General features: G+C 72.3%; 48 protein-coding genes and 2 pseudogenes (2 of these 50 running past the window's edge). 28 read left to right on the top strand and 22 right to left on the bottom strand.

All coding sequences use genetic code 11. The annotated features are described in order from the left end of the window. On the bottom strand, positions 1 to 1353 hold the 5' portion of the coding sequence (locus BJ965_RS40025; RefSeq protein WP_184915784.1) for a hypothetical protein. Its footprint begins 306 nt before the window's first position; only the first 1353 of its 1659 coding nucleotides appear in the window; the start codon lies at positions 1351 to 1353; its stop codon lies beyond the left edge, outside the window. 246 nt (positions 1354 to 1599) lie between these two features. Here BJ965_RS40025 and BJ965_RS36880 point away from each other — a divergent pair, with 246 nt between their 5' ends. The 3 genes from BJ965_RS36880 (at position 1600) to tgmB (ending at position 3234) form a co-directional block, all read left to right on the top strand. Next, the gene (locus BJ965_RS36880) at positions 1600 to 1923 is read left to right on the top strand and encodes a YkvA family protein (RefSeq protein WP_184915781.1); all 324 of its coding nucleotides are present in this window, start codon (positions 1600 to 1602) and stop codon (positions 1921 to 1923) included. 119 nt (positions 1924 to 2042) lie between these two features. Further along, complete coding sequence (gene tgmA, locus BJ965_RS36875) at positions 2043 to 2234, top strand: putative ATP-grasp-modified RiPP (RefSeq protein WP_033312495.1); 192 nt, start codon at positions 2043 to 2045, stop codon at positions 2232 to 2234. 16 nt (positions 2235 to 2250) lie between these two features. Then, complete coding sequence (gene tgmB / locus BJ965_RS36870; RefSeq protein WP_184915778.1) at positions 2251 to 3234, top strand: ATP-grasp ribosomal peptide maturase; 984 nt, start codon at positions 2251 to 2253, stop codon at positions 3232 to 3234. Positions 3235 to 3271: 37 nt separating this feature from the next. Here the strand turns inward: tgmB and BJ965_RS36865 are convergent, their stop codons facing one another. Then, positions 3272 to 3496, bottom strand: a complete 225-nt coding sequence (locus tag BJ965_RS36865) for a hypothetical protein (protein WP_184915774.1) — start codon at positions 3494 to 3496, stop codon at positions 3272 to 3274. A gap of 140 nt (positions 3497 to 3636) precedes the next feature. Next, positions 3637 to 4089 (bottom strand): hypothetical protein, encoded by a 453-nt coding sequence (locus tag BJ965_RS36860; protein ID WP_184915771.1) that lies wholly within the window; start codon positions 4087 to 4089, stop codon positions 3637 to 3639. A 183-nt stretch (positions 4090 to 4272) separates the two neighbouring features. Here BJ965_RS36860 and BJ965_RS36855 point away from each other — a divergent pair, with 183 nt between their 5' ends. Continuing rightward, positions 4273 to 5244, top strand: a complete 972-nt coding sequence (locus BJ965_RS36855) for a GlxA family transcriptional regulator (RefSeq protein WP_184915766.1) — start codon at positions 4273 to 4275, stop codon at positions 5242 to 5244. 46 nt (positions 5245 to 5290) lie between these two features. Here the strand turns inward: BJ965_RS36855 and BJ965_RS36850 are convergent, their stop codons facing one another. From BJ965_RS36850 to BJ965_RS36840, 3 genes and pseudogenes are all read right to left on the bottom strand, one after another. Then, positions 5291 to 5542, bottom strand: a complete 252-nt coding sequence (locus BJ965_RS36850) for a DUF5133 domain-containing protein (RefSeq protein WP_030847406.1) — start codon at positions 5540 to 5542, stop codon at positions 5291 to 5293. Positions 5543 to 5653: 111 nt separating this feature from the next. Further along, positions 5654 to 6981 (bottom strand): annotated as a pseudogene (locus BJ965_RS36845) (ATP-binding cassette domain-containing protein). Between the two features lie 107 nt (positions 6982 to 7088). After that, positions 7089 to 7946 (bottom strand): aldo/keto reductase, encoded by an 858-nt coding sequence (locus tag BJ965_RS36840; protein ID WP_184915763.1) that lies wholly within the window; start codon positions 7944 to 7946, stop codon positions 7089 to 7091. A 265-nt stretch (positions 7947 to 8211) separates the two neighbouring features. On the opposite strand from BJ965_RS36840, the gene BJ965_RS36835 reads away from it, so the two are divergent. The 6 genes from BJ965_RS36835 (at position 8212) to BJ965_RS36810 (ending at position 18680) form a co-directional block, all read left to right on the top strand. Then, positions 8212 to 9774 carry an acyl-CoA carboxylase subunit beta gene (locus BJ965_RS36835; RefSeq protein WP_313667605.1) on the top strand — a complete coding sequence of 521 codons (1563 nt, stop codon included), beginning with the start codon at positions 8212 to 8214 and terminating at the stop codon, positions 9772 to 9774. Between the two features lie 73 nt (positions 9775 to 9847). After that, a complete protein-coding gene (locus BJ965_RS36830; protein ID WP_184915757.1) occupies positions 9848 to 11605 on the top strand; it encodes a fatty acyl-AMP ligase in 1758 nt (585 codons plus the stop codon). Continuing rightward, the gene (locus BJ965_RS36825; protein ID WP_184915754.1) at positions 11602 to 15570 is read left to right on the top strand and encodes a type I polyketide synthase; all 3969 of its coding nucleotides are present in this window, start codon (positions 11602 to 11604) and stop codon (positions 15568 to 15570) included. The genes BJ965_RS36830 and BJ965_RS36825 overlap by 4 nt, the downstream gene beginning before the upstream one ends. A gap of 21 nt (positions 15571 to 15591) precedes the next feature. Beyond that, positions 15592 to 16545 carry an alpha/beta hydrolase gene (locus BJ965_RS36820; protein ID WP_184915751.1) on the top strand — a complete coding sequence of 318 codons (954 nt, stop codon included), beginning with the start codon at positions 15592 to 15594 and terminating at the stop codon, positions 16543 to 16545. Positions 16546 to 16667: 122 nt separating this feature from the next. Next, entirely contained in the window at positions 16668 to 17888 is a 1221-nt protein-coding gene (locus BJ965_RS36815; protein ID WP_184915746.1) for a PucR family transcriptional regulator, read from the top strand. Positions 17889 to 18038: 150 nt separating this feature from the next. Next, on the top strand, positions 18039 to 18680 hold the full coding sequence (locus tag BJ965_RS36810; RefSeq protein WP_184915743.1) for a cutinase family protein: 642 nt from the start codon (positions 18039 to 18041) through the stop codon (positions 18678 to 18680). A gap of 67 nt (positions 18681 to 18747) precedes the next feature. On the opposite strand, the gene BJ965_RS36805 is transcribed toward BJ965_RS36810, so the two are convergent. After that, the gene (locus BJ965_RS36805; RefSeq protein ID WP_246546199.1) at positions 18748 to 20469 is read right to left on the bottom strand and encodes a hypothetical protein; all 1722 of its coding nucleotides are present in this window, start codon (positions 20467 to 20469) and stop codon (positions 18748 to 18750) included. 180 nt (positions 20470 to 20649) lie between these two features. Between BJ965_RS36805 and BJ965_RS36800 the strand changes: the two genes are divergently transcribed. Beyond that, positions 20650 to 20880: a hypothetical protein gene (locus tag BJ965_RS36800; RefSeq protein ID WP_142156492.1), complete on the top strand. Its 231-nt coding sequence runs from the start codon at positions 20650 to 20652 to the stop codon at positions 20878 to 20880. Between the two features lie 209 nt (positions 20881 to 21089). On the opposite strand, the gene BJ965_RS36795 is transcribed toward BJ965_RS36800, so the two are convergent. Further along, positions 21090 to 21941 carry an aldo/keto reductase gene (locus BJ965_RS36795; RefSeq protein WP_184915740.1) on the bottom strand — a complete coding sequence of 284 codons (852 nt, stop codon included), beginning with the start codon at positions 21939 to 21941 and terminating at the stop codon, positions 21090 to 21092. A gap of 173 nt (positions 21942 to 22114) precedes the next feature. Between BJ965_RS36795 and BJ965_RS36790 the strand changes: the two genes are divergently transcribed. Together BJ965_RS36790 and BJ965_RS36785 are read left to right on the top strand one after the other, a co-directional pair. Beyond that, positions 22115 to 22525 carry a VOC family protein gene (locus BJ965_RS36790; RefSeq protein ID WP_184915736.1) on the top strand — a complete coding sequence of 137 codons (411 nt, stop codon included), beginning with the start codon at positions 22115 to 22117 and terminating at the stop codon, positions 22523 to 22525. Between the two features lie 309 nt (positions 22526 to 22834). Continuing rightward, positions 22835 to 23839 (top strand): sugar ABC transporter substrate-binding protein, encoded by a 1005-nt coding sequence (locus tag BJ965_RS36785; RefSeq protein WP_184915734.1) that lies wholly within the window; start codon positions 22835 to 22837, stop codon positions 23837 to 23839. Positions 23840 to 23866: 27 nt separating this feature from the next. Here the strand turns inward: BJ965_RS36785 and BJ965_RS36780 are convergent, their stop codons facing one another. Continuing rightward, entirely contained in the window at positions 23867 to 24874 is a 1008-nt protein-coding gene (locus BJ965_RS36780; RefSeq protein ID WP_184915731.1) for a LacI family DNA-binding transcriptional regulator, read from the bottom strand. Positions 24875 to 25092: 218 nt separating this feature from the next. Between BJ965_RS36780 and BJ965_RS36775 the strand changes: the two genes are divergently transcribed. The 4 genes from BJ965_RS36775 to BJ965_RS36760 are packed head-to-tail and all read left to right on the top strand — an operon-like array spanning position 25093 to position 29394. Next, positions 25093 to 26043 carry a TIM barrel protein gene (locus tag BJ965_RS36775; RefSeq protein WP_184915728.1) on the top strand — a complete coding sequence of 317 codons (951 nt, stop codon included), beginning with the start codon at positions 25093 to 25095 and terminating at the stop codon, positions 26041 to 26043. A 9-nt stretch (positions 26044 to 26052) separates the two neighbouring features. Beyond that, the gene (locus BJ965_RS36770; protein WP_184915724.1) at positions 26053 to 27486 is read left to right on the top strand and encodes a sugar porter family MFS transporter; all 1434 of its coding nucleotides are present in this window, start codon (positions 26053 to 26055) and stop codon (positions 27484 to 27486) included. Positions 27487 to 27508: 22 nt separating this feature from the next. Continuing rightward, positions 27509 to 28528, top strand: coding sequence for a Gfo/Idh/MocA family protein (locus BJ965_RS36765; protein WP_184915721.1), 1020 nt, complete (start codon positions 27509 to 27511; stop codon positions 28526 to 28528). Continuing rightward, positions 28525 to 29394 carry a sugar phosphate isomerase/epimerase family protein gene (locus tag BJ965_RS36760; RefSeq protein ID WP_184915718.1) on the top strand — a complete coding sequence of 290 codons (870 nt, stop codon included), beginning with the start codon at positions 28525 to 28527 and terminating at the stop codon, positions 29392 to 29394. The genes BJ965_RS36765 and BJ965_RS36760 overlap by 4 nt, the downstream gene beginning before the upstream one ends. Before the next feature lie 21 nt (positions 29395 to 29415). On the opposite strand, the gene helR is transcribed toward BJ965_RS36760, so the two are convergent. Then, the gene (gene helR / locus BJ965_RS36755; protein WP_184915715.1) at positions 29416 to 31584 is read right to left on the bottom strand and encodes an RNA polymerase recycling motor ATPase HelR; all 2169 of its coding nucleotides are present in this window, start codon (positions 31582 to 31584) and stop codon (positions 29416 to 29418) included. Positions 31585 to 31789: 205 nt separating this feature from the next. Between helR and BJ965_RS36750 the strand changes: the two genes are divergently transcribed. Further along, complete coding sequence (locus BJ965_RS36750; protein WP_184915712.1) at positions 31790 to 32665, top strand: Gfo/Idh/MocA family protein; 876 nt, start codon at positions 31790 to 31792, stop codon at positions 32663 to 32665. A gap of 68 nt (positions 32666 to 32733) precedes the next feature. Here BJ965_RS36750 and BJ965_RS36745 read toward each other — a convergent pair whose 3' ends face one another. Next, the gene (locus BJ965_RS36745; protein ID WP_184915708.1) at positions 32734 to 33627 is read right to left on the bottom strand and encodes a GNAT family N-acetyltransferase; all 894 of its coding nucleotides are present in this window, start codon (positions 33625 to 33627) and stop codon (positions 32734 to 32736) included. 261 nt (positions 33628 to 33888) lie between these two features. On the opposite strand from BJ965_RS36745, the gene BJ965_RS36740 reads away from it, so the two are divergent. After that, positions 33889 to 34998, top strand: coding sequence for a PP2C family protein-serine/threonine phosphatase (locus BJ965_RS36740; RefSeq protein ID WP_184915704.1), 1110 nt, complete (start codon positions 33889 to 33891; stop codon positions 34996 to 34998). A 68-nt stretch (positions 34999 to 35066) separates the two neighbouring features. On the opposite strand, the gene BJ965_RS36735 is transcribed toward BJ965_RS36740, so the two are convergent. Next, on the bottom strand, positions 35067 to 35303 hold the full coding sequence (locus BJ965_RS36735) for a chaplin (protein ID WP_078885345.1): 237 nt from the start codon (positions 35301 to 35303) through the stop codon (positions 35067 to 35069). Positions 35304 to 35522: 219 nt separating this feature from the next. Here BJ965_RS36735 and BJ965_RS36730 point away from each other — a divergent pair, with 219 nt between their 5' ends. Continuing rightward, positions 35523 to 35729: a hypothetical protein gene (locus BJ965_RS36730; protein WP_184915702.1), complete on the top strand. Its 207-nt coding sequence runs from the start codon at positions 35523 to 35525 to the stop codon at positions 35727 to 35729. An 84-nt stretch (positions 35730 to 35813) separates the two neighbouring features. On the opposite strand, the gene BJ965_RS36725 is transcribed toward BJ965_RS36730, so the two are convergent. Next, positions 35814 to 36305 carry a DUF5709 domain-containing protein gene (locus BJ965_RS36725; RefSeq protein ID WP_184917927.1) on the bottom strand — a complete coding sequence of 164 codons (492 nt, stop codon included), beginning with the start codon at positions 36303 to 36305 and terminating at the stop codon, positions 35814 to 35816. A 409-nt stretch (positions 36306 to 36714) separates the two neighbouring features. Here BJ965_RS36725 and BJ965_RS36720 point away from each other — a divergent pair, with 409 nt between their 5' ends. Beyond that, positions 36715 to 38184, top strand: coding sequence for an APC family permease (locus tag BJ965_RS36720; protein ID WP_184915700.1), 1470 nt, complete (start codon positions 36715 to 36717; stop codon positions 38182 to 38184). 10 nt (positions 38185 to 38194) lie between these two features. Then, positions 38195 to 39166 carry a hypothetical protein gene (locus BJ965_RS36715; RefSeq protein ID WP_184915698.1) on the top strand — a complete coding sequence of 324 codons (972 nt, stop codon included), beginning with the start codon at positions 38195 to 38197 and terminating at the stop codon, positions 39164 to 39166. A 48-nt stretch (positions 39167 to 39214) separates the two neighbouring features. On the opposite strand, the pseudogene BJ965_RS36710 reads toward BJ965_RS36715, so the two are convergent. The 4 genes and pseudogenes from BJ965_RS36710 to BJ965_RS36695 all read right to left on the bottom strand — a co-directional run. Then, positions 39215 to 39751: pseudogene (locus BJ965_RS36710) on the bottom strand (HoxN/HupN/NixA family nickel/cobalt transporter); the annotation flags it as partial. A 64-nt stretch (positions 39752 to 39815) separates the two neighbouring features. After that, complete coding sequence (locus tag BJ965_RS36705; RefSeq protein ID WP_184915696.1) at positions 39816 to 41294, bottom strand: hypothetical protein; 1479 nt, start codon at positions 41292 to 41294, stop codon at positions 39816 to 39818. 97 nt (positions 41295 to 41391) lie between these two features. Next, positions 41392 to 43746: a glycoside hydrolase family 65 protein gene (locus BJ965_RS36700; protein WP_184915694.1), complete on the bottom strand. Its 2355-nt coding sequence runs from the start codon at positions 43744 to 43746 to the stop codon at positions 41392 to 41394. Then, entirely contained in the window at positions 43743 to 44480 is a 738-nt protein-coding gene (locus tag BJ965_RS36695; RefSeq protein ID WP_184915692.1) for a beta-phosphoglucomutase family hydrolase, read from the bottom strand. Before BJ965_RS36695 ends, BJ965_RS36700 begins: the two co-directional genes overlap by 4 nt. Before the next feature lie 116 nt (positions 44481 to 44596). Here BJ965_RS36695 and BJ965_RS36690 point away from each other — a divergent pair, with 116 nt between their 5' ends. From BJ965_RS36690 to BJ965_RS36680, 3 genes are all read left to right on the top strand, one after another. Next, complete coding sequence (locus BJ965_RS36690) at positions 44597 to 45253, top strand: nucleoside/nucleotide kinase family protein (RefSeq protein ID WP_184915690.1); 657 nt, start codon at positions 44597 to 44599, stop codon at positions 45251 to 45253. Positions 45254 to 45275: 22 nt separating this feature from the next. Beyond that, positions 45276 to 45872, top strand: coding sequence for a hypothetical protein (locus tag BJ965_RS36685; RefSeq protein ID WP_184915687.1), 597 nt, complete (start codon positions 45276 to 45278; stop codon positions 45870 to 45872). A gap of 70 nt (positions 45873 to 45942) precedes the next feature. Then, a complete protein-coding gene (locus BJ965_RS36680; protein ID WP_184915684.1) occupies positions 45943 to 46452 on the top strand; it encodes a GNAT family N-acetyltransferase in 510 nt (169 codons plus the stop codon). A 103-nt stretch (positions 46453 to 46555) separates the two neighbouring features. Here BJ965_RS36680 and BJ965_RS36675 read toward each other — a convergent pair whose 3' ends face one another. The 5 genes from BJ965_RS36675 to BJ965_RS36655 form a co-directional block, all read right to left on the bottom strand. Continuing rightward, entirely contained in the window at positions 46556 to 48274 is a 1719-nt protein-coding gene (locus BJ965_RS36675; RefSeq protein ID WP_184915680.1) for a hypothetical protein, read from the bottom strand. Between the two features lie 2 nt (positions 48275 to 48276). After that, on the bottom strand, positions 48277 to 49182 hold the full coding sequence (locus BJ965_RS36670) for a carbohydrate ABC transporter permease (RefSeq protein ID WP_184915676.1): 906 nt from the start codon (positions 49180 to 49182) through the stop codon (positions 48277 to 48279). Next, positions 49179 to 50090, bottom strand: a complete 912-nt coding sequence (locus tag BJ965_RS36665; RefSeq protein ID WP_184915673.1) for a carbohydrate ABC transporter permease — start codon at positions 50088 to 50090, stop codon at positions 49179 to 49181. Before BJ965_RS36665 ends, BJ965_RS36670 begins: the two co-directional genes overlap by 4 nt. A gap of 123 nt (positions 50091 to 50213) precedes the next feature. Continuing rightward, positions 50214 to 51536, bottom strand: coding sequence for an ABC transporter substrate-binding protein (locus tag BJ965_RS36660; RefSeq protein WP_184915670.1), 1323 nt, complete (start codon positions 51534 to 51536; stop codon positions 50214 to 50216). 274 nt (positions 51537 to 51810) lie between these two features. Continuing rightward, complete coding sequence (locus BJ965_RS36655) at positions 51811 to 52932, bottom strand: ROK family protein (RefSeq protein WP_184915665.1); 1122 nt, start codon at positions 52930 to 52932, stop codon at positions 51811 to 51813. A 240-nt stretch (positions 52933 to 53172) separates the two neighbouring features. On the opposite strand from BJ965_RS36655, the gene BJ965_RS36650 reads away from it, so the two are divergent. The 3 genes from BJ965_RS36650 to BJ965_RS36640 form a co-directional block, all read left to right on the top strand. Then, complete coding sequence (locus BJ965_RS36650; RefSeq protein WP_184915662.1) at positions 53173 to 54072, top strand: N-acetylglucosamine kinase; 900 nt, start codon at positions 53173 to 53175, stop codon at positions 54070 to 54072. A gap of 224 nt (positions 54073 to 54296) precedes the next feature. Continuing rightward, positions 54297 to 56213 carry a phosphatase PAP2 family protein gene (locus BJ965_RS36645; protein ID WP_184915659.1) on the top strand — a complete coding sequence of 639 codons (1917 nt, stop codon included), beginning with the start codon at positions 54297 to 54299 and terminating at the stop codon, positions 56211 to 56213. A 36-nt stretch (positions 56214 to 56249) separates the two neighbouring features. Continuing rightward, positions 56250 to 56780, top strand: the beginning of a protein-coding gene (locus BJ965_RS36640) for an ArnT family glycosyltransferase (protein WP_376777964.1). 1140 nt of this gene lie beyond the right edge of the window; 531 of the gene's 1671 nt are visible here — the first part of the coding sequence; it begins with the start codon at positions 56250 to 56252; its stop codon lies off the right edge, out of view.

Here is a 56780-nt window from a genome sequence, read left to right as displayed (position 1 = left end):
GCCGAGGGCGAACGCGTGCAGCCGCAGGGACGCGTCGCCGCGCTGCAGCGGGAAGTGGACCACCGCGCACACGACGAGGGCCAGGGCGGCGAACCATCCCGACCAGGACACGGACCGGGCGTACCGGTCCGTCGCCGGTTCGCGGTCCGCAGGTGAGTCGTCGAGGGGGCGGTGGGTCTCGCGGACCGAACCCGCGTGCGCCGCACGGCGCTTGCCCGTGCGGCCGGGCACCCCGGCCTTCGCGGTCTCGCCCTCGGGGCGCGACGTCCCGTTCGCGCGACGGCCGTTGCGGTCCAGCCGCTCCAGGCCGAGGCGGTCGATCAGCTCGACCAGCTCTCCGACGGACCGGCCGGTGGCGGCCGCGCGGAGCGCCTCTTCCCGGACGTGGGGCTCCTGCGGCTCCTTGTGCAGCAGGGTCACCAGCCGGGTCACTTCCTCCACCGGCCGGTGGGCGGCCGCGGCCCGGATCGCCTCGTCGGCGCAGTCGGCGTCGCGCGGGGGCTTCGTCAGCAGGGCGATCAGCCGGGACACGTCCTCCACGGACCGGGACACCCCCGCGGTGCGGAGCGCGTCGACCCGCGCCTGCGTGTGGTCGGGCGACTCCTCCAGCGAGACGATGAGGTCGACGACCTCCTCCAGCGGCCGGTCGGCCACGGCGGCGTGCACCAGGTCGCTGACGGCGTCGCCGTACGGGGCGCCGGAGGCCGCGCCGGTGCCGGGCCGGAGCTCCACCGGGTTGTCGTCGAGCGACCGGATGACGAACGGCCGCGCACCCGGCCGGCCGGCGTCGTCAGGGCCGGGCCCGAGGGACGGATCGGCATCATCCGGGGCGGCGGAGTCCGCGCGGGAAGATCCGGCGAGCGGATCGGCGTCGTCCGGACCGGAGGTGTCCGTGGGGGCGGGCCCGGCAAGCGGATCGGCGTGGTCCGGGGCGGCGGAGTTCATGTGAGCCGGACCGGCGGGCTCTTCCACGGGGTCCGGCCGGTCCGGGACGGGAGCGGCGGGCCGCGCCTCCGCGGGATCCAGCCAGTCCTCGGCCGGCGGAGGCGACTGCGCGGCGGCCGGGTCCGGCTCGGGGGCGGCCGGCTGCGCGCCCGCCCCGGCCGCCGGATGGGAGCCGAGGGCCGCGGGCTCGGCGTCCGCACGGTCGGCCGGGCGGTAACCGCCGGCGGCGGGCTCGGAGTGCCGCGCCGGATACCCCTCGTACGGGCCTGCGGCGGGCTGCGCGCTCGTCTGCTCCACCTGGTGCGTGCCGGTGGCGACGGTCGTCTCGGCGGACGGCTGGGCGGACCCGTTCGGCTCGTGGGGTATGGCAGGTTCGTTCGAGCGGGGTGATGAAGAGCAGGTGGTCATACTCGCCTCCGTGGGAAGAGTGCGGCCGCTCCTGCGCCCCCCGTCGTGGGACGAGCGACGTTACGCTGACCATTACTAGGCGCCCCCGTCACCCCGTGCCACTCGGGTGAGCCGGCGGGATGACCACCCGTACGGAAAATGCACCGACTCGCCGACATGTCGGGCGTCGGCCGCAATACAGCCGCCGGAAACGGGAATCCAGCTAAGGACACCCCGTGTCGCGGCATGCCAGGAGGAGGGCAACCCGTGGATACGACCACAAAGGTGATCATCCTGGCCGCGGTTCTCGCGGCCTTCGTCCTCGTCTTCGCCGTCGTGGTCCTGGTGCGGCTGGTCCGCACGCGCCGCGATCTGCGGCGCGCGGGACTGCCCACCGGCCCGCGCTGGGTCTTCTGGGGCGCGGTGCTCTATCTCGTGCTGCCCGTCGACCTGCTGCCCGACCCGGTCTACCTGGACGACATCGGCGTCCTGCTGCTCGCTCTGCGCACTGTCCGCGGCTCCCTCGGCGAACGGGAGCGCAGTACGGCACACCGGCCGGACCGGCAACTGGCCGATGACTACGGAAAGTAAGGAAACCAACCACCCGTTCGATTCGTATAAGTCTCTGGAAGCCGAAACAGGTCGGCGGACCGGGCGGCCGCGCCCCCGGGCCCTCGCCTGATCGGCGCAGTACCGACGAGGGAGAGACGATGCAACCGTTCGCGCTCAACTACGCGCGCCCGGCAGTGGAGTTGGAAGCTGCCATTCCGTACGTGTACGACGCCGGACTGCAGTTGAACGTACTCCGCGACGGACGGGTCGCGGCCTCAGACTTCGCCCTGTTGAGAGAGTTCGGCACCACGACGTCCACCGCCGGCTCCAAGACGCACTTCGACGACTGACCTCGGGCCGCCGACGATGACCGTACTGATCCTCACCTGCGAGGAGGACGTCACCGCGGACATGGTGGTCGTACACCTGAACGCGACGGGGGTTCCTGTGGTCCGGGTCGATCCCGCGGATCTGACCGGTGGAGTCGCGCTCTCGGGGGAGTATGTGCACGGCCGGTTCCGCGGGCATCTGTCCGCCGGGGGGCGGCTGGTGAGCATCGGGGGGCTCCGGTCCGTGTGGGTGCGCCGGCCCGGCGTCCCGGCCGCGCGGGCGGCCCAGCCTTCCGCGTGGCTGACCGAGGAGGCCGCCCAGGCGCTCTACGGCATGCTGCGCAGCTCGGGCGTGCGCTGGATGAACGACCCCGACGCGGCGCGCCGGGCCCGGCACAAGCCGTGGCAGCTGCGTCTCGCCCAGAGATGCGGCCTGCCCGTGCCCGCGACGCTGATCACGACCTTCCCGCGCGCCGCCCGCGAGTTCGCGGAGCGTTACCCGGAGCTGGTGGTCAAGCCGGTGTCGGGCGCGCATCCGCAGGACCCGCCGCGGGCCGTGCCGACCAGCCGGGTCGCGCCGGACGCGGACTTCTCGGCCGTCGCGTTCGGGCCGACGCTGCTGCAGCGGCGGATCACCAAGCGGGCCGACGTCCGGCTCACCGTCGTGGGCGAGCGGATGCTGGCCGCCCGCAAGGCGACCGCGGACGACGCGGACCCGGACGAGGTCGACGTGCGGTTCGCCGCGCCCGGCTCGCCGTGGCTCCCGGTCGACGTGCCGTCCCGCATCGCGCCCGGTGTGTTGTCCTATCTGCGGGAGGCCGGACTGGCCTACGGCGCTTTCGACTTCGTGGAGGACTCCGACGGGACCTGGTGGTTCCTGGAGTGCAACCAGTCGGGGCAGTTCGGGTTCGTCGAGGTGGAGACGGGTCAGCCGATCGCGCGGACCATCGCCGAGTGGCTGGCCCGGCCGGTGCCGGTCCAGCCGTCCCATGTCAACGGTTCCGACACCACGGTCCGTTGAGCACCCGGGCCCGGCGGTCCCGGGCCCGCCCTGTCGTTCACTGCGGGCGCGGGCCGGGGAGCATGCCCGCGCGCTGCCAGCCCGTGCCCGGGGAGTGCGGACGGTCGTAGCCGGAGTGCGGACGGTCGTAGCCGAGGGACTGTGAGGGCCGCATGACCAGCTCCAGTTCCCTGCTCACACGTTCGGCCTCGCGGCGCACCTGTGCGGGTACGTCGCCGCGCTCCGCGATGAGTCGGTCGTAGATGGGGGAATCCTGGAACACCCGTCAACGCGCCTTTCTGCTCGTCGGCCCCGTGATGGGGCGAGACTGCGAGTGTAGGCGGCGTGATGTCCCGGAGTGTGAATTCCTTGGGATGACTTGACGCAGACCGGACATCCGTGACAGGCGGGGGCGGGGCGTGCTCAGGCTCCCGTCGTGGAACCCGGCCGGACGATCATCAGGACGGTGACCGTGGCCCACAGCAGGTTGAAGATGCCGGTGAACATGGCGAGTTGCACGGTGTCCCGGTGGTCGGGGGCCCGCTCGTCCTTCAGCCGGTCGAGGAGTTCCTCCTGGCGGGGCAGGACGAAGGCCACCAGGACGCCGGCGGCCGCGGCGGTCAGGGCGATGGAGGTGATGAGCCATCCGCTGCCGAGGACGCCCATCGCGGCCGCGGTGGCGAACCCCAGGGCCGGGACGGTCAGCCCGACACCGGCGTAGACGCGGCAGATGCGGTGCAGGAGCGCCGGAGTGCCGATGCCGTCCGAGGCCGTCCAACGTCGCGCGGCGGGCGGGAACATACTGGCCGCGACGGTCACGGGACCGACGGCGACGATGGCGGCCAGGACATGGAGGGACAGCAGGATCTTGGTCACCGGGGCTCTTTCCGTGAATGCGGTCGACGGGCCCACGCTAGGACGCCCCCGCGGACGCGCCCATGGGCTGGAACGACATCTTCCAACGGGTTCTCGCCACCTCGCCCAACCTGGCTCATCTCTTCAGGACCGCCGCTGTCCCCACGTCACGGGGTTGGCGGGAAGCCGCCTAGGGTGGCGGTCATGCACTCCGTGGCGATCCTGGTTCTCGATCACGTGGTGCCGTTCGACATGGCGGCGCCCCAGCAGACGTTCGCCTGGACACATCTGCCGGACGGGAGGCCCGCCTACCGGGTGCGGCTGTGCGCCGAGACGCCCGAGGTGCGCGCGGACGGCGGCTTCACCCTGCGGATCGAGCGGGGGCTGGACGCGCTGGCCGAGGCGGACACCGTCATCGTGCCCGGCTGCTCCCCCGACGCCGCACCGCCGTCCGCACGCGTGCTGGCGGCCCTGCGGGAGGCGGCCGAGGCCGGGACCCGGATCGCGTCGGTGTGCGTCGGCGCCTTCGTCCTGGCGGAGGCGGGGCTGCTGGACGGCCTGCGCGCCACCACGCACTGGGTGGCCGCCGGCGAACTGGCCCGCCGTTTCCCGCGGGTCGAGGTCGAGCCGGACGTGCTGTACGTCGACAACGGGCAGATCCTCACCTCGGCCGGGGCCGCCGCCGCGCTGGATCTGTGTCTGCACATGATCCGCCGCGACCTGGGATCGGCCGTCGCCGCCAACATCGCCCGGATGTCGGTCATGCCGCTGGAACGCGAGGGCGGGCAGGCCCAGTTCATCGTGCACGAGCATCCGCCGGTGCCGCGGGGTTCGGCTCTGGAACCCCTGCTGGAGTGGATCGAGGACAACCTCGCGCACGAGGTGACACTGGGTGCGCTGGCCGCACGGGCGGGGATGAGCGAGCGGACCTTCAGCCGGCGTTTCCGCGAGCAGACCGGCACCACGCCGCTGCAGTGGCTGCTGCGGGCGCGGGTGCGGCGCGCCCAGTACCTGCTGGAGAGCTCCGACCACTCCGTCGAACGGATCGCGCGCCAGGCCGGGTTCGGCTCGCCGACCGCGTTCCGGGAGCGGTTCCGCAAGGTGGTGGGCACCACGCCGTACGCCTACCGGACGGCGTTCCACGGGCGGAGAGACGCCTCGGCGGCCCCTTCCTAGGGGCCGCCGAGGCGCACTGCCCGGTCCCTGCCGGGCCTCAGATCCGTCAGCCGACCAGCGTCAGGCCGTTCTCCCCGCCCGCGTCGGCGGCGTCACGCCGCTCTTCGGTGAGCAGCAGGACATCGGCCTTCGCGATGGCGTCACTGATGTCGGACGTCCCCATCATCACGCACAGCGTGTAGCTGACGTCCTCCAGTTCGCGTGCCGCCGTCGGCACGTGCCTCTCCGACTGAGCGATCCTCAGCGACGCGTACCGCGTCAGCAACTCCCTGACGATCTTCCGGTCCGGTACAAGCACGTAGCGCCCCTCTCTCTGTTTTCGCTGCGTATGCCCGAACCACGCGGAAACATTCACACGATTTTCTCACCTGGGTCAGATTTGACGAGAAGTGATCGAATGCGACCGGTCTTAGGCGATCTGACCGCTGTGCAGGGCCGCGTAGACCCCACCCCGGTGCAGGAGCTCCTCGTGTGTGCCGATCTCCTCGACCCGGCCGTCACCCATCACCACGATCCGGTCGGCGCCCTGGACGGTGGACAGCCGGTGCGCCACGACGAACGTGGTGCGCCCGTGCAGCAGCCGGACCAGTGCCGGCCGCAGGGCCGCCCGTACCGTCTCCTCGTCGGCATCGTCCATTCCGTAGGCGACGTTCTCGCGGATCGTGCCGTCGACGAGGACCGACTCCTGCGGCACCACCGACAGGAAGCGGCGGTAGGTGCGCAGGTCGAGGGCGTTCATGTCGGCGCCGTCGAGCAGCAGCCGGCCCGAGGTGGGCCGGATGAAGCCGATGACGAGGTTGAGGACGGTGGACTTGCCCGCGCCGGACGCGCCCACGAGGGCGACGGTCTCGCCCGGCGCGACATCGAGGGTGAAGTCCCGTACGGCGGTGCGCCCGTCGGTCCCGTAGGCGTAGTCGACCTGCTCGAAGGTGACGGCCCCGCGCAGGGCGGTCAGTTCGGCCTTGCCCTCGTTGTCCTCCAGTTCGGGGGCCTGGAGGACCTCGCCCACCGAACGGACGGACTCCAGGCCCTTGGTGATGACCGGGGCGAGGCCCGCCAACGTTGTCGTGGAGTTGGTGAGGGTGGTCAGGAAGGCGCTGAGCATCACGACGTCGCCGGCGGTGACGCCCCACACGCCGTGGTACGACAGGAGTGCCGCACCGGCCAGGACCAGCACGCCGACGACGTTGAGGACGACCCAGGCCAGCGATCCGAACCGGCCGTTGACGAGGTCGAGGCGCAGGCCCGAGGTGAGCAGCCGGTTCAGGGTGCCGTTCATGCGGCCGGTTTCGGCGGTCTGCTGGACCATCTGCTCGACCGTCTCCACGTCCCGCACGACCCTTGGCCTGGAGCACGCCGGCACTGACACGGGAGTGGTAGCCGATGGAGAGCTGCTGCATGCGGGTGCACAGGGCGGAGCGCAGGGTGGTCCCCATGCGGCGGACGCTGCCGTAGAGGAGCCGTACGTACAGCACGTGCAGCGGGTAGTTGATCAGCAGGATGAACAGGATGGCCGGTGCTGGCCCACAGGCGGCTGACCGGCTGGTGCTGGACGACGGTGTCGATGATGGACGCGGTGATCAGTGGCAGCAGCCAGACGGGGCTGTGCTTGACGGTGAAGACGGCGACGGCGGCGAGGAGCCGCCGCCGGTCCGCGCGCAACAGACAGGCGAGGGTGCGGACCGGGTGCTCGCCCCGGCAGCGGTGGTCGAGCGGTCTCTCCCACGGCGATGCCATCGGTGGTGTCCTCCCGGGTTGCCGGTGCGCGGGGCGGGCGCGTGCTTGGTCGTGTGCACCAGAAGACCCGGGGCGGCGTGCGGCCGTCCCCGGGTCTCGTGGTCTGCTCAGGCGGCGTCCAGCTCCGCCAGTTCGTCCGCCGTCAGGACGAGATCGGTGGCGGCGAGCGAGTCGCGGATCGTCTCGGGCCGGCTCGCGCCCGGGATCGGGACGACGACCGGCGACTTGGCGAGCATCCAGGCCAGGCACACGCGCTGCGGGCTCACCCCGTGCGCCTCGGCGATGCGGGCGAAGGCGGCGTGACCCGAGCCGAGTTCACCCGCCTTCGAGATCCCGCCGAGGGGGCTCCAGGGCAGGAAGGCGATCCCGAGTTCGTCGCACAGGCGCAGTTCCGGCTCGCTGGAGCGGAAGGCCGGGGAGAACTGGTTCTGTACGGAGACCAGGCGCCCGCCGAGGATCTCGCCGGCCTGCCGGATCTGCTCGGGGTTCGCGTTCGAGATGCCGGCCATGCGGATCTTGCCCTCGTCCAGCAGGTCGCGGACCGCGCCGACGGACTCGGCGTAGGGGACGCGCGGGTCGGGGCGGTGGAACTGGTAGAGGCCGATGGCCTCGACGCCGAGCCGGCGCAGGGAATCCTCGCAGGCCGCCTTGAGGTGGCGGGGAGTGCCGTCGAGCGTCCAGCTCCCGTCCCCGGGACGGAGGTGGCCGCCCTTGGTCGCGACCAGGACGTCGCCGCCGCGGTCGTGTGAGGCGAGGGCCTTGGCGATCAAGGTCTCGTTGTGTCCGACCTCGTCGGCGTCGCGGTGGTACGCGTCCGCGGTGTCGATCAGGGTCACTCCGGCATCGAGAGCGGCGTGCAGGGTGGCGAGGGAGCGGTCCTCGTCCGGTCGTCCTTCGATGGACATGGGCATCGCGCCCAGGCCGATCGCGCTGACCTCGACGTCACCGATGCGGCGGGTGTGCATGGGTTCGTGACCCCTTCCGGCTGTCGGGCGATGGTGCACTCCAGCCTGGACGCCGCGCGGCCGGGGGTCCAATAGAAGAAGGAGAACGCATTCAGCACTCGGACCGCTGAATCGCGCCCGGCCCACGGAGGCCCCCTTGTCACACCTGGATGAAACCCCGCGCCCGAGGACTCACCTCCCCCACACAGACCGGCGATCCGTAGGGCATTCCTCCGCCTCGCTGCCATATTCGAGAACCACTTCGGAGGTGGTTGTGAGCACAGAGGTGACAGCATCCGGTCCGGGGGAGACGGCCACGCACCCGCCCGGAGACACCGCGGAGCGCGTCGCCGGCCTGGAGCACCGCCGGGAGCGGGCGGTGGCTCCGGGCGGTCCGCGCAGACGCGGGGAGTTCTCGGCCCGGGAGCGGATCGAACGGCTGGTGGACAAGGACTCCTTCACCGAGACCGGTCTGTTCGTGCGGGCCCGGCCCGCCGGGCCCGACGCCCGCCGCCCCTACGGCGACGGCGTGGTCACCGGGTACGGCACGGTCGACGGCCGCCCGGTGTGCGTGTTCGCCCAGGACTCCACCGTGTTCGGCGGCAGCATGGGCGAGGCCTTCGGTGAGAAGACCGTCGCCCTGATGGAGCTGGCCCTGAAGACGGGCTGCCCGGTGATCGGCCTGAACGACTCCGGCGGTGCCCGGATCCAGGAGGGTGTCGCCGCCCTCGCGCTCTACGCCGAACTGGTCCGGCGCAACGTCAAGGCATCGGGGGTGATCCCGCAGATCTCCGTCGTCCTAGGTCCGTGCGCGGGCGGTGCCGCCTACTCGCCGGCGATCACCGACTTCACGGTGATGGTGGACGGCGCCTCGCACATGTTCGTCACCGGCCCCGACGTCATCGAGACGGTCACGGGCGAGCGCACCACCGCCGAGGAACTGGGCGGCGCCCGCACCAGCAACACGGTCAACGGCAACGCCCACTTCCTGGCCGCCGACGAGGAGGACGCCCTCGACACCGTGCGCGACCTGCTGTCGTACCTGCCGGCCAACAACCTGGAACGGCCCCCGGAATACGCCCCCGGGCCCGCCCCGGCCGGGGACGGACTCGACGAGATCGTCCCGGACCGGCTCGGCGAGGCCTACGACATGCGGGACATCCTGCACGCGGTCGTCGACGACGGTGAACTGCTGGCGGTGCAGGAGCTGTTCGCGCCGAACATCATCTGCGCCCTGGCCCGCGTCGAGGGCCGTTCGGTGGGCGTTGTCGCCAACCAGCCGCTGCACGCCGCCGGGGTCCTCGACATCGACGCGTCCGAGAAGGCCGCGCGGTTCGTCCGGTTCTGCGACGCGTTCGGCATCCCGCTACTGACCTTCGCCGACGTGCCCGGCTATCTGTCCGGGGTGCGGCAGGAGCAGGCCGGGATCATCCGGCGCGGCGCGAAACTGCTGTACGCCTACGCCGAGGCCACCGTCCCCAAGGTCACGGTCGTGGTGCGCAAGGCGTACGGCGGCGGCTACGCGGTGATGGGATCCAAGCACCTGGGCGCCGACGTCAACCTCGCCTGGCCCACCGCGCGGATCGCCGTCATGGGCGCCGAGGGGGCCGTGGGTGTCCTGCACCGGCGTGAACTCGCCGCGTCCGACGACCCCCAGGCGCTGCGCGCCGACCTCCTCGCCGCATACGAACGCACCCACGGCACCCCGTACCTCGCCGCCGAGCGCGGCTACGTCGACGCCGTCATCGCGCCGCGCGAGACGCGCGAGCAGATCTGCCGCGCCCTGCGCGCACTGCGCGGCAAACGCGCCCCGATGCCGGAGCGCCGGCACGGCAACATCCCCCTCTAGCCGCCCTCTTCTCCCCCTCCCTCCCTTCTTCTGCGACCCGTAGGCCGATCCGCGCCGTGAGGAGCCCCGCCTGATGGACAGCCGCCGCCCCCCGCTCGCGCCCGCGTGCCCCACGCTGCCCGAGTACGTACGGCACTGGGCCGAGACCACCCCCGACCGCCGGGCCTTCACCTTCGTCGAGCACCCGGCGCCGCACTCGCGCGGAGTCCACCGCACCCTGACCTGGCGCCGGTTGAACGTGCGGGTGCGGGCGCTCGCCGCGCGCCTCGCCGACGAGGCCGGGCCCGGGGACCGGGTCGCGCTGCTGTGTCCGCAGGGCACGGAGTACGTGGCGGCGTTCCTCGCGGCCCTGTCCGCCGGGCTGGTCGCCGTGCCGCTGTACACGCCGGGCCTGCCCGGGCACGCGGACCGGCTCGCGGGTGTCCTGGCCGACGCACGTCCCTCGGTGGTGGTGACCACGAGCCGGACCCGGGCGGAGGTGCGGGACTTTCTCGGGTCCGGCCGCCCGAGGATCGTCGTCGCGGACGAGGTGCCCGACGACGCGGGCCGGGACTGGCAACCGGTCGCCCCGGACCCCGGGGCGACCGCCTACCTCCAGTACACCTCCGGTTCGACCCGCGCCCCGGCCGGCGTGGAGATCAGCCACGGCAACGTCGTCGCCAACGCCCGCCAGGCCCTGGCCGCCTACGGCCTCGACACCCGCCCGATGACCAGCGTGGGCTGGCTGCCGCTCTACCACGACATGGGGCTGGTGCTCAGTGTCGCGGCCCCGGTGGCGCGCGGGGCGCTGTCGGTGCTGATGGACCCGGCGGCGTTCCTGCACGAGCCGGTGCGGTGGCTGCGGCTGCTCACCGCGCATCCGCACGCCGTGAGCGCCGCGCCCAACTTCGCCTACGACTACTGCGTCGCGACCGTCACCGCCGAACAGAAGGAGGCGCTGCGGCTGGACCGGGTGACGGCGTTGATCAACGGCAGTGAGCCGGTCCGACCGGGCACCGCCGACCGCTTCCACGCGGCCTTCGCGGACCGGGGCCTGCCGCCCGGGACGCACTGCCCGTCGTACGGACTGGCCGAGGCCACGGTGTTCGTGTGCGCGGCCCGGCCGGGTGAGCCGCTCAGCCGGTTCGCGCTCGACCGCGACGCCCTGGCGGCCGGAAAGGCCCTGCCCGCGCGACCCGACGATCCCCGGGCGGTGCTGCTGGCGGGTTGCGGCACGCCGGCGGGTCAGCGGGTCCGGGTCGCCGACCCGGTGACGCGGGTGCCGCTGCCGGAGGGCGAGGTCGGTGAGATCTGGGTGCAGGGGCCGAACGTGGGCCGCGGCTACTGGAACCGGGACTCGGAGGAGGTCTTCGGCGCGGAGTTCGCGGACGCCGTGGCCGGTCCGGGCCGCTGGCTGCGCACGGGCGATCTGGGGACGGTGCTGGAGGGGCAGCTGGTCGTCACGGGACGGCTGAAGGACCTGATCATCGTCGACGGGCGCAATCACTACCCGCAGGACGTCGAGGCGTCGGCGCAGGAGGCGCACGAGGCGGTGCGCCGGGACCGGCTCGCCGCCTTCGCCGTGCCGGGCGCTGCCGGTGGCGAGTGCGCGGTGGTCGTGGCGGAGCACGCGCGGACCGCGCACCTCGCCGAGGCGGACGTGGCCGCGCTGGTGCGTGCCGTGCGCGGCGCCGTGTCCGCCCGGCACGGGCTGCGGCTGGCCGATGTCGTCGTGGTGCCGCCGGGCACGGTGCCGCGCACCTCCAGCGGCAAGGTGTCCCGGGCGCTGACCCGCGCCCGCTATCTGGAGGGTGCCTACGGCGGGCAGGTCCGGGCGGGTGCCGCGGTATGAGGTCCGCCGACGAGGCCGCGCTGCGCCGGCTGATCGCGGAGCGGGTGGCCGCCTGGAACGGCACGTCCCCGGACGACGTCCCGATGGACCAGCCGCTCGCGGACCTCGGCATGGCCTCGCGGGACGCCGTCGCCCTGGCCGGCGAGCTGTCCCGCGCCACCGGCCGGGAGCTGCCGGCGACACTGCTGTGGGAGACACCCACCGGTCAGGCCCTGGTGGCGCGGCTGTGCGAGACACCTGCGCCGGGTGCCGGGATGGCCCCCGTGCCGCGCCCCGCGGTTCCGGGCGGGACGGCCGAACCGGTCGCGGTCGTCGGGGTCGGTTGCCGCCTGCCCGGCGGTGTCCACGGCCCGGACGACTACTGGCGGCTGCTCAGCGAGGGTGTCGACGCGATCCGGAGCGTCCCGGAGGACCGCTGGCGCGACTTCACCGCGTTCCCGCCCGCCGACGCCCATCCGTACGGCGGCTATCTGGACGACATCGCCGGGTTCGACGCGGACTTCTTCCGCATCACCCCGCGCGAGGCCGCGGTGATGGACCCCCAGCAGCGGATCCTGCTGGAGGTCGTCCACGAGGCGCTCGACCACGCCGCCGTGCCGGCCGGGTCCCTGGCGGGCACGGCCACCGGTGTGTTCGTCGGCATCTCCGCACCGGAGTACGGGCAGTTGACGGGAGCCGACCCGGCCACCGTCGACCCCTGGGCCCCGGCCGGGGGCGCGCTCGGTGTCGCCGCCGGACGGCTCGCCTACGTCCTGGACACCCGGGGGCCGAGCCTGGCCGTCGACACGGCCTGCTCCTCCTCGCTGGTGGCCGTGCACCACGCCTGCGTCAGCCTGCGCACGGGCGAGAGCGACACGGCGATCGCGGCCGGGGTCAACCTGCTGCTGTCGCCGGTCGTCACGGTCGCCTTCCGCCGAGCGGGCGCCCTCGCCCCGGACGGGCGGTGCAAGCCGTTCTCGGCGCGGGCCGACGGCATCGGGCGCGGCGAGGGGTGTGCGGCGGTGATCCTGAAGCGGCTGTCCGACGCCGAGCGGGACGGCGACCGCGTATTGGCTGTCATCCGCGCCAGCGCCGTCAACTCCGACGGCCGCTCCAACGGCCTGATGGCACCCAACCCGGCCGCCCAACTGGCGCTGCTGCAAAGGGCGTACGCGCAGGCCGGGCTCACCGCGGAGCACGTCGACTACGTGGAGGCGCACGGCACGGGCACACCGCTGGGCGATCCGATCGAGGCGGGTGCGCTCGGCGCGGTGCTCGGCGCGGGACGGGACCCCGACCAGCCGCTGCTGCTGGGGTCCGCCAAGGGCAACCTCGGCCATCTGGAGTCCGCCGCGGGCATCGCCGGCCTGGTGAAGACCGTGCTGGCCCTGCACCACGACGGCATCCCACCGTCCCTGCACTGCGAGGGGGGCAGTTCCCTCACCGATCCCCGGCTGCGGGTGGTGACCGAGCCCGAGCCCTGGCCGCGCTACGGCGGCACGGCCGTCGCGGGCGTCTCCGGGTTCGGTTTCGGCGGCACCAACGCCCATGTGGTGCTGGAGGAAGGACCGCCCGGCCTGGTCCCGGTACGACCGGCCGGGGAACCGGCCGCCCGTCTGCACCTGCTCTCCGACCTCGACGGCGAGCGCCTCCGTGACACCGCGGGCAGGCTCGCCGGCCGGCTGCGGGACGGCGCCGCGCACCCCGCCGACGTGGCCCGGACCCTGGCCGGCCGTACGGGACGAGGGCCCGTGCGTGCCGCCGTGGTCGCCCGTGACCGGGACGAACTGGCCGACGCGCTGGACGCGTTGGCCTCCGGGCGCCCGGACCCACGGGTGACGACCGGGGACCGCGACCGCGTGGGGCGCGGCCCGGTGTGGATCTTCTCCGGGTACGGCAGTCAGTGGCCCGGCATGGGGCGCCGGTTGCTGGCCGAGGAGCCCGCGTTCGCCGCCGCCGTCGAGAAGCTCGACCCGCAGCTCGCCCCCGAGTGCGGGCTGTCCCTGTACGACCATCTGTCCTCGGGCGATGGTCTGGACCGTCTGGAGGTCGCCCAACCGGTGCTGTTCGGCCTTCAGCTGGCACTCGCCGAGTTGTGGCGTTCCCACGGTGTCGAGCCCTCCGGCGTGATCGGCCACTCCATGGGCGAGGTGGCGGCGGCCGTGTGCGCGGGCGCGCTGGACGTGGCGGACGGGGCGCGCGTCATCGCCGTACGGGCCCGGCTGCTGAGCGGTCTGCGGGGCGGTGCGATGGCCGTGGTGGACCTGGACGACTCCGAACTGGACGCGCTGGCACGGGACTTCCCGGAGGTGCATGTCGCCGTGCACTCCTCCCCGCGGCACAAGGTCGTCACGGGTGACGAGGCCGCGGTGGCGGGGCTCGTGCGCCGGCTGGAGGGGCAGGGCCGGGCGGCGAGGGCCATGCGGGTCGTCGGCGCCGGGCACTCGCCGCAGGTGGACGAGCTGTTGCCGGAGCTGGTGAACGCGCTGTCCGGCATCCGGGGGCGGCGGCCGCACGTCCCGGTCTACTCCACGGTCCTCGACGACCCGCGCGGGGACTGCCTCTTCGACGCCGCGCACTGGGCGGCCAACCTGCGCAGGCCCGTGCGGCTGGACCGGGCGCTGGCGTCGGCCGCGGCCGACGGCCACACGGCCTTCGTCGAGATCTCCCCCCACCCCGTGCTGACGGGAGCCGTCGCCGACACCGTGCCGGGCGCCCTCGCCCTGGCCACACTGCGCCGGGACGCCGACGGGTCGGAGGCGTTCGCCGGGCAACTGGGCGCCCTGTACGCGGCGGGACAGCGACTGCCCGTGCCGCCGGGGCGGGTCGTCGACCTGCCGCTGCCCCGGTGGCGGCACGTACGGCACTGGTGGACGGACGGCCGGGCCGCCCGCATGGAGCCGCTGCCGGAGGAACCTCCCGCCTCGGCGACCGGGCCCTCCTCGGTCCTGGCCCGCCTGACCCACCACATCGCCGCCGTCACCGGCCACTCCCCTGCCCGGATCACCCCGGGCACCGCGTGGGCGGACCTCGGCCTGGACTCGCTGATGGCGGTCCGGGTCCGCACGGCCGTGGAGCGCGAGTTCGGCATCGAACTGCCCCTGCGTGAGCTGTTCGCCGCCGTCACCGTCGAGGACGCCGCCACCCGGGTCGAACGCGCCCTCCCCCGGGACGACACCCCGGTGCGACCACTGCGCGCCACCGGCTCGCGGCCCCCGCTGTTCCTCGCCCACGCCGCCGGTGGCCCGGTCAGCGTCTACCGCACGCTGACCGAACTCCTCGGCGACGACCAGCCGGTGTACGGGCTGGAGCGGATCGAGGAAGCCGGGACCGTGCCCGAGAAGGCTCGGCGCTACGCAGAGGCGATCAACACCGTCCGCCCCGACGGCCCCGTGCTGCTGGGCGGTTGGTCCTTCGGCGGCTTCGTCGCCCAGGAGACCGCCCGGCAGCTGACCGCCGCCGGGCGGGAGGTGCGGCTGGTCGTGCTCATCGACTCCGTACGGCCCCTCCCCCGCCCGGGGTCGACGCGGTCCGACCGGATCCGGGCGCACTTCGAGGGCTTCGCCCGCCATGTCGCCGACGCCTACGGCGTGCGACTGGAGTTGCCGTACGACGCGCTCGTGGCGATGGACGACGACGCGACCCGTATCGACGCCGTGCTGCGCGCCCTGCGGGAGGCCGCCGACGTTCCGCCCGCGGCGCTGGAGCACCAGCGGTCCTCCTACCTGGACATGGGCATCGGCGAGTCGCACAGCCCCGCCCCCCACGACGGGCCGGTGGTCCTCTACCGCGCCACCGAACCCGCGCCGCACACCGTGCGCGACCCCGCGTACGAGCGGGACGACCCGGCGCTGGGCTGGGACGAGGTGTGCCCACGTCTCCAGGTGGTGCCGGTGGCCGGTCACCATCTGTCGCTGCTCGATCCGCCGCACGTCGGCGAGATCGCCGCCCATCTGAGCCGGACACTCGCCGATCCGGCCCCCTGACCTGGAACCCGAGGAGCCGTCATGCCCCACCTGCCGCAGCAGCCCGCCGCCGGAGTGTCCCGGCGCACCGTCGCCAGAGCGACGGCCGCCGCCGGTCTCGCCGCCCTGTTCGGCGCCGCGGCCGGCACGGCCCCGGCCCGGGCGGCCACCCGGCTCGGGCCGCGCACGCTGGACGTGTCCGTGCCCTCCGCGGCGCTCGGCCGCAGCGCGCCGGTCCGGCTGATCCTGCCGTCGGACTTCGGCACGCGCCCGGAGAAGAGGTACCCGGTGCTGTACCTGCTGCACGGCGCGCACGACGACTACACCTCGTGGACCCGGGAGACGGACATCGAGGCGTTCACCGCCGGCCGCGACCTGATCGTGGCGATGCCGGACGCGGGCCCCACCGGCATCCCGAGCGTCTGGCGCGGCGGCCCCGACTACGAGACGTTCCAGCTGAAGGAGGTGCCGGCCCTGCTCGCCCGGGACTACCGGGCCTCCGGCGTACGGGCGGTCGCGGGGGTGTCCACCGGCGGATACGGGGCCATGGCCCACGCGGCCCGTCATCCCGGGGCGTTCACCGCGGCGGCCTCCTACAGCGGCATCCTCGACACCACGGCCCCGGGTGTTCCCGCCATCATGGACGCGATCGTGGCCCGCGAGAACCTGCCGGCCGCGTCCCTCTGGGGAAATCCGGTCTTCAACCTCCTGACCTGGCGGGACTTCAACCCGCGCGCCCGCGCCACCGGGCTGCGCGGCACCGCTCTGTACGTGTCGCAGGGCAGCGGGGTGGGCGGCGGCGGTGATCCGCTGCCCGGGATCCTGGAGAGCGCCCTGTGGCCCTCGGCCCAGGGCTTCGCCCGCACCCTGGCCCTCATGGGGTTGCCGGCCACCACGCACTTCTACGGAGGAGGCGGGCACGACTGGGCGCATTGGAAGCCGGAGTTCACGGCCTCGTGGCCTGTCCTCGCCCGTGCGCTGGGGGTGCCCGAGTGACGGAGGTGCCGTCGGGGCACGGAACGGAACGGAGGGGTCGTCCGTCCTACACAGGACTCCCCACTCGTCCCACAGGCGACAGCCCGCGGGTGAGCCGCTTCCGGTCGAAAGGAGTGTCCGTGATGGCTGTGCCCGCCCCGCACGGCGTGCCGGACCGCCCCGCTGCCCCGCAGTTCCCCCCTGAGCTGGCGAAGGTGCTGCGCGCCGATCTGGCGGCCGTCGCCGACGAGGTGGAGGAGGAGGTGCGCCGCCAGGTCCCCGAGTACGCCCGGCCCGCCGACGGCACGTACCGCCAGAACCTGCGGTCCGGGGTGGTGCAGGCCCTGACCCTGTTCGTCGACCACATCGCCGACCCGCGCGACGACGGGGGCGCGATCGCGGCGACGTACTACGAACTCGGGCGGGGCGAGGCCCTGGAGGGCCGCAGCCTGGACGCGCTGCAGTCCGCGCTGCGGGTCGGCGGGATGTGTGCCTGGCGGCAGATGGGCCGTACGGCGGAGGAACTCGGGCTGGACTCCACGGTCGTGGCCGGGCTGGGGGAGCTGGCGTTCCGGACCGTGCACGAGGTCGCGCAGGCGGCCGCGTCCGGGTACGCCGAGGCCCGGCTGCGCAGCTCCGACGAGCTGGAGCGGCGCCGCAAGCGCCTGCTGGACCTGCTCCTGGAGGACGGGCCGGTGGCGCTGGAGGCCGTACAGGACCTGGCGCACGGCGCGCGCTGGCCCGTGCCGCGGACGGTCGCCGTCGTGGCGCTTGCGGCGGCGCCGGACCGGCGGGAGGAGGACCGGCCGCTGGCGGCGGCGGGGGCGCTGGTGGACATGGGGTCCCGCCCGCCGCGCATGCTGGTGCCCGACCCGGACGGCTCCGGTGGCATCGGCGGCCGGGCGTTCACGCTCGCGTTGCGCGGCCGGCCCGCCGCGATCGGCCCGACGGTGGCGGTCACCGAGGCCGCGCAGTCGCTGCGCCTGGCCACCCGGGCGCTCGGGTTGATGGGCCGTGGGGTGCTGCCCCGCCAGGGCGTGGTGCGCTGCGACGAGCATCTGTCGACGCTGCTGCTGTACGGCGACGAGCCGCTGCTGGGGCGGCTCCAGGCGCGGGTCCTGGCGCCCCTCGACACGGTCTCGGCGGGGCAGCGCGACCGGCTCGCCGAGACACTGCTGGCCTGGCTGCTCAGCGGCAGCAACGTGCCGGACGTCGCCGCGCGGCTGCACATCCACCCGCAGACGGTCCGCTACCGCCTGCGCCAGCTGGAGAAGCTCTTCGGCGACGCCCTGCACGACCCGGCGACCCGCCTCGACCTCATTCTCGCGTTGCGCGCGGAATCGCTGCACACACGGCAGGACTGACGTCCGCATTCAGGCTCTTGCTCAATCGGCGATAAAAATCTGCGGGGTTTCCATAATCCCGTCCATAACAGCATGCGAGAGAAAGCCCATACGTTCGGGGCGTCCTTTTTCGAAGGCGTTTCACGCGCCTTTCCACGCGGAGGATCCCCCATGCGTATCCGTATGTGTCTCGCGGCGCTGTCCCTGGCCGGCGGGGCCGGGCTCGCCACCCTCTCGGCTCCCCCGGCCATGGCCGCGGCCTGCTCGGACGTCGAGGTCGTCGCGGCCCGCGGCACCTTCGAGCCGGGCACGCTCGGCTTCATCGTCGGCGACCCGGTGTATTCCGCCCTGCAGAAGAAGGCGGCGGGCAAGAACGTGACCAGCTACAAGGTGAACTATCCCGCCGACCTCTCCCCCACGTCCGCGGCACAGGGCAATCTGGATCTGGTGAACCATGTGAAGAGCCAGGCCGCCGCCTGCCCGAGTCAGAAGTTCGTTCTCGTCGGCTATTCGCAGGGCGCGAACGTCGTCGACAACTCCATCGGCATCAGCAGCGCCGGTGCGGTGGTCGGCAGCCCCATCGTGGCCACCCTGCCCGCCGCGGTCGAGCCGAAGGTGGCCGCGGTGCTGCTGTTCGGCAATCCGATCCGGGCCCTCGGCAAGAGCGTCACCGGCACCTACCAGAGCCGCACCCTCGACCTCTGCGCCAAGGGCGACCCCGTCTGCGAGAACGGCGGGGGCGACGTCGGGGCGCACCTGAGCTACCGGGACGACGCCGAGGAGGCGGCCACGTTCGCCGCGGGCAGGCTCTGAGCCCGTCCGGCACGAAGGGGCCCGGGAGGATGACCTCCCGGGCCCCGGGCGTGCGTACCGGACGGGGCTAGCGTGGTGTCCGTGCGAAGCCCGCGAGGCTGGTGGAGACGGGCTCCGGCCGGCCGTTGTTCTGCACGGGCGCGGCGGTCAGGACGTCGAGGTGCTGGTAGCCGTCCGCGACCACCGGGTGCAGGTCGGCCGGGACCCGCCCGGCCAGCAGGCCCTCACCGGCGAGCACGGTGAGCACCGGGTTGGCCTTGAGCCCCTCGGGGTGGACGACGAGCTTCTTCACCTGCGGTGAGGTGGCCAGCTCGATGTCCGTGACCAGCTTGGTCGGGAAGTACTGCTCGGTGAAGTCCAGCGGCTGCTCGGCCAGGCTGCGGGCCAGTTGCCGCACGTCGGTGACCTCTTCGCCGGCGCCGGTGAACGGGGTGCCGTCGGCCGACCGGTGGCCGGGGTCGTCCGCGTCGCCGACGCGGTCGTAGGTGCGCCAGGTGTAGAGCGGACCGTGCGGCCGGTCCGGGATGGCCTTGTACGCGGTCCCGTACAGCCCCGGTCGGGCGTCGCCCCCGTTGGCGGCGGGGAAGCTCTTGTCGGCGATCGGTCCGCCGTCGAAGAAGCCGACACTGGTCTGCAGGAACGCCAGCGGGACGGAGTTGTCGTCCAGCAGCGCCCCGAGCACCGCGCCGTTGGTGAGCCGGAAGTCCCTCACCGACGGCGAGCCGCTGAGGAAGGCGGCGGTGTCCTTGGCGAAGAGGAAGCGGTTGGTGGCCTCGATGTTGAGGTTGCGGGGCAGATAGCCCAGCAGGTCGGCCTCACCGTCGAGGTCCTTCAGCGCGCCCAGGCCCGCGATGCCGAGCAGCGTCATGGTCTCGGGGTTGAGCAGCACCGGCGCGGACAGGGTGCGCGGCAGCACCCCGCTGTCCAGCCCGGCCTGCACGACGCCGTAACCGAGGCCGATGTCGGGCAGGTTGGTGTCGCCGGGGATGCTGCCGCTGAGGTCGCCCAGCGTGGTGGAGACGGTCGTGTCGAGGGCGAAGTAGCCGGCGCACTGGTTGTACCCGGCGTCGGCCGTGGTGGCGCGGTTGCCGTCGAAGTCGGCCGCGGCGAAGTACCCGGTGATGACACCGCCCAGCGAGTGCCCGCCGCACAGCACCTTCCGCTTGCGCAGTGCCGGGGAGGGCAACTCGGCGGTGAGCAGGTCGTACTGGTCGCGTACGGTCTGCTCGATGCCGAGCTTCGCCATCCAGCCCAGCTGGGCGTTGCCGGTGTAGCCGCCGAAGGTCCGGCCGCCGACCTGCTTGCCGCGGTAGTAGTAGTCGACGGCCGTGTGCTGGTCGCCGGAGGCGATGCCGGTGCGGTCCTCCAGACAGTTGGAGCGCCGGTCCAGCGCCCAGAACTCGATGTGCTGCCCCTGCACGGCGGCCCGCGTGACCGTATTGCGGGCGACGCTGTCGAACGCCCCCGCGCCTTCCAGGATGCCGGGCTGGGCGATGAGGATCCGGTCCGCGTCGGCCGACGCGGACGGCCCGTCGGCGGAGCGGTAGCGCAGGTACGACAGCCAGTCGCAGGCCTCGGGGCGGGGCCCGGCCGACTCCGGCAGCGGCGCCTTCACCCGCACCGTCGACTCCGTCACCCCCGTCACGGGTGACGTCGACCGCACCGGCGTCTCGGTGCGCGTGCCCTCGGCGCCTGCGCCCGGAGCGGCGGCCGTGAGTGTCCCGGCGGTCAGCAGTACCGCGAGCACGGCACCGCGCCACTTCCCTCTGTACGTACGGTTCATGTCCATGCCACGGACGCTAGGGCGGTGGCACGACCGCTCTCAGGGAGTGCTGATGAGAACTCAGCTTCCGGATGGCGGCTTGTCACCGGCGGACAGCGCGCCCGGCCCCAGGCCTGAGCAGGGGTCCGTACCGCTTCTGGACGCCACCGAGCTGCGGACCGGCCGTTTCGGGAGCATGGTGGGGCTATGGACGGTCAACCCCCTGTGGTCGTGCAGCCGCCCGCGACGGACGGCGGACGGCTGGTGACCATCCGCGGCGAGCGCATGGGCGTCGCCTACAGCCTCTTCGACGTACTGGACCTGTTGCACCGCGAGGGCCTGCCCACGGCCGACACGGCCGTCGACGACACCGAGCTGATCGAGTGGCAGGGCGGCGGCCCGTACGACTGGAACAGCGGAGCGCCCGAGGAGGCGTGAGCCCGCTTGCGCCGGCCGGAGGACGCCGTGCGGCGTGGGGGCCCGACGCGCTGTCCCCCCGCACGCTCTCCCGTCGGCGCTGCGGCGCCGAAAAGCCCGGTGCTCGACCGGAGCCCCTCCGCTCCGGGCAGGGGACCGGTCGCCGCTCGTCCCGGCCGACGATCGGCTGCGCGTGCGGTGCAAGGCGCGGAGATCGCCCTCGCGGCTCCTCAGCCCGATCCGGCCCGCACTCCCTCGGCCGCCCCGTCGAGGCGGGCGCGCTGGGCGGGTGTCAGCTTCAGGTCGGCCGCCGCGAGGTTCTCCTCCAGGTGCTCGATCCGGGCCGTGCCCGGGATGGGCAGGACGACCGGGGCGCGGTCGAGGAGCCAGGCGAGCGCGACCTGCGTGGGCGTGGCGCCGAGCTCGGCCGCGACGGCGGCGATCCCGGCCTCGGAACCCGTGTCCCCCCAGGCCACCGTCCGCCACGGCAGGAAGGCGATCCCGGCGGCCGCGCACGCGTCCAGCACCGCCTCGTGCTCCCGGTCGAGGAGGTTGTAGCGGTTCTGCACGCTCACGACGTCGACGAGCTCCCGGGCGCGTTCCAGCTCTTCGACGGTGACCTCCGACAGCCCGATCCGGCCCACCAGGCCCTCGGTCTGGAGCTCGCGCAGCGTGCCGAGCTGGTCGGCGAGCGGCGTGTCGGGGTCGATGCGGTGCAGCTGGAGCAGTTCGATCCGCTCGGTCCGCAGCCGTCGCAGGGCCTGCCGGACCTGGTCGCGCAGGATCTGCGGCCGTCCGTCGAGCTTCCACTCGCCGCCGGGGCCGGTGCGCGCGACACCCACCTTGGTGGTGATCAGCAGGCCCTCCGGGTAGGGGTGCAGGGCCTCGGCGAGGAGTTCCTCGTTGGCTCCGCCGCCGTACAGGTGCGCCGTGTCGATCAGCGTGACGCCCAGCTCCACGGCCCGCCGGGCCACCGCCAGGGCGTTCTCCCGGCCGGGACCGGGCCCGGTGGGCAGATGCATGGCTCCGAAACCGAGCCGCCGTACGTCCAGGTCCCCGCCGATGCGGAACGTCGATGCCATCAGCCGCCGTCTCCCCCTCTGCTCAAGCGGCCACGCTAGCAGTGCGGTTGACGATGGACCGGCCGCTGCGGCACCTGGCCCCGCCCGGGCGCCGGCACGCTCGACGAGCCGTTGTCAGCGCCTGGCGCTACGCTGCGCGGAAACTACCCTTTGCCCCCTTCTGGGAGGTTCTCATGGCCGCGCGCCTCAACCCATACCTCAACTTCAACGGCGACGCCCGGCAGGCGATGGAGTTCTACAAGGAGGTCTTCGGCGGCACGCTCGACCTCAACAGCTACGGAGACTTCGGGCAGGCGGACGCCCCCAACGCCGACAAGATCATGCACGGCATGCTGGAGACCACCGGCGGCTTCACCCTGATGGGTGCCGACAACCCGCCGGGCATGGAGTCCGAGCGGGGCAGCTCCTACTCCGTGAGCCTGAGCGGTGACGACGACGCCGAGCTGCGCGGCTACTGGGAGAAGCTGTCCGAGGGCGGCTCGGTGTCGGTGCCACTGGAGAAGCAGATGTGGGGCGACGTGTTCGGCATGTGCACGGACCGCTTCGGCGTCCCCTGGATGGTCAACATCAGCGCACAGAGCTGAACGACCGAGCCCGGCGGTCCCCGACCGTCCGCCCCGAGGCCGCCCGTACGCACCGGTCACCACCGGTGCGTACGGGCGGTCCTCTTTTGTTGGTACGTCCTGACAAACCTGTTGACATCCCTCCGGGGCCGCCGCATAGTACCTGCCACTAGAGCGCGCTAGTGGCGCGCTCCAGTCACCGAGTACACGGGGTCCGCATCCAGGACCGCCGCACCACCCATGACCGCCGCCGCCCCGGGCGCCCACCCACCGCCCGCCTCCCGGACCGGGCGCGGCCCCCTCGTCCCAGCACAGTGAGGTGCACCCGACATGCGCAGACACCGCAGAACCGCCGCCCTGACCACCGCCGTCGCCGTCGGCGCCCTGCTCGCCGCGGGCTGCTCCAGCGGCTCCGGCGGGAAGAAGTCCGAGGACGGCGGCACCGACACCGCCGCGGGCAAGGCCACCACCCCGCGGATGACCGTCGCCCTGGTCACCCACGCGGCGCCGGGCGACACGTTCTGGGACCTGATCCGCAAGGGCGCCCAGGCCGCCGCGGCGAAGGACAACATCAAGCTCGTCTACTCCAGCGACCCCGTCGCCGGGAACCAGGCCAACCTCGTGCAGAACGCCATCGACCAGAAGGTCGACGGCATCGCGCTCACCGCCGCCAAGCCCGACGCCATGAAGGGCGTGGTGGCGAAGGCCAAGGCGGCCGGCATCCCCGTCGTCGGCTTCAACTCCGGCTTGGACGACTGGAAGGAGCTCGGCATGCTCGAGTACTTCGGCCAGGACGAGAACATCGCGGGGCAGGCGTTCGGCGAGCGGCTCAACCGGCTGGGGGCCAAGCACGCCGTCTGCGTCATCCAGGAGCAGGGCCAGGTCGCCCTGGAGGCCCGCTGCGCCGGGCTGAAGAAGGGCTTCGAGGGCACGACGGAGAACCTGTACGTCAACGGCACGGACATGCCCTCGGTGAAGTCGACACTGACCGCCAAGCTCCAGAAGGACTCCTCCATCGACCAGGTGGTCACGCTCGGCGCCCCGATCGCCCTGACCGCCGTGCAGTCGGTGAAGGACGCCGGCAGCAAGGCGAAGGTCGCCACGTTCGACCTCAACAAGGAGCTCGTCGGCGCCGTCCAGGGCGGCAGCATCGAGTTCGCCGTCGACCAGCAGCCCTACCTCCAGGGCTACCTGGCCGTGGACGCGCTGTGGCTGTACAGGACCAACGGCAACGTGAGCGGCGGCGGTACCGCGCCCGTGCTCACCGGACCGGCGTTCGTCACGAAGGACAACGTCGACAGCGTCGCCGAGTTCGCGAAGAAGGGCACGCGCTGACGGAACCGGGCGGCGGGGGCACCCGAGTCAGGCCGGCACCGGCTCCTTCGGGACCGGCCCGCTCGTCCCCCGCACCACGAGCTTGGGGTCCAGCACCGCCTCCCGCGGCTCCAGTTCCCCCTTCTCCAGCCGCTCGACGGCGAAACGGACGGCGTGCTCGGCCATCAGGACGGCGTCCTGGCGGACGGTGGTCAGGCCGATCGGCATCAGGTGGGAGAGGTGGCTGTCGTCGTAGCCGACGACGGAGAGGTCGCGCGGGACGTCCACGCCCGCCCGGGTCAGGGCCATCAGCAGGCCCATCGCGCACCGGTCGTTGCCGGCGAGGACCGCCGTCGGCAACGGCTGCCCGCCGTCCCGTTCGGCCAGCAGCAGACGGCCGGTCTCGATGCCGGAGTCCTCGGTGTGGTGACCGGGGATCACCCGCGCCTCGGCCTCCAGCCCGTGGCGGCGCATCGCGGCCCGGTAGGCCCGCCGGCGTTCCGCCGAGCCGGGGCCGCGTCCGCCGTCGATGTGCACGATCCGGCGGTGCCCCAGCTCCACCAGGTGGTCCATGGCCTGCCGGACGCCCTTGCCCTCGGCCGTGTGCACGAAGTCGACCCGGGCGTGGGGCACCCGGCGGCTGACCGACACGGCGACCGTGCGCTGCCCGAGTTCGTCCAGGTAGGCGGACTCGGCGTCCGGGCCGAGCAGGATGACCGCCTCACAGCGGTGACTGAGCAGCGCCTCGACCGCCTTGGCCTCGCTGCGACCCCGGGTCGCCCCGGAGAGCAGCACGTCGTAGCCGAGCCGTTCGGCCTCGGGGTAGATGCCGGTGATGAGGTCCGTGTGGAAGGTCTGCTGCACGGTGAACATGACGCCGAGCGTGCGGCTGCGGCCGCGGGCCAGCAGGCGGGCCGCGCTGTCGGGGCGGTAGCCGATCTCGTCGGCCACGCGCAGGACCCGTTCCCGGGTCTCCCGGCCGGCTCCGGCCTGGTTGCGGAAGACGATCGAGACGAGCGCGCGGGAGACGCCCGCCTTCTCGGCGACGTCCGCCATCGTGGGCCGCTGCCTGCCCGATGCATCCACCTGTGAACCCACCCTCCGACGCCGCACACCTTACGGGGTGCCCCGAACCCGGCCTCGCACGAGGATCCTGCGATCTCCCGGCGACCGGCTATTGACATGACATTTGGACAGGGGTCATCGTACTCGAACTAGAGCGCGCTAGTAGAGCGCGACAGCCAGCGGAAACCGCACGCGAAGGACACCTCTCCATGGCAACGGCGCCTCCCCCTCCCCGTACCACAGTCGGCAATCTCTGCCTCGGGTCCGCCCCCGACTCCTGGGGCGTCTGGTTCCCCGAGGACGAGCACCAGGTGCCGTACACCCGCTTTCTCGACGAGCTGGTCCGGGCCGGCTACGCGTGGCTGGAGCTCGGCCCGTACGGCTACCTGCCCACCGACCCGCAGCGGCTGAAGGCCGAGCTGGACGCACGAGGGCTCAAGGTCTCCGGCGGCACCGCCTTCGGCGCACTCCACCGGCCCGAGGCGTGGGACGAGATGCTCGCCCATGTCCGGCAGGTCGCCGCGTTGACGGCTGCCGCGGGGGCGCACCACCTGGTCTTCATCCCGCCGATGTACCGGGACGAGAAGACGGGTGCGTTCACCGAGTCGCCCGAACTCACCGCCGAGCAGTGGGCCGGGTTCGGACGGGCCGCGGACCGTCTGGGCAGACTGCTGCTGGACGAGTACGACGTGCGGCTGGTGATCCATCCGCACGCCGACAGCCACCTCCAGACGCAAGCCGAGATCGAGCGGCTGCTGAACGAGTCCGACAGCCGCTACACCAACCTGTGCCTCGACACCGGGCATGTGGCGTACGGCGGCGGCGACAACCTCGATCTGATCCGCCGCTTCGGCGAGCGGGTCGGCTACGTCCACATCAAGCAGATGGACCCGGAGATCCTCGCCCAGGTCGCCGCCGAGGGCCTGTCGTTCGGTGAGGCCGTGCGGCGCGGGGTGTGCGTCTCGCCGCCTGCCGGGGTGCCGAACCCGGCCGACGTGGTCGCCGAACTGGCCCGGCTGGGCGCCGAGTTGTTCGTGATCGTCGAGCAGGACCTGTACCCCTGCGCTCCCGAGGTGCCGCTGCCCATCGCGATCGGCACTCGTGAGCACCTGGCCGGCTGCGGTCTGTCGGGTACCCGGCGCCCGAACATCGACAGGTAAGGAGCGGCCATGGACGTCAGGGACGACGCGACACCAGCCCCCACCCCCGCCTCCGTCGGGGAGGACGACGCCCCCACGGCGGTCTCCCGGCGGCTGCGGGTCATCACGGTCATCGCCACGTTCGGGGGCCTGCTCTTCGGCTACGACACGGGCGTCATCAACGGCGCGCTGCCCTACATGACCGAGGACCTCGGCCTGACCCCGGTCACCGAGGGCATGGTCACCAGCTCGCTGCTGCTGGGTGCCGCGCTGGGCGCGGTGACCGGCGGCCGGCTCTCGGACGCGCGCGGCAGGCGGCGCGCCATCCTGCTGCTGGCCGTGCTGTTCTTCATCGGCGCTCTGGGCTGCACGCTCGCCCCGACGACCGCCGTGATGATCGTGGCGCGGTTCGTGCTCGGTCTCGCGGTCGGCGGTGCCTCGGTGACCGTGCCGGTGTACCTCGCGGAGGTGTCACCCGCCGAGCGGCGCGGTGCCCTCGTCACCCGCAACGAACTGATGATCGTCAGCGGTCAGCTGCTGGCCTTCACCTCCAACGCGATCATCGCGCAGGTCGGCGGCGAGTCCGGCGGAGTGTGGCGCTGGATGCTGGTCATCGCCACCCTGCCGGCCGTGGTGCTGTGGTTCGGCATGCTGGTGATGCCTGAGAGCCCGCGCTGGCTCGCCTCACAGAGCCGTTTCGGCGAGGCGCTCGACGTGCTCAAGCAGGTGCGCTCGCGCCCCCGGGCCGAGGCCGAGCTGAAGGAGGTCTCCGCGCTCGCCGTGAAGGACGAGCAGGCCAGGCTCGGCGGCTGGCAGGACATCAAGAGCACACCGTGGGTGCGCAAGCTGATGTTCGTCGGCTTCGGCATCGCCGTCGTGCAGCAGATCACCGGCGTGAACACGATCATGTACTACGGCACGCAGATCCTCACCGACGCCGGTTTCGCCGCCGACAGCGCGCTCACGGCGAACATCGCCAACGGCGTGATCTCGGTGCTGGCCACCTTCGTCGGCATCTGGCTGCTGGGCCGGGTGCCGCGCCGCCCGATGCTGATGACCGGTCAGGTCGGCACCACACTCGCCCTGTTGCTGATCGGCGTCTTCTCGTTGGTCCTGCCCTCCGGCGACCCGAGGGCGTTCGCGGTGCTCGCGATGACGGTCACCTTCCTCGCCTTCCAGCAGGGCGCGATCTCTCCGGTGACCTGGCTGATGCTGTCGGAGATCTTCCCGATGCGGATGCGCGGCTTCGGCATGGGGGTGGCGGCCGTGGTGCTGTGGCTGACCAACTTCGTCATCGGGCTGGTCTTCCCGTCCCTGGTCTCCGGGATCGGGATCTCCAACACCTTCTTCCTGTTCGTGGCGGCGGGCGTGCTGTCCCTCACCTTCGTGAAGCGGTACGTCCCCGAGACCAAGGGCCGCACGCTCGAGACCCTCGAGTCCGAGCTGCGGGCGCGCTTCTCCTGACCATCCTCCTAGGAGTTACACCATGACCGTACGAGTAGGCGTCATCGGCGCCGGAATGATCGGCCAGGACCACATCCGGCGGCTCACCGAGGTCGTCACCGGTGCCGCTGTCACCGCCGTGGCCGACGTGGACGCCGAGCGTGCCGCCGAGGTGGCGGCCCGGGTCGGTGCCGCCACGCTGCCCACCGGCGCGGACCTGGTCACCTCCCCCGACGTGGACGCCGTCCTCGTCACCTCCTGGGGGCCCGCCCACGCCGAGCACGTCCTCGCCGCGATCGCCGCCGGCAAGCCGGTGTTCTGCGAGAAGCCGCTGGCCACGACCGCCGAGGACTGTCTGCGGATCGTCGAGGCCGAGCGGGCGCACGGCCGTCGGCTGGTCCAGGTCGGCTTCATGCGCCGCTTCGACGCCGGCTACCGGCAGATGAAGGAGGTCCTGTCGACCGGTTCGCTCGGAGCTCCGCTGATCGTGCACTGCGCGCACCGCAACCCGACCGTGCCGGAGTCGTACCACTCCGCGATGGCCGCCCAGGACACGGCCGTGCACGAGATCGACGTGCTGCGCTGGCTGCTCGACGACGAGATCGTCTCCGCCCAGGTGGTCACCCCGCGCGCCACGAGCCGGCGATTCCCGCATCTGAAGGACCCCCAGATCATGATCTTCGAGACTGCCTCGGGCGTCCGGATCGACCTGGAGGTCTTCGTCAACTGCCAGTACGGCTACGACATCCAGTGCGAGGTCGTCGGCGAGGACGGCCTGGTCCGGCTGCCCGACCCGGCGGCCGTCGGGGTCCGCACCGCGGCCCGGCACGGCACGGGCGTGCTGCAGGACTGGAAGGACCGGTTCGCGGAGGCCTTCGACACCGAGTTCCGCGAGTGGGTCGCCTCCGTCGCGAGCGGCACGGAACCCACCGGCCCGTCCTCCTGGGACGGTTACGCCGCCACCGTCATCACCGACGCCGCCGTCCGGTCCCTTCAGGCCGGCGGCGAGACCGTCACCACCGACATGAAGCCCCGGCCCGCGTTCTACGGAGGCACCGCGTGAAGATCGCCCTCGACCCGTACATGTTCCGCGCCCTGCCCATCGACGAGATGGTGCGCACGGTCGCCGAACTCGGCTACGAGTACATCGAGTTGTCGCCGCGTGCGGACTTCATGCCGTTCTTCCTGCACCCGCGGGCGGACGACGCGCGGGTGGCGGAGCTGAAGAACGCGCTGCGCACGCACGGTGTTCAGCTGTCATCCGTGCTGCCGCTGTACAAGTGGTCCTCCCCGGACGAGTCCGAGCGGCAGGCCGCCGTCCGCAACTGGAAGCGGATGATCGAGATCACCGCCGACCTCGGTTGCCCCCTGATGAACTCGGAGTTCAACGGGCGCCCCGAGCGCGCCGCCGAGAGCGAGGCGGCCTTCTGGCGCTCACTGGAGGAGCTGCTGCCGGTGTTCGAGCGCGAAGGCATCGCCCTGAACCTGGAGGCCCATCCGGACGACTTCTGCGAGGAGAACACCCCGGCCGTCGACCTCGTGCGGGCGATCAACAAGCCGTGGGTGAACTACCTGTACTGCGCGCCGCACACCTTCCACCTCTCGGGCGCCTCGGAGGCCGGCGCGGACATCGCGCGGATGATGCGCTACGCCGGTGACAAGCTCCAGCACGTGCACATCGCGGACTCCTTCAACCACAAGGGGTCCAGCGGCCTGCGCTACATCCTCAACCCGCCGGGCACCCCGGCCCGGATCCACCAGCACCTGGACATCGGCCAGGGCGAGGTCGACTGGGACGTCTTCTTCGGCACCCTGCGCGAGCTGGGCTTCGACGGGGTCGCGACGGCCTGTGTGTTCGCCTGGGAGGAGCGGGCCCGGGAGTCGTCGGCGTTCATGCTGGACCGCATCCGCAAGGAGCTGGCCGCCTAGGAACGCCGGCGGGCCGGTGCGTCAGGAGCTCGTGAGGATCACGAGCTCCTGCGTGGCCCGGGTCATCGCCACGTAGTGGTCGACGGCACCCTCGACGCCGTCGGCACCCACGCCGAAGTTCTCCGGATCGACGAGCACCACCAGGTCGAACTCCAGCCCCTTGGACAGCTCCGGGGTGAGCGACCGGACGCGGGGCGAGGCCGGGCGGAACCCGGGATCGCCGATCACACAGGCGATCCCCTCGGAGTGTCCGGCCAGCCAGGTCTCGAGGACCGACGTCAGCTCGGCTGCGGACCCGTGGCGGACGGGCACGCCGCTGCTGCGGATCGACGTCGGCACGTTGGCGTCCGGCAGCACGGCCCGGATCACCGGCTCGGCCTCGGCCATGATCTCGGCAGGGGTCCGGTAGTTGATGCTCAGGGCGGCCATCTCGACCCGGTCCAGACCGATCCGCTCCAGCCGTTCCCGCCACGACTCCGTGAAGCCGTGCCGGGCCTGGGCGCGGTCCCCGACGATGGTGAAGCTCCGCGAGGGGCAGCGCAGCAGCAGCATCTGCCATTCGGCGTCGGTCAGTTCCTGCGCCTCGTCCACGACGATGTGCACGAACGGCCCGGCGAGCCGGTCCGGGTCGGCGGTGGGCAGGGCGCTCTCGTCGACCAGGGAGTTGCGCATGTCCTGCCCGTGCAGCATGACCAGCACGCCTTCGCCGTCGTCGTAGGTGTGGGCCTCCAGCAGGTCGTCGATGACGTCGGCCATGCGGTCCCGCTGTGCGGCCACGGCGGCCTCCTGCCGCCGTTTGCGCCGTGAGGCCTCCGGGTCGCCGAGCCGCCGGCGTGCCGCGTCCAGCAGCGGCAGGTCGGAGACGGTCCAGGCGTGCGGCTGGGCGCGTTGCAGGGTGCGCACCTCGTCGCGGTCGAGCCAGGGCGCGCACATCCGCAGGTAGGCGGGCACGGACCAGAGGTCCCCGACGAGGTCGGTCGCCTCGAGCAGCGGCCAGGCACGGTTGAAGACCGTGAGCAGCTCCCGGTCGCGCGCCAGCGCCTTGCGCAGCAGGTCCTCCGGGGCGTCGCCCTCGTGCTTGTCGACGCAGATCGTCAGGAGTTCCTCCCAGACCTGGTCGCGTGCCTCGTTGTGCGGGGTGCCCGGTTCCGCCGCCTGGAACGCCGCGGCCCAGTCGCGGGCGCCGAGGCGGATGTCGGACCAGTGGGTCGTGACCGCCATCGCCTCGGTGGGCGGTTCCTCGTAGAACCGGACGGCCTTCTCGATCGCCCGCACCGTGTCCGCGGACGACTTCAGACGGGCCACTTCAGGGTCGGTCTCGGCCTCGGCGGTGGCGCCCTCGTCGACCAGGTCGCGCAGGACGCAGGTCTGCACGCCCTCCTCGCCGAGGCTCGGCAGGACGTCGGAGACGTAGGACAGGTACGGCCGGTGCGGGCCGACGAAGAGCACGCCGCCCCGGCGGTGCTGCCCGAGGCGCGGGTCGGAGTAGAGGAGGTAGGCGGAGCGGTGCAGGGCGACGACGGTCTTGCCGGTGCCCGGGCCGCCGTCGACGACGAGGGCGCCGCGGGACCCGGCGCGGATGATGGCGTCCTGGTCGGCCTGGACGGTGCCGAGCACGTCCCTCATGCGGGGCGAGCGGTTGGTGCCGAGGCTGGCGATGAAGGCGGACTGATCGTCGAGCGCGGCGTGCCCGTCGAACCCGCCGGCAGTGAACACCTCGTCCCAGTAATCGCCGATCCGGCCGCCGGTCCAGCGGTACCTGCGCCTGCTCGCCAGGCCCATCGGGTTGGCATGGGTGGCTCCGAAGAACGGCTCCGCGGCCGGGGAACGCCAGTCGACCAGCAGCCGGCGTCCCTCGCGGTCCGTGAGGCCGAGCCGTCCCACGTAGACGGGCTCGGATCCGTCCGCGGTGACCATGTGCCCGAGGCACAGGTCCAGTCCGAAGCGGCGCAGCGCGCGCAGGCGGGTGGTCAGGCGGTGGATCTCGGCGTCCCGGTCCATGGCCTGCCGGCCCTTGCCGCCGGGTGCCCTGCGCTCGGCCTCCAGACGGTCGGACAGTTCGGCGATCGACTGCTCCAGGCAGTCGGCGACGGCGGCGAAGTGCCGTTCGTCCGCGGCGATCGACGCCGGGGCGGCCTTGTGCGCGAGGCGGTCGGGAAGATCGAACGCGCTCGTGGTCGCAGGGGTCACGTCATGCTCCCGTTTCCGCAGGTCCTGGGCCTAGGCCGGACATTCTGCGGGAGCCGGGGGGCCTTGCCGCAAGGCCCCCCGTGGGCTATAACTTGAGACAGGCGAGGAGAACACTCCTTGCCTTTTCTGTTGCCCGCCCCTTGTTGCCGGCCCGCCGTCCGCGTGTGGCAGGCTCGTCGTCCCGACAGCGTGGAGAGGCGGCGGCATGCGCATAGGACTGCTCGGCACCGGACCTTGGGCGCAGCTGGCCCACGCACCCGCGTTGAGCGGGCATGAGGAGCTGGACTTCGCGGGAGTGTGGGGCCGTCGCCCCGAGGCGGCCAAGGAACTGGCGGAGCGGCACGGCGTCCGTGCCTACGACGACGCCGACGAGCTCTTCGCCGACGTGGACGCCGTCGCGATGGCGTTGCCGCCCGAGGTGCAGGCCTCACTCGCCGCCCGGGCGGCGCGGGCCGGGTGTCATCTGCTGCTCGACAAGCCGCTCGCGCCGACGCCGGCACAGGGGCGGGCCGTGGTCGAGGCCGCCGCGCAGGCCGGGGTCGCCTCGGTCGTGTTCTTCACGACCCGCTTCCAGCCCGAACCGGCGGCGTGGATCGCCGAACAGGCGGCGGTGCCGGGCTGGTTCACGGGTCGGGCCGAATGGCTCGGGGCGGTGTTCACCAGCGAGAGCCCCTTCGCGACGCCGTGGCGGCGGGAGAAGGGCGCCCTGTGGGACGTCGGCCCGCACGCCCTGTCCGTGCTGCTGCCGGTCCTCGGCGACGTCCGGCGCGTGACGGCGGCGGCGTACGGACCCGGCGACACGGCGCATGTCGTCCTCGACCACACCGGTGGTGCGTCGAGCACCCTCACCCTGAGCCTGACGGCACCGCCCGCCGCGGCCGGGGCCGCCGTGGAACTGCGGGGAGAGGCCGGGGTCGCGGCGCTGCCGGACAGCTCCGACGGAGCGGTGCCCGCGCTGAAGCGGGCGGCGGACGCGCTGCTCGCCGCCGCCCGCACCGGCCGCCCGCACGCCTGCGACGCGGCGTTCGGCCTGCGGGTGACGGAGATCCTCACGGCGGCCCAGGAACTGCTGAACGACTGAGCACGACGCGAGAGCCCCGGCCCGCGTAGTCCCGCCGGGCCGGGGCGAGTTCGCGGACGGCGCGGTTCCTACGCGGACGCCGGGTCGAAGTTGAGCCGCTCCTTCACCACCGGGTAACCGGCCTTGGCGAAGTTCGCCGCCATGGGGACGTTGCCCTGGTCCGTGGCGGCGGTGACGAACTCCGCCCCCTGCCCGACGAGGAAATGGGTGCACTCGGACAGGAGGTCGTAGGCGTAGCCGTGCCCGCGGTGCTCCGGCAGGACGCCGATGAAGCCGACGCAGGGGCCCGAGGGGTTGTGGGCCGGGATGTGGATGCCCGCCAGCTCGCCCCGCGGGGTGTACGCGACCTGCCACCACTCGCGCGGCGACGGGCACCAGTGGAAGAAGTCGAGTTCCTCCTGGGCCGCCCGGCCGGTTCCGCCCTGTTCGATGGCCTTGAGCGCGTGGGCGTCCAGCGTGACGGAGTGGATGCGGCGCAGCGCGTCGAAGAACACGGCGTCGTCGGGTTCGGCGCGGAACTCCAGGCGCCCGGGCCGCTCGGGCAGGCCGAGCGCGGGGGTCCAGCGGTACAGGAGGCGTTCGACCAGGAGGTCGTAGCCCGCTTTCCGGGCGGCCGTGAAGCGGGTTTCGGCGGCGGCGCGCAGGGCCGGGTCGTCGCGCCAGCCAGCGGGCAGGTTCAGCTCCAGTTCGACCTGCCAGGGCGCGGAGCGCAGAAGTGCGGCGCCCGCTTCCTCCTCGCCCTCGGCCACGTCGAACCAGTTGATGTTGAGGGGCTCGGTGTCGTCGGGGCCGCCCCACCAGGCGCCACGGGCGACGACACGGCCGTCGCGCAGCGCCACCCGCTTCCAGTCGGGGCGGTGCCGGGTCAGCCGGTGGCCCTCACGGGCGCCCAGCGGGTCGTGCAGGGTGTCGAAGAGACCGGCGTCGCTCGGGTCGAGCGCGCGGATGACCACATCGGTCATGGGATGTCCTCCGGGACGCAAACTGCTCGGAGCGCTCCCGGTCGGTCAGTCGAGGCACGCCGGGACAACGGGGAGGGAGCGCGGGATCGGTGCGAACGGCACGGCTCTGCCCTCCTTCCGCTGGTCTCGGGGCGTGGTGCGCCACACGCTACGGGATCTCCCGACGGGCCGTCCATCGGTTTTCGGGCACGGCTCACGGTCCCTCGCGAGGCGGTCGAGTCCCGGCGTGCGGCGCACGGTCAGGCGTAGCAGCGTGGTGGTGTGAGCAGTCTGCGCGGCCGGCCGGCGCGCCGGGACCCGTACCGGCGCGGCTGGCTGCGCGGCGCACCGCCGCCCGGCTGGGCCCGGGTACTGCCCTCGGCACTGCTGGCGGGCGTCTGCCTGGCGGAGCTGATCAGCCCGGAGCCGCTCGACATCGGCTTTCTGCTGGGCGCGATCCCTCCGCTGGCCGTGCTGGCACACGGCCCGATGGTGACGGCGGTGCTCGGTGCGCTGGTGGTGGTCGTGCTGACCGTCCCGGTCTTCAACCTCGACGATCCGGGCAGTACCGACCTGCTGACCGTGTGCTTCGTCTCGGTGCTGAGCGTGCTGCTGTCGTACGTCCGCTCCCGGCGGGACGCGCAGCTGGTCACCGAGCGGACCGTCGCCGAGGTCGCCCAGCGGGCCGTCGTACCGCTGCTGCCGGAGCGGGTCGGGCCCGTGCGGTGCGCGGGGCTGTACCGGGCCGCGCAGCGCGGGACGCTGGTCGGCGGCGACTTCTTCGACGTACGGGCGGGCCCCTACGGCGTGCGGGCGGTGATGGGCGATGTGCAGGGGCACGGGCTGTCGGCCGTGGCCACGGTCGCGTCACTGCTGGGGGCGTTCCGGGAGGCGGTGCTGGACCAGCCTGACCCGGAGGCGGTGGCCGCCCGGCTCGACCGGAGGCTGGCGGTGGACTCGGCGGGCGACCCGCACGCCGAGCTGTTCGCGACGGCGGTGCTGCTCGACTTCTCCGCCGACGCCCGGGTCGTGCGGATCGTGGCGTGCGGGCAGGCCGGACCGCTGCTGCTGCGTGACGGGAAGGCCGTCGAGCTGGACGTCGAGCCGTGCACGCCGCTCGGTCTCGGCCTCGCCGGGGCCGCCCCGCCCCGGGTCGTCTCGGTGCCGCTGAGGGCGGGTGACCGGCTCTTCCTCGCCTCCGACGGGGTGACCGAGGCCAGGGACGCGGGCGGGGTCTTCTACCCGCTGGCCGATCGGCTGCCGGGCCTCACCGCCGAGGATCCTGTCGCACTGGCCGAGCGGGTCTGGAGCGACCTCGTCCGGCACTGCCCGGACGTGCAGGACGACGTCACGATGCTGGTGCTGGCGCCGCGTCCGCAGGACGAGCCCTGACAACAGTGGCCGGCGGCGGCCCGCGATGTGCGCGGGCCGCCGCCGGCGGGGGTCGTGCGACCGGTACGTCAGTCCTTGATCTCGCACTCGTTGCCGAACGCCGGGTTGAGCAGCCCGATCACGTTGATCGAGTTGCCGCAGACGTTGGCGTTGATGTCGATCGGGATCTGGATGACGTTGCCGGAGAGGAAGCCGGGGCTGTCGGTGGCGACACCGACGGGGCCGTCGTTCGCGCTCGCCGTACCGGCGAAGGCCAGCAGGGCGGCACAGGCCAGTCCGGCCGCGGCAGTCACACGTGTGCGCATGGGTAAAGCTCCTGTCAGTCGCAGGGACACGTGTCTTCACCGTCACCCGGAGTGAGCCGACGCGACATCGGTGAGCGTCCGAACGGGGTGCGGGCGGTCCGGCGGGGCCGCCGTCGCGCTCTCCGGATGCACGCCGCGCTTCCGCGGGGAATGGTGATATCGGACCCGTTTTTCAGCACCGGGGCCGCACCAGCGATCCGGACCCTAGGAGCAGAGAACATGTCGACGTCAGAGCCCGCCGCATCCCGGCCGCCCGAGGACCGCACCACCCCGGACCGCCTGCTCCACGCCCGCACCGGCACCGATGTGTCACCGGAGGACCTCGTCCTCGCCTCGGGCAAGGACCTCACCCCGCACAACCTCGAGTGGGCCAAGCGCAAGCTGGCGGCGGAGGGGCCCAGCGCCCTGGAGAAGCTGCTGCCCTAGCCGAACCCCCTCGGCACACCGAAGGCCACCGGCCCGGCGCCCTCGCGTCCGGGCCGGTGGCCTTCGGTACGCCCGGCGGGCGGGTCACACCCCGCCGTCGTCCTCGGGCAGGGCGGTCTCGTCCTCCACCACGTGCACGGCGGCCTCCTCCGCGCCGGCCGCTCCGCCGTCGATGCCGACGTCGGACGCGACGGTCTCCTTCGTGGTGTCCGCGTGCGCGCCCTCGTCCGGGGCGACCAGGCGGCCGGCGCGGGCGGTGCCCGCCTCGGGGTCCACCGGTTCGCCGTCGCTGTCCGGGGTGTCCCCCACGCCGTCCCCGCCCGGCTCCGCGGACACGTCGGGGACCTCCTGGGCCAGCCGTTCGTCGAGGGTCTCGCCCTCGTGCTGCTCCGCGGCGGTGGTGCCGCGCTTGGTGACGCCGAGGGGCTTCTCCGGCGGGGAGTAGCCCTCGTCGAGGGTGTCGTCGTACGTCCGCTCGTCGACGGCGTCCTGCAGGTCCAGCGGCGCGGCGTCCGCCTGCTCCTCGTTGGTGCCGGTGGGCTGGTACGCGTCGTCCGCCATCGGTTCGGGGCGCATCGGTTCCGTGCCCATCACTCCTGCCTCCCTGTCGCGCTGCGTCGACTCGTTCGTTCGTGCTGTCCGTTCCGCGTTTCCCGTTACGCGGTCTCTAACCTCGGCGGATGATCCCCGGCCGGGTCGGCGCACCGAACGTCTCGCGGGCCAACGGGAGTTAAAACCCTCGGCCGGGCCGCACGTTACCCACCGGTCAATCTTGAAAGATCAAGGAGTGGGACTATCATCACTCGCACACACGGTGTGACCGGCTGCCGACGCGGCGGCAGCACGGTATCCACCATTCCCTTCTCATCGTCACCGGCCCCGAGACCACCCTCCTCCGTCCGGCGGCGAGCTCCACCCCCACCCCCCAACGCCCCCGGGACGGCCTGCCCGCCCCCGGTCGTACACAAGTGAAAGCGGCGCATCCATGAGCTACAGCAGGGGCAGAGGTCTGCAGGCCAACGTCCTCAGCACGTTCGACACCGTGGTGATGGCGGTCGCCGGCAGCGCACCGGCGTACTCGCTGGCCGCGACCACCGCCGTCCTGGTGGGCGCGGTGGGACTGGCCAGTCCGGCCGCCCTGCTGTACTGCGCGATACCCATGCTGGGCATCGCGCTGGCGTTCAGCTACCTCGGCCGGATCGACGTCAACGCGGGTGCCAGCTACTCGTGGGTGGGCCGCACGCTCCACCCGTTCCTGGGCTTCATCAGCGGCTGGGCGCTGGTGATCTCGGCGACGATCTTCATGGTGGCCGGTTCGCTGCCCGCCGGTTCGATGACGCTCGCGCTGTTCGACGACACCCTCGCGGACAACACCGCGTTGTCCACGGTGGTCGGCGCGGCCTGGTTCGTCATCATGCTGTGCGTGGTGCTGGGCGGCGCCCGGCTCACGGTGCGGGCCCAGCTGATCATGTCCGGCGTCGAGCTGGTCATCCTGGCGCTGTTCGCGGTGCTCGCCTTCTTCCACACGGACAACGCCCGTGCCTTCGACTGGTCGTGGCTCGGCTTCTCCCACTTCGACGGCATGGCCGGCTTCGCCTCGGGCGCGCTCATCGCCGCGTTCTACTACTGGGGCTGGGACGTCACCAGCAACCTCAGCGAGGAGACCCGCAACAGCCGCCGTACGACGGGACTCGCGGGCCTGATCGGCGTGGGCATCGTCTTCCTGCTGTTCGAGGTGTTCACCATCGCGGTGAACGTGATCCTGTCCGCGAAGCAGATCGAGGAGAACGACGCGAACGTGCTGGCGGTGCTCGGCGAGGAGGTCTGGCCGGGCTGGGGCGGCAAGCTGCTGATCGTGGCCGTGATGCTGTCCACCATCGCCACGCTGGAGACGACGCTGATCCAGGTCACGCGCTCACTGTTCGCGATGGGCCGGGACCGTACGATGCCGTCGGCGCTGGGCCGGGTGCACCGCCGGTGGAACACGCCCTGGGTGGCGATCGTGGTGGTCGGGTCGGTGGCACTGGTGATGCTCATCGCCTCCAACGCCCTGGGTTCGGTGGGCGAGATCCTCTCCGACGCCATCTCGGCGATCGGCCTGCAGATCGCGGTCTACTACGGGCTCGCGGGGCTCGCGGTGGTCGTCGCGTACCGGAAGACGCTGCTGACGTCCCCGGCCAACTTCCTCTTCGGCGGCCTGTGGCCGCTGTGCGGCGCCCTGTTCATGTTCTGGGTGTTCGTTGAGTCGCTGGGCGAGCTGAGCAACGCCGCGATCTCGATCGGCATCGGCGGGCTGGCGGTCGGGCTGATCCCGATGCTCTGGTACTGGAGGCAGGGCAGCGACTACTACCGGCCCGCGAAGCTGGACGCCTCGCGCGCGGTCGAGACGGACTACGTGCCCGGCGAACAGGACGGGCAGGCCCGCGTCCACGAGGGTCTCTCCACCGACTTCTGAGGAGGACCCGATGGCGCGAGGCAGTCTCAGACGTGGTTTCACTCCCGACTTCGACCCCGACTGCGGGGACCTCGACCTCACCTCCGCCCGCCAGGACGTCGTGATCGGCCGCTGGCAGGGGCTGCGGGACCTGCTGGGCACCACCGGCCGCGACTGGGCGGCCCGAGGACACCGCGTACGGCAGCTCGCGCAGGTGTGCGCGGGCAGTTCGACCGTGGAGTCCTGGCTCTCCGCGGACGTCCACAGCGCCGACGCGCTGGTGCTGCGGGCGGCGACGGAGACGGCCCGCACGTTCAACGTGGCCATCGCCGCGGGGCGGGGCGTGCCCATCGACCAGCACCGCGTGGACTCCGCGGTGCTGGCCTGCCTGACGGCGGCGGAGGCGTACCCGGAGGATCCGACGCCGTGGGTGTCGCTGATCTCGGTGGCGCGTCTGTACCCGTCGGGGGTCCGCCGGCAGGAACTGGGGCGCTGGTGGGACGAGTTGCACGGGCGCGACCCGTACAGCATCGAGGGGCACCTCCAGGTGCTGCACTACTACTCGGCTCGCTGGCACGGCACGCACGGCCTGATGTACGACTTCGCCCGGGACGCCGCCGGGGTGGCCCCGCCCGGCTGTCCGCTGCCGGTGCTGGTGCAGTACGCCCGCGTCGAGGAGTACCGCTTCGCCCTGGACGCGGCTCAGGGCAGGCACTCCGCCGTGGGCCTCTCGCAGCACTGGAACCACGACGGTGCGGCGAATGACCTGCGGCGGACCTGGCAGCGCTGGGTCATGGGCCGGACGGAGACCGGGATCGCGCCCGCCGAACTCCGCGACTTCAACTACCTGGCCCACGCGGCCTGCACGGCGGGTGCCCGGGACATCGCGGGCATCCTGCTGGGCATGCTGGGTTCCCGCGCGACCCGCACGCCGTGGTCGTACACGGGCGATGCGGAGAAGCAGATCACCAAGTGGCACAAGGAGCTGCGGCCGGGGGCCTGAGCGCCGCAGCCCTTGCGACGATCCCGGCTCCCGGCTCCACCACGGACGTCATGGAACGACGCCGCGCTCCGGCCCGGCCAGGGCCCCCGACCACTTCTCCTCGATGCGCCCGGCCCGCCACACCACCAGCGCCACCACCCAGGTGGCGAAGAACAGGGCGACGTCGGCGTAGCCGAGGAGATTGAGGTCCAGACCGGAGATCCAGCAGAACGGGCCGTGCGGGCCGAGCCGTTCGGCGAGGAGGCCCAGGAGTTCGGCCGTGCCGATGAGCAGGGCCGCGGCGACGGACAGGCCGGTGATGGTGAGGTCGTAGTAGACCTTGCGGACGGGCTTGGAGAAGGCCCAGCCGTAGGCGAAGTTCATGAACGAGCCGTCGACGGTGTCCAAAAGGCACATGCCCGCGGCGAACAGGACGGGCAGGCACAGGATCGCGTACCGGGGCAGTCCGGAGGCGGCGCCGGAGCCGGCCAGGACCAGCAGGGCGATCTCGGTGGCGGTGTCGAAGCCCAGGCCGAACAGCAAACCCAGCGGGTACATGTGCCAGGGCCTGGACACCGACTTCATGACACGGCCCAGCAGACGGTTCCTCGGTCATGACCGTCCACTCGACTCCTACCTGATCCGGTCGGGCGGGAAACGCGATCGGGGGTCAGCGGCGCGGTGCCACGCGGACGTCGAGGTCCGAGATCCGGTGGGCGGGCCAGGACCGCGCATAGCGGGGTGGCGTGCCGCCGGCAGGTGCCAGGTGGGCGACCGGGCGATGCTCCGCGGTGCGCAGGATGTCCGCCGCGGTGGTGTTCTCGTTGTTCCCCGATGTCGCCCCCGAGGAGCAGCCGGTGTAGTAGCCGATCGGGATGGCCTCAAGGCCGGTGAGCAGGCAGGGCGGGCGCACGCCGAGCCGGTGCAGGGCGTCGGCGGTGCGGCCCCAGTCGCGGCGGCTCTCGGTGTTGCGGGCCACGGCGCCGTCCAGAACGGCGAGCTGCGCCGCGAGATGCCCGGCCAGGACGAGCGCGACCAGGGGGGCGGCCACCGGGCGCCATGATCCGCCCGGGCCTCTCACCAGGTGCCACAGGGCGTCGGCCACCGGGATCGCGAGCAGCGCGTAAACCGGCTGGAGGAAGCGCGGGGCCGCGTAGCCGATCATGAAGAGGTAAGGCAGCGCGGCCGTGGTGGCACAGGCCAGCGGGACCAGGGTCCGTTCCAGGCGCCGGGCCCGCGCCGCGACGACCAGCCCGAGGGCGGCCAGGACGGGCAGGGTGAACCACCAGAAGGTGACCAGGGGGGTGGGCATCGAACCGGTGCAGGGCCGGCACAGGGCCCGTCCGCCCAGGCTGCGCAGCTGGTCGTCGACGGCGATCTGCCAGCCCAGTCCGCCCTGGATCCGGGAGGCCTCCGCCAGCCGCGCCCCCAGGCCGCCGTGGCTCAGGTACGCCTCGATCACCCAGGGCACGGCGCCGGCCGCGAGGCCTGCCGCGAACACGAGCAGCAGGCGCCGGTGGCGGCGCACCAGAGCGAGGACGAGCAGCGGCACGGCCACGTAGACCGCGTCGGTGGGACGCATCCACGCCATGAGCGCGCCGCCCGCCGCGAGACCCCACAAGGTCCTGGTGGAGGAACGTTCCGCCCGGGCCCGCAGGAAGCAACCGACGCTGATCAGGGCGCCGATCGCGACCCAGTAGTTGGGCATGGCCTGCGGACCGTAGAAGAGGGTCATCCACAGGGAGGCGAAGAGGGCCCCGCCGGTGACCAGGACACGGGTCGGGAACAGGCCGCGCCAGGTGCGCAGGGCCAGGTAAAGGGCGAGTCCGGACAGCAGGGCGAGGTAGACGCGCAGCAGGGGGACGGACGACGACCAGGACGCCACGGGCGCGACCAGCAGCGAGACACCGCGGGAGCGGGGGGCGCTGAAGAACGCCGCGGGGTGGTGCGAGGTGACCTGGCTGACGTACACGATCTCGTCCCAGCCGAGGCCCAGGACGGGCCGGACCAGGGCGAGCTGCGCGAGGGTGAAGACGGCGGACAGGGCGGCGATCGGCCGATTGCCGCGCGTCCAGCGGCTGATCCGCGGCCCGGGCGTCTGCTCGCGTCTTCGCCGTCGTACGAGGATGGCGTTCGCGCCATCGGCCATGCTCCGCCCCTTACCCCGTTGATCGAAAACACGATCAAGCTAACCCGCGGGGCGCGGGCGTGCAGGGCGGAACTCGGCCAAGTGCCTGACCCGCGGGTCAGCGGGCGTTCGGGGCGCGGTGCGGGGGCTGGCCCGGGGCCGGACGATGGGGCAGGTCGGGGATGGACCGGGAGACGGGGGCGTCCTCGCTCACCGTGAGCTCGGTGCCGTGGTGCCGGATGGTCAGGGGCATGCCGGAGATCAGGGTGTACGTGGCCCGGTCGGCTGTCAGTTCCACCCGCAGGCACCGGCCGAGGAAGCCCACCGTGAAGGCGAGCCGGCTGTAACGCTCGGGCAGGCGGGGCGCGAACCGCAGGGCGCCGTCGCTGCACCGCATGCCGCCGAACCCGGCGACCAGCGCCATCCAGGTACCGGCCAGCGAGGCGATGTGCAGGCCGTCGCGGGTGTTGTGCTCCAGGTCGCCGAGGTCCATCAGCGCGGCCTCGGCCGTGTAGTCGCTCGCCAGATCGAGGTGGCCGGCCCGGGCGGCCATGACGGCCTGGACGCAGGCGGACAGGGAGGAGTCGCGCACGGTCAGCGGCTCGTAGTAGCCGAAGTTGCGGGCGATCTGCTCCTCGTCGAAGAACTCCTCGAAGAACGCGCCGCAGGTGTACATCGCCAGCACCAGGTCCGCTTGCTTGATGACCTGTTTGCGGTACAGGTCAAAGTAGGGAAAGTGGAGCATCAGGGGGTACTGGTCCGGGCCGGTGCGGGCGAAGTCCCAGCGCTGGTAGCGGGTGAAGCCGGCGTGCTGCTCGTGCACGCCGAGTTCCTCGTTGTAGGGGACGTTCATGGCCTCGGCGGCGTCCCGCCAGGCGGCCCGCTCCTCCTCGTCGGCGCCGAGCCGTGCGGCCTCGTCGGGGTGGCGTTTGCAGGCGTCGGCGGCGGCCAGCAGGTTCGCCCGGGCCATGAGGTTGGTGTACGCGTTGTCGTCGGCGACGGCGCTGTACTCGTCCGGTCCGGTGACACCGTCGATGTGGAAGGTGCCCCGGTCGTCGTGGTGGCCGAGGGAGCGCCACAGGCGGGCGGTCTCCACCAGCAGCTCCACCCCGACCTCGCGTTCGAAGGTCTCGTCGCCGGTGACGGCCACGTACCGCACGACGGCGTCGGCGATGTCGGCGCCCACGTGGAAGGCCGCCGTGCCGGCCGGCCAGTAGGCGGAGCCCTCCGAGCCCTCGATGGTCCGCCAGGGGAACGCGGCGCCGCGCAGACCGAGTTGGGCGGCGCGCTCCCGGGCGGCGGGCAGGGTGTCGAGGCGCCAGCGCAGGGCCTCGGCGGCGGACTTCGGCGCGGTGTACGTCAGCAGCGGCAGCACGAACGCCTCGGTGTCCCAGAAGGCGTGGCCGTCGTAGCCGGAGCCGGTGAGTCCCTTGGCGGGGATGGCGCGCTGCTCGGCGCGGGCACCGGCCTGGAGGACGTGGAAGAGGGCGAATCGAACGGCCTGCTGGATCTCCTCGTCGCCGTCGATCTCGACGTCGGCACGAGCCCAGAAGTCGTCGAGGTAGGCCCGCTGGTCCTCCAGGAGCCCCTGCCAGCCGCTGTGCCCGGCCGCCGCCAGGGCCGCCTCGACCTGGTCGCTCATCGCGGGCCGGGAGCGGACGCCGGACCAGCCGTGCGCGACCAGCTTCTCCACGCGCAGCCGCTCCCCCGGCTCCAGCACGGAGGTGATGGTCAGCCGGGCCACGTCCACGTTGGACTCGCTGCTTGTGGTGGTCCGTTCGGGACCGGTGACGGTGTGGTCGGCGGCCACGGCGACCCGCAGGCCGCTGCGGCGGGTGCGGTGCACCAGGCGCAGCCGGCTGCCCGTGGCCAGGTCCTCCTCCGGTTCCAGCGGCGACTTCAGGGCCTTGGCGGCGCGCGGGTCGCCGTCCGGCTCGGGCAGGCTCTCGTTGGTGACCAGTTCCGACTGGACGACCACGCGGGTCCGGCTGTCGACGGGCTCCACCTCATAGGCGACGGCGGCTATCGCCCGCTGGGTGAGGGACACCAGGCGCGTGGAGCGCACCCGGACGGTCGAGCCGGCCGGTGAGGTCCATTCGCAGACCCGTTCCAGGACGCCCCGCCTGAGGTCGAGGGTCCGCTCGTGGGTGACCAGCCGCCCGTAGCGCAGGTCGAACGGTTCGTCGTCGACCAGCAGCCGCAGCACCTTGCCGTTGGTGACGTTGATGGACGTCTGGCCGGACTCCGGGTAGCCGTAACCGGCCTCGGCGTACGGCAGCGGATGCAGTTCGTGGACGCCGTTGAGGTAGGAGCCGGGCAGGCCGTGGGGTTCGCCCTCGTCGAGGTTGCCGCGCCATCCGACGTGGCCGTTGGACAGGGCGAAGACGGACTCGCTCTGCGCGAGGACGTCGAGGTCGAGGTCCGTCTCGCGTACGGCCCAGGGCTCGACGTTGTACGCCCGCTGCGTGATCACTCGCTCTCCCCCAGTTCGGCGAGGTCCTTCACCACGACGTCGGCGCCGTGCCGGTACAGCGCGTCGGTCTGCCCGACCCGGTCGACCCCGACGACGTATCCGAAACGGCCCGCACGGCCCGCGTCCATGCCGGCCAGGGCGTCCTCGAAGACGGCAGCCCGGGACGGGTCGACGCCGAGGTCCTCGGCGGCGGCCAGGAACGTGTCGGGGTGCGGCTTGCCGGGCAGTTCGCGCTCCGCGGCGACGACGCCGTCGATCCGTACGTCGAAGAAGTGCTCGGCGCCGATCGAGCGGAGCACGTCACGGCAGTTGGCGCTGGAGGAGACGATCGCCGTGCCGAGCCCCTGCGCGCGGACGGCCTCCAGGTACCGCAGGGTGCCGTCGTAGGCCTCGACGCCGTCGGTGCGGATCTTCTCGAGGACCAGCTCGTTCTTGCGGTTGCCGAGTCCGTGCACGGTCTCGGCTCCCGGTGGGTCGTCCGGGTCGCCGTCCGGCAGGTCGATGCCGCGGGAGGCGAGGAAGGTTCGCACCCCGTCGGCGCGTGGCCGCCCATCGACGTACTCGTCGTAATCCGCTGCCTCGAACGGCCGGAACTCCGCGCCGTCCCGCTCGCGCAGGAAGGCGTCGAACATCTCCTTCCAGGCGGCCGCGTGCACGACGGCCGTCTTGGTCACGACTCCGTCGAGGTCGAACAGGCAGGCGTGGATGTCTTCGGGGAGACCGAGCTGCGTCATACAGGACCGGTTCCCCGCCCGGAGATGTTCCAGTGAGTGGCGCACGCCACACGCCGGGGCGCGAGGATGCGAGGCGTCCGTCGTTCGGACCCGGCCCCGGGTGGCAGACTCTCTCTGTGCCGCTCACCTTCGACGACCTCGTCCTCCGTGCCCGGTCCCTTTCCCGGGGCGGCCGGCGCGCGATCCTCGGCATCGCGGGCAGCCCCGGCGCGGGCAAGTCGACGCTCGCCGAGCGCCTGGTACGGGAGTTGAACCGCACGGGTGACCCCTGGGTCGCGCACGTCCCCATGGACGGCTTCCACCTCGCCGACGCCGAACTGGAGCGTCTCGGCCGCCGGGACCGCAAGGGCGCGCCCGACACGTTCGACGCGGCCGGATACGCGGCCCTGCTGCGGCGGCTGCGCGACGGGCCCGGCGACGACGTCGTCTACGCGCCCGGTTTCGAACGCGTCCTGGAACAGCCGCTCGCCGGCGCGATCCCGGTACCGCCGACGGCCCGTCTGGTCATCACCGAGGGCAACTACCTGCTCCTGAACACCGGCGCCTGGCCGCGCATCCGTCCCCTCCTCGACGAGGTGTGGTTCTGCGAGCTGCCCGAGCCCGAGCGTGTCCGCCGGCTGGTCGCCCGCCACGAGCGGTTCGGCAAGACGCACGAGGATGCGGTGGCCTGGGTGGAACGCTCCGACCAGCGCAACGCGGAACTGGTGGCCGCGACCGGCGACCGGGCCGACCTCGTGGTACCGGAGTCGGCACTACCGCGCGTGTCGACGTGATCCATCCGTCTAGGGTGCCCGCATGGGCTTGGACATCACGGTGCTGGCGGTCGACTGGGAACGGCTCGAAGGGACACCGGTCGAGGACCGGTACGAGCTGCTGGCGCACGCCGCGTCCTCCGACGACGCGTTCCGCTGGGACGCGGAGCCGCAGCGGGGCTGGATCTGGCCGGCGGCACCGGACGTGGCGTGGTGCGGCCGGTACGAGTTCCACAGCACGACCGGCTCGTACAAGCCGCACTTCTGGGCCGGGCAGGCCTGGGACGACCTACGGGAGCACGTCGCCCCGGAAGCGCGCGAGCACGTGGACGCCTTCCTGATGGACCTGATCTGGGACGCGGACGGCGAAGCCGACGACGGCGTCATCACCGGTCTGTTCCCGGAGGACCGCCGACTGCTGCTGACCTGCCCGCCCGCGACAGTGCACGCCCTGACCGGGCACTGGGCGCGGGCCGAGCCGCTGCTGGAGGACCTGCGTGAGCCGTACGGTGTCCATGCCGCGTGCGCCGGGCGGTGGATCGAGAACTTCGACGAGTTCTCGGTGCTGCTGCGGGAGTGGGGCACCGTGGTGACCGAAGCCTGCCGCCGAGGACAGGGTCTGATCGGTCTGCCGCTGTGACGCCGGGCCCTCGCGGTGTCCGCCCCACGATCCGGTTTTCTGCCCTGCCGGGATGGGGCATGATCGGCCCATGATCAGGTCCGCCACCGTGAACGACATCCCCGAGATCCGGTCGATGGTCCGTGAACTCGCCGCGTACGAGCGGGCCGAGGAGCAGGCCCGGGCCACCGAGGAGCAGCTGCGCGCGGCGCTGTTCGGTGAGCACCCCGCCGCCTTCGCCCTGATCGCCGAGGACGACGGCACGGGTGAGGTCATGGGCTTCGCCCTGTGGTTCCCGCGCTTCTCGACCTGGACGGGTACGCGCGGCATGCACCTGGAGGACCTCTATGTCCGTCCGCACGCCCGGGGCGCGGGGTACGGCAAGGCCCTGCTCGCCGCCCTCGCCGCGATCTGCCGGCGCGACGGGTACGACCGCTTCGAGTGGTGGGTCCTCGCCTGGAACACCCCGACGATCGACTTCTACAAGTCGCTCGGCGTGGAGTTCCTGGACGAGTGGAAGGTGTGCCGGCTCAGCGGCGAGCCCCTCGGGGAACTCGCCGCTCAGGCTCCGGAGGTCGTGGCCCCGGTCTGCGAGGGGTGAGCCGTTCTCCGGCGGACAGCCCGAGTTCCGGCTCCCCGTTCGCGTCGCCCGCCGCTTTGCCGGCCGGCACCGTGAACGTCTCGGTGCCGGCCCTTCGCCGCAGTCAGACGACAGGTGCCGTCCGACGGGCGCGCAGTGCGACGGTCAGGGTGTGCGGGCCGAGTCCACCGAGGTAGACGCGGTTCCCGGTCGTCGCATCCGTGCCGCCCACCACGCTGTAGTCCTGCCCCGGGTCGTACCGCATGACGTCGCTCCGGTCCGGCCCGGCCAGCGGTTCGCCTGACGCCACGTCGGCCTCGACCCGGATCTCGTCGTCACCGACCCGGTAGGTCATCGGCCCGGCCGGCAGACACCAGCGCCCGTCGCCGAGCGGTACGGCGCCCTCCGGCACACCACCGGGCCGGAAGGTCAGTTCGAGGGACCAGGGCACCCTTGGTCCGCTGATGTCGATCCGCAGGTCTGCGCCGTCCTCCCGCAGGTCCACCTCGACGTGGGTCGTGTGGGAGACCTCGTCCCGCGGCCGGTCCGGGAAGGCCATCGCGGCCGAGAAGCGTCCCTCGTCCGCCATCCGGTAGGCGCCGTCGTCGCGGCGCCGGGCCGGCGACAGCGGCTGGTAGTAGGCGGCGGTGAGGGTTTCGGTGAGTCGGTAGCGGTTGTCGGCGGGCTGCTGCACGGCGGCGGCGCGGAACGGGCCCAGGTCGAAGAATCCCCGGGAGAGCCGGACCGCGTCGAGGACCGCGTTCCCGGCGAACAGGCGCAGGAAGGTGGGGTTGCAGGCGAGGCCCGAGCGGATGCGCCGGTGCTCGGGCACGTCGGAGCCGCCGTACACCACCGTGTGCGCGGTGGCCGACGCGCGTGCGGCGAGGCGGGCCGTGGTGAGGTACCGGTCGCGCGGAAGGGGCTCCGCGTCCGGTGCCGGCAGGACCCGGCACAGGTCCGGGGTGAGGAGGGTCTCGGCGAGCAGATCGGGGTCGTCGATGCCGCCGGCGGCCGCGAGGAGCGCCGCCCGGCTGAAGTCGCCCCGGCCGGTGCGGATCGCGAGCAGCCGGTAGTGCGGCAGATAGGGCGCCAGCGGGAACGGGTGGTTCTGGTCCTGCCGCCGCGAGAGGACGGTCTCCACCGTGCCGTCCGGCCTGATGAGGTCCAGGGTCGTGGCGAGATTGCGTTCGACGGCGTCCAGCAGGTCGGCGCGGCCGAGGACCTCGGCCAGCAGCAGCAGCGACGGGTTGGACACGTGGGCCGCGTAGTTGGCGCTGCGTTCCGAGTACAGGCCCTCCGCGTCGATGTCCACGCCCTCGGCGAGCCACTCCCCGACGCGGTCGAGGAGCCGGTCGTCGGGGAACGACCTGTGCAGCCGGGCCAGCGCCGCGCACAGCTCCCAGCGGTGGTTCGGGGTGTGCACCCCACCGGTCAGGAGACTGCCGGTCGCGGCGCCGGCGATCTCGGCGAGCGCGGCTGTGACATCACGCAGTTCCGGCCCCGCGCCGGCGGCGAGGACGTGCGCGTCACACACGTCGTTGACGGTGAACCCGGAGTCCGGCGGTGACTGCACGTTGTCGCCGCCGGCGAAGAGGCCGGTGGATGTCTGCACGGCCCGCAGGGCCCGGAGGTGGGCCGTCGCGGCGGCGACGGCCCGGCTGCTGCCGTGCAGTGCCGAGTCCGGGGACCGGTACGCCGCGATCAAGGTCTTCACCCGGCGCGCCAGAGCGCGGTGGGGCACACCGGCGGGTTCCTCGTCGGGGCCGGCCGCCAGCGGCGCGGCCAGCCGGTCGGCGGCGCCGGCCACCGCGCGGACGAACTCGTGGTCGAGCGCAGGGGGCACGGTCAGTCCTTCAGTCCGGCGTTGATGTCGGCGCCCATGACGTAGCGCTGGAAGACCAGGAAGATGGCGATCAGCGGGATCATCGAGATGACCGACGCGCCGAGCAGGACCGACCAGTTGATGTTCTGCGCGCCGACGATGCTCTGGATGCCGATCTGCACCGTGAACTTGTCGGGGTCGTTGAGCATCAGGAGCGGCCAGATGTAGTCGTTCCACCGCCACTGGAAGGACAGGATGGCGAGGGTCAGCATGATCGGCCGGGAGAGCGGCACCATGATCCGCAGGAAGATCGCCAGTTCACGGGCGCCGTCGATGCGCGCGGCTTCCACGAGTTCGTCGGGAACCGTCAGGAAGAACTGGCGGAACATGAAGCATCCGGTCGCGGTGAGCACGGCCGGGAGGATGATGCCGGCGAAGGAGTTGTAGAGACCGAGGTCGCGGACGACCAGGAACTCCGGGGCGAGCATGACCTCGGACGGCAGCATCGTGGTGGCCAGGATGCCGATGAAGAACACCTTGAGCCATCTGTTGTCGTACTTGGCCAGCGCGTACCCGGTGCAGCAGCTGGCTCCCACCGTGAGGATCGTCGTGATCACACACACGATGGTCGTGTTGATGAAGTACTGGGAGAAGTTGGCGCTCTCCCACGCCGCCTTGAAACCCGACAGGGTGGGGTCGTGCGGAACCAGCGTCAGCGGATAGGAGAACAGGTCGCCGGCCGGCTTGAAGGCGCTGAGGACGAACCACAGCACCGGCAGTCCGTAGAGGCAGGCCAGGAGCCACAGCAGTGTCGTCGCGGACACCGCCCGCCGGATCCCGCCGCTCCCCGCGCCGCGGCGGGGCCGCTTCTTGGAGACGGCCCGTCCGCGACCGGCGTCGACCGGGCGTGGCATGTCTGTGGTTGTCATCGGTTCTCCACCCGTCGGTTGACGATCAGCTGGATGATCGCGACGGCCATCAGGATGATCATGAGCACGAACGACGCGGCGCTCGCGTAGCCGATCTGGCCCCGTTTGAAGCCGGTCTCGTAGATGTACTGGACGAGCAGGTTGTTCGACGTTCCGGGTCCGCCGTTGTTGAGGGCGACGAACACCGGGTATTCCTTCATCGCGTTGATCGTGTTGAGCAGGATGACGATGAACGAGGTGGGCGCGATGCTCGGCAGCGTGATGCTGATGAACTGGCGCCACGGGCCGGCGCCGTCGAGCGAGGCCGCCTCGTAGTACGACACCGGCACGTTCTTGATCGCAGCGATGAACAGCAGCATCGAGAAGCCCGTCCAGGCCCAGGACGCCGCCATCACCACTACCAGCAGCGACAGGTCCGCGTTCGACTGCCACGGCACGGCGCTCCCGCCGAACTCGTGGATGATGTAGTTGACCAGTCCGAAGTTCTCACCGAACAGCCACCGCCACAGGACGCCCACGACGATGGGCGACAGCAGCCACGGGATGAAGAAGATGACGCGGGCCACCGACGCACCCTTGGCGTGCTTGCTCACCACGACGTTGGCGATGAGCAGCGAGAACACGAAGTTCAGCGGCACGAAGAGCACGGTGTACAGCAGCGTCCGGCTCAGCGCGTCGTAGAAGGTGGAGTCCCCGAACAGGGTCTGGTAGTTGTCCAGTCCGATGAACTGGAACGCCCCCACACCCGTGTAGTTCGTGAAGGAATAGACGAGCCCGATCACCGCCGGCCAGACGAAGAACAGCGCGAAGAGCACGACATTGGCCGAGATGAGAACGAGCGGCGCAAGCGTGTACTTACTGCGTCTCCTGGGCGGGCTCACGGACACGTCCGGGGCGCGTTTGGTCATCTTCCTGACTCCGTGCTGGTGGAATGGGTTCCTGTGGGCTCAGGCCTTGAGCCCGGCATCACGTGGGGCCCGGGGCCGGGCGGCGGTGCGTCGACCCCGCCGCCCGGGCCTGTCGGCCTGCGCTCAGCCGCCGACCTGCTGGTTGTAGATGTCCACGATGTTCTGCAGGGCCTTGTCGGACGACTGCTGGCCGTTGATCGCCTTGCCGAGTTCCGTCTTGGTCGGGTCCTCGGGGAGGCTCTTGCCCTTCAGCACCCACTTCGTCTGCGCGGAGTTGAAGTAGCCGGAGATCGGGGCGTAGAGCGGGATCGACTCGTTGTACAGCTTGAACGCCGCCTGCGCCGCCTCGGACTTGAAGGGGTACTTCGGGTTCAGGCCACTCTCGACCGGCAGGAACCCGGACGTCTCGCACAGCACCTTGTAGTGAGCCGGCTCGTACAGCCAGGTGAGGAACTTCGTCGCGGCGTCGGCCGCGGCGGCGTTGTTGTTGAAGCCCACCGTCATGCCGCCGCTGTTGACGTCGCTGGCCTGCACCGGCTGGGCGGGAGTGGGGACGCTCGCCCACTCGAACTTCTTGATGCTCTCCGCGAAGGCGGGAACCTGCCAGACGCCGGACCAGTAGGCGACCACGTCACCGCTCTGGAACATGGCGGACGGGTCGGCGCCGCTGGTCCACACCGACTTCGGCATGGTCTTGTCGTCGTTCAGTCCGACGAAGTACTTCACGGCCTTCTTGGTCGGCGCGTCCACCGAGAACGTGCCGGAGGAGTCCGCGTGGACGTACTTCCCGCCCATCTCGTACACCATGGCGCGCAGCCGGGACGGCGACTGGTCGAACGTGAGGGAGTACTTGGCGCCGGTCTTCTCGCGGACCTTGTCGGCCGCCTTGATGAAGTCGGTCCAGGTCCAGGTCTTCTGCGGCGAGGCCGGGAAGGAGACGCCGGCCTTCTTGAACAGCGTCTTGTTGATGAAGAGGCCGGACGCGGTGACGTCCGAGGGGATGGACAGCACCTTCCCGGACGAGTCCTTGGCCACGAAGTTGGCGTTGATCTTGTTGCTCTTCTTGTTGGCGATGGAGCTGAGGTCGATCAGCTTGTTCGCCCAGATCGGGTCCAGCGCCGGCACGGCCGCCACGTCGGGCAGGGAGTTCGCCTGCGCGGCGTTGTGCAGCTTGGCCGGGTAGCCGTCGTAGGGGATGTTGACGAGCTTGACCTTGACGCCGGTTTCCTTCTTGTACTGCGCCACCATCTTCTTCCAGCCCGCGTCCTGGCCCGGGACCGTGGAGATCCAGAACGTCAGCGACTTGGCGTTGCCGCCCGAGTCGGAGCCCGACCCGCAGGCGGAGAGCAGAAGGGCACCTGCCGTGGCCACGGCAGCGAGGGGAACAACGCGACGTATACCGCCGCGGCCGAGCCGGCGGGAGCGCCGCACACCCAGACTGGTCATCTTCAATCCCTTTTCGTCGTAGCGGAAGAAGCACGGCGCCAGCCGAGGCGGCACGGGTGCATTTTGCAGGAGATTTCGCTTTCCGGGGGCACGGCCTCGCCCGGCCGCGTCGCCTTGACGGGTGGGGTCCCCGGCCATGACGGCCGTCGTCGCACAAGCACGCCCTCGTGCGGCTCCCGTACTTCGCGTACGGGCGGGAGGCTCACCCGGAGTCGGCGTCCCGGCCGACTCAGAAAGCGCTTGTCCGGACATTGGCAGACCGATGGCGCAGCCGTCAATGCTTCGCCCGCACAGCTCCGGTCACGGTTTGAATTCCATGGGCGACCGCCAGTCTGCTGGCGCCCGCCACGGTGCCGGTGTCGCCCACCACGCTGCTGACCACCTCGGTGGGCCAGCTCAGCCGGGCCAGCTCGGCCCGCACCCCGGGCAGGAGCTGCGGATCCGCGCCGGTACCACCGCCCAGGACGATCAGGCCGGGGTCCAGCACGGCTGCCACGGCGGCGGCCAGCCGGCCTACGTCGGCGGCGTGCGCGTCGATCACGGACCGGGCGGTGGCATGCCCCTGCCCGGCCAGGGCGAGGAGCCGCTCGGCGGTGCGCGGACGGGGGCCGTCGGCCTGCTGCCAGGCCTCCGCCGCCCGGCGCAGCAGTGTGCGCGACCCCATGCGCTGCTCCAGGCCCTCGTAGCGTGGGGCGCGGCTCTCGTCCCAGGGGTAGGGCAGCCGGGCCACCTCACCGGCGGCGCCGTTCGCGCCGCGCAGCACCCGGCCGCCGATGACGACGGCGAGACCGATGCCGACTCCGATGCGCAGATAGCCGAAGGTCTCGCGGCCGACGGCGGCACCTTCGTGCAGTTCGGCCAGGGCGGCGCAGTTGACGTTGTTCTCCAGATGGACGGGCACCCCCTCGGGCAGGGCGACGGCCATGGCGTCGAAGGCGGGACCGGCCTTGGCCGTCGCCGGGCGTTCCCCCGCGCCTTCGCCGTCCCGCGTGGTGACATCGCCGACGGCGACGACGACGGCCCGCAGCGGGGCCCCGGCGGGCAGTGCGTCGAGAACCTTGCGGACGGTGTCGGCGGCCTCCTCCCGGGAGCCGGTGCCCTCGGCGAGCAGCGCGCCGTCCAGGGCGCAGCTGCGCACCCGGGTCTTGGCGGGCCCCAGGTCGACGGCGAGCACGGCACCGGCGGCCGTGCCGAGCCGGTAGACGGCGGCGCTGCGGCCGGTGCCGCCGGAGGCCCGCCCGGAGTGGGCGGCGAGCTCCACGGCCTCGAGTTCGGCGACGGCGGTGGAGACGGTCGGCTTGGAAAGGCCCGCACCGGCCGCCAGCTGGGGGCGGGTGGCCGTTCCCGCCCCGGCCAGTACGTCGAACACCACACGGGCACTCTCACTCAGGTGCATGGTCTCCCCAGGTCGTGCGGCGGCCGAGCAGGACGGCCGCGAGGGTCGCGCGGCATCGGGAATTCCGTGCCTCTTGACGCGCACCCTACTTCGTTAGTTAACTTCCTAACGAACTTCACGGTACTCGCCTGCCGTGTTCGGCAGAAGCCCGTCCCGGGGCTTCCCTACCTCTTCAACTGCCGTGGTACGACGCGCGGTTCGCCTGCCGTCGCCGTGCCGCGCAACGACGAAAGAGGACCCGTGCAGGACTCCACGCCTTGCGCCGTCGGTATCGACGTGGGCGGCACCAAGACGCATCTGCGCGCCTTCGTGGGCGGAGAGGACGTCGTCGATCATGTCCGCGGCAGTACGGGATGGCGCCCGCACGACGCCGGGGCCGCCGCCGACTGGCTGGCCGGCCTGATCGCCGACGCCCTGCCTTCCTCCCTCCGACCGTCCGCTCTCGCCGTGGGCGGTCACGCCTGTGAGACGCCACGCCAGTGCGCGGGCATCCGCGCCGCCCTTCAGGAGCGGCTGGGGGTGCCCGCGCTCGTCGTGGGCGATGCCGAGCTGCTCGTTCCCGCCGCGGGGCTGGAGAAGGGTGTGGGTCTGGTCGCCGGTACCGGTTCGGTCGCGGTGGGGCGGCTGCCCGGCGGCGAGGCGGTCCAGGTCGGCGGCTGGGGCGCGGTGCTCGGCGACGAGGGCGGCGCGGCCGGTCTCGTACGGGAGGCCGCACGGGCCGTCTGGGCCGCGCACGACCGCGGCGAGGAGCCCGACGCACTGGCGACCGGGCTGGTCGCCGCGTTCGGAGTGGCCGAGGTGCCCGCGCTGGGCGCGGCTCTCGAGGCCGCCACGGACGTCTCCGCCGAGTGGGGCAGCCGCTCCCCGGCCGTGTTCACCGCCGCCGAGGCGGGCTCGCCGCTCGCCCGGGCCGTGATCGCCGAGGGCGGCCGGGCGCTCGCCGGGCTCGTCGTACGGCTGGCCGCGCGCGGGGTCGCGGTGGACGACGTGGTGGTGGCGGGCGGCACGGTGCTCGCCCAGCCCGCGCTGTACGAGGCGTTCACCGCCGCGCTCGCCGAGTCCCTGCCGGGGGCCCGGACGCAGCCGCTGCGGGTGCCGCCGGTCGAGGGCGCGCTGGCTCTGGCCCGTTCACTGCTGTGAGCCGGGCGGCCGGCGTTCACCCTCCGGTCACAGGCCGGTGGCCGACCCCTCCCCGGAGGGTCACGACCCGGCCGTAGATCTTCGCTCGTACGCAACAGGTGCCACAGAAGTCATCACAGGCACCAGAAGTCGCACAGCCCGCTTCACCTTCCCGGCCACACGGCCGACGCACCGTCCCGCAACGCCACGCCACCTTCTTCGCAGCACTCCAGAGAGGCGCACCCATGCCGTCATCAGCCGGGCACCGCTCCCCCGCCACCGTCGACAGGCGGGGCTTCCTCAAGACCTCCCTCGGTGCCTCGGCGGGCCTGCTCGCCGCACCGGCCTTCGCGACGTGGCTCGGCGCCGCGGACGCCAAGGCCGCCACGGGCTTCGCCGCCTTCGTCGACGACTACAAGTCGAACGTCATCACCAATCTGACCCCCGAGACCAACGCCGTCGTCCGAGTCCTGGGCGGCATGTCGAAGGTGTGGAAGACCGGCGACGGCTGGAACACCGGCCGGGTCCTGGACCGCGAGGTGCTGCGCGCCAACATGCGCTACTGCGCCCACGTCACGCAGACCCGCACCGAGGCACAGGCGAAGGAGGCCTTCCTCTACGACCGCCAGCACCAGAGCTACGCCATGATCGGCGGCCTCGGTCCGCTGGCCGGCCTCTACAAGGCGGGCGCCAAGGCCGTCACGTCGATCACCACCGCCCCGGAGGGCACTCCCGCCGGGAAGATCAACGACACCCTGCCCGCCGACGCCCCGGCCGGATCCGCCCTCGGGGCGGGCTCGTACGACTCCGACCTCGGCCTGGTGGCCAAGCTGGTCGACACCGTGCGCGGGCCGTTCGCCTCGGGCAACCCGGGCAAGTTCGCCTTCCAGTACCCGCGCCCGTGGCGGATGAACGAGGACAGCGAGGTCGTCGACACCGGCACGAAGGACGCGCTCGGTTACCCGGTGTACGACTCGGACGTGGTCGTGGCCCCGCAGCTGCTGCGCCAGCGCTCCGAGAACGCGCAGGAGGACGGCGGCTTCCCCAGCGGCCACACCAACGCCTTCCACCTGGCCGGTCTGGCCTTCGCGTACGCGGTGCCGGAACGCTTCCAGGAGCTGGTCACGCGGGCGTTCGAGCTCAGTCACACGCGGATCGTGGCGGGCATGCACTCCACCGTCGACGTCCTCGGCGGCCGGATCATGGCCACCGCCCTGACCGCCGCGACGCTGGCCGACCCGGCGAACGCCGAGCTCAAGACCGCGGCCCGCGCCCAGGCCCTCGCCTATTTCACCCAGCGGACCGGCACGACGGCGGACACCCTCTACGACTACGCCCACCCGGGCGCCGGGGACGCCTACGCCGACCGCGAGGCCAACGCCCGTGCGGTCGGGCCCCGGTTGACGTACGTCCTGCCGCGCCGCGGCCGCAAGGACCCGCTGACCGTGCCGAAGGGCGCGGAGGTGCTGCTGGAGACGCGGCTGCCGTACCTGACCGCGGCCCAGCGTCGTGAGGTGCTGCGGACGACCGCGCTGCCCTCCGGGTACGTTCTGCTGGACGGCTTCGAGCAGTGGGGCCGGCTGAACCTGTTCGCCGCGGCGGACGGTTACGGCGCCTTCGACCGGGACGTCACCGTGACGCTGGACGCGGCGGCCGGGGGCTTCCACACGGCCGACAGCTGGCGCAACGACATCGAGGGCGACGGCGGTCTGACCAAGCGCGGCTCGGGCACACTGACCCTGACGGGCCACAACCGCTACCACGGCGGCACCGTCCTGGAGGCCGGCACGCTGGTCGCCGCCTCGCCGAACGCCCTGGGCGAGGGCGACGTCCGGGTCACCGGCGGCACGCTCCGCGCGGCCAAGGTCCTGCGGGTGCGCGGCTCCTACGTCCAGGAGGGCGAGTCGACGCTGGAGCTGGCGCTGCGCAGGAACCACGGCCCGGCCCTCACGGTGGGCCGCCGGGTTCTGCTGGGCCGGGGCAGCGTGCTGTCGCTGCGGCTCGACGCCGAGCGGCCGCCGGTCGCGGGGACGACGGTTCCCGTCCTGTCCACCGGGCAGCTGCGCGGCCGGTTCGACCGCGTCGAGGTGGACTCCGAGACGCTGCGGGCGGTGCCCGTCCACACGGCTGACGGTCTGTCGGTGCGACTCGTGAGGCGGTAGCGCTTTCCACGGCGGGGGCTGATGCAGAGTGGGCCCATGAGGGACCTCTGGATCGCTCCCGCCGTTCCCCGGCCGGTGTCGCTCCCGCCCCCGGGACCTGTCGGCACCACACGGCGGCCGGGCAGACGGTGGCCGGTACGGCTCCTGGTGACCGTACTGCTCGCCCAGATGGCCTTCGCGATGGTCACGACCGCCGTGCGCCAGACCCCCACGATCGACGAACCGGTGTACGTGGGCGCGGCCGCGGAGTACGTGCACGAGCACCGGCTGCGGCACAACCCCGAGCATCCGCCGCTGGGCAAGCTGGTCATCGGTGCCGGAGTCGCCCTCGCGGATCCGCGCCTCGCCCCGGGCTTCGCCGGAGACCAGGGGCAGTTGGGCCGGCAGCTGCTGTACGAGTCGGGCAACGATCCCTGGCGGCTGATGCTCCGGGCCCGCCTTCCGGTGATCGCGCTGACCCTGTCGTTCGGGCTGGTGGTGTTCGCCTTCGCGCGTGAACTGGCCGGGCCTCCCGCGGGGTCGGCCGCGCTCGCGCTGTACTGCTTCTCCCCCGACGTCATCGCCCAC

The organism is Streptomyces luteogriseus, from assembly GCF_014205055.1.
GTDB lineage: Bacteria > Actinomycetota > Actinomycetes > Streptomycetales > Streptomycetaceae > Streptomyces > Streptomyces luteogriseus.
The sequence above is the reverse complement of the archived record's forward strand: the minus strand, read 5'-3'. Positions and strand labels throughout refer to the sequence as shown.

What these genes read in the sequence shown, in the direction of transcription:
- tgmA (WP_033312495.1), top strand. Translation starts at nt 2,043, where the DNA reads ATGCAACCGTTCGCGCTCAACTACGCGCGCCCGGCAGTGGAGTTGGAA.
- tgmB (WP_184915778.1), top strand. Translation starts at nt 2,251, where the DNA reads ATGACCGTACTGATCCTCACCTGCGAGGAGGACGTCACCGCGGACATG.
- BJ965_RS36855 (WP_184915766.1), top strand. Translation starts at nt 4,273, where the DNA reads ATGCACTCCGTGGCGATCCTGGTTCTCGATCACGTGGTGCCGTTCGAC.
- BJ965_RS36840 (WP_184915763.1), bottom strand. Translation starts at nt 7,946, where the DNA reads ATGCACACCCGCCGCATCGGTGACGTCGAGGTCAGCGCGATCGGCCTG.
- BJ965_RS36830 (WP_184915757.1), top strand. Translation starts at nt 9,848, where the DNA reads ATGGACAGCCGCCGCCCCCCGCTCGCGCCCGCGTGCCCCACGCTGCCC.
- BJ965_RS36825 (WP_184915754.1), top strand. Translation starts at nt 11,602, where the DNA reads ATGAGGTCCGCCGACGAGGCCGCGCTGCGCCGGCTGATCGCGGAGCGG.
- BJ965_RS36820 (WP_184915751.1), top strand. Translation starts at nt 15,592, where the DNA reads ATGCCCCACCTGCCGCAGCAGCCCGCCGCCGGAGTGTCCCGGCGCACC.
- BJ965_RS36815 (WP_184915746.1), top strand. Translation starts at nt 16,668, where the DNA reads ATGGCTGTGCCCGCCCCGCACGGCGTGCCGGACCGCCCCGCTGCCCCG.
- BJ965_RS36810 (WP_184915743.1), top strand. Translation starts at nt 18,039, where the DNA reads ATGCGTATCCGTATGTGTCTCGCGGCGCTGTCCCTGGCCGGCGGGGCC.
- BJ965_RS36805 (WP_246546199.1), bottom strand. Translation starts at nt 20,469, where the DNA reads ATGGACATGAACCGTACGTACAGAGGGAAGTGGCGCGGTGCCGTGCTC.
- BJ965_RS36800 (WP_142156492.1), top strand. Translation starts at nt 20,650, where the DNA reads ATGGACGGTCAACCCCCTGTGGTCGTGCAGCCGCCCGCGACGGACGGC.
- BJ965_RS36795 (WP_184915740.1), bottom strand. Translation starts at nt 21,941, where the DNA reads ATGGCATCGACGTTCCGCATCGGCGGGGACCTGGACGTACGGCGGCTC.
- BJ965_RS36790 (WP_184915736.1), top strand. Translation starts at nt 22,115, where the DNA reads ATGGCCGCGCGCCTCAACCCATACCTCAACTTCAACGGCGACGCCCGG.
- BJ965_RS36785 (WP_184915734.1), top strand. Translation starts at nt 22,835, where the DNA reads ATGCGCAGACACCGCAGAACCGCCGCCCTGACCACCGCCGTCGCCGTC.
- BJ965_RS36780 (WP_184915731.1), bottom strand. Translation starts at nt 24,874, where the DNA reads ATGGCGGACGTCGCCGAGAAGGCGGGCGTCTCCCGCGCGCTCGTCTCG.
- BJ965_RS36775 (WP_184915728.1), top strand. Translation starts at nt 25,093, where the DNA reads ATGGCAACGGCGCCTCCCCCTCCCCGTACCACAGTCGGCAATCTCTGC.
- BJ965_RS36770 (WP_184915724.1), top strand. Translation starts at nt 26,053, where the DNA reads ATGGACGTCAGGGACGACGCGACACCAGCCCCCACCCCCGCCTCCGTC.
- BJ965_RS36765 (WP_184915721.1), top strand. Translation starts at nt 27,509, where the DNA reads ATGACCGTACGAGTAGGCGTCATCGGCGCCGGAATGATCGGCCAGGAC.
- BJ965_RS36750 (WP_184915712.1), top strand. Translation starts at nt 31,790, where the DNA reads ATGCGCATAGGACTGCTCGGCACCGGACCTTGGGCGCAGCTGGCCCAC.
- BJ965_RS36745 (WP_184915708.1), bottom strand. Translation starts at nt 33,627, where the DNA reads ATGACCGATGTGGTCATCCGCGCGCTCGACCCGAGCGACGCCGGTCTC.
- BJ965_RS36735 (WP_078885345.1), bottom strand. Translation starts at nt 35,303, where the DNA reads ATGCGCACACGTGTGACTGCCGCGGCCGGACTGGCCTGTGCCGCCCTG.
- BJ965_RS36730 (WP_184915702.1), top strand. Translation starts at nt 35,523, where the DNA reads ATGTCGACGTCAGAGCCCGCCGCATCCCGGCCGCCCGAGGACCGCACC.
- BJ965_RS36725 (WP_184917927.1), bottom strand. Translation starts at nt 36,305, where the DNA reads ATGCGCCCCGAACCGATGGCGGACGACGCGTACCAGCCCACCGGCACC.
- BJ965_RS36720 (WP_184915700.1), top strand. Translation starts at nt 36,715, where the DNA reads ATGAGCTACAGCAGGGGCAGAGGTCTGCAGGCCAACGTCCTCAGCACG.
- BJ965_RS36715 (WP_184915698.1), top strand. Translation starts at nt 38,195, where the DNA reads ATGGCGCGAGGCAGTCTCAGACGTGGTTTCACTCCCGACTTCGACCCC.
- BJ965_RS36705 (WP_184915696.1), bottom strand. Translation starts at nt 41,294, where the DNA reads ATGGCCGATGGCGCGAACGCCATCCTCGTACGACGGCGAAGACGCGAG.
- BJ965_RS36695 (WP_184915692.1), bottom strand. Translation starts at nt 44,480, where the DNA reads ATGACGCAGCTCGGTCTCCCCGAAGACATCCACGCCTGCCTGTTCGAC.
- BJ965_RS36685 (WP_184915687.1), top strand. Translation starts at nt 45,276, where the DNA reads ATGGGCTTGGACATCACGGTGCTGGCGGTCGACTGGGAACGGCTCGAA.
- BJ965_RS36680 (WP_184915684.1), top strand. Translation starts at nt 45,943, where the DNA reads ATGATCAGGTCCGCCACCGTGAACGACATCCCCGAGATCCGGTCGATG.
- BJ965_RS36670 (WP_184915676.1), bottom strand. Translation starts at nt 49,182, where the DNA reads ATGACAACCACAGACATGCCACGCCCGGTCGACGCCGGTCGCGGACGG.
- BJ965_RS36665 (WP_184915673.1), bottom strand. Translation starts at nt 50,090, where the DNA reads ATGACCAAACGCGCCCCGGACGTGTCCGTGAGCCCGCCCAGGAGACGC.
- BJ965_RS36660 (WP_184915670.1), bottom strand. Translation starts at nt 51,536, where the DNA reads ATGACCAGTCTGGGTGTGCGGCGCTCCCGCCGGCTCGGCCGCGGCGGT.
- BJ965_RS36655 (WP_184915665.1), bottom strand. Translation starts at nt 52,932, where the DNA reads ATGCACCTGAGTGAGAGTGCCCGTGTGGTGTTCGACGTACTGGCCGGG.
- BJ965_RS36645 (WP_184915659.1), top strand. Translation starts at nt 54,297, where the DNA reads ATGCCGTCATCAGCCGGGCACCGCTCCCCCGCCACCGTCGACAGGCGG.